This window comes from Paenibacillus sp. GCM10028914 (genome assembly GCF_042666275.1).
Classification (GTDB): Bacteria; Bacillota; Bacilli; order Paenibacillales; family Paenibacillaceae; genus Paenibacillus_AQ.
On record NZ_JBHTFO010000003.1, the window covers coordinates 1 to 57,671 of the forward strand.

The 57,671-nt window shown below is 39.1% G+C and carries 59 protein-coding genes and 1 pseudogene; 49 read left to right on the plus strand and 11 right to left on the minus strand.

What is annotated here, in order from left to right:
• The first annotated feature begins 362 nt into the window (after positions 1-362).
• The 8 genes from ACFQV5_RS02105 to ACFQV5_RS02140 all read left to right on the plus strand — a co-directional run bounded on the left by ACFQV5_RS02105 (position 363) and on the right by ACFQV5_RS02140 (position 7,784).
• Positions 363-824 carry a YfbM family protein gene (locus tag ACFQV5_RS02105; protein ID WP_379243161.1) on the plus strand — a complete coding sequence of 154 codons (462 nt, stop codon included), beginning with the start codon at positions 363-365 and terminating at the stop codon, positions 822-824.
• A 20-nt stretch (positions 825-844) separates the two neighbouring features.
• The gene (locus tag ACFQV5_RS02110; protein WP_379243163.1) at positions 845-1,300 is read left to right on the plus strand and encodes a DinB family protein; all 456 of its coding nucleotides are present in this window, start codon (positions 845-847) and stop codon (positions 1,298-1,300) included.
• Between the two features lie 261 nt (positions 1,301-1,561).
• Positions 1,562-2,347, plus strand: coding sequence for a copper amine oxidase N-terminal domain-containing protein (locus tag ACFQV5_RS02115; protein WP_379243165.1), 786 nt, complete (start codon positions 1,562-1,564; stop codon positions 2,345-2,347).
• A gap of 380 nt (positions 2,348-2,727) precedes the next feature.
• The gene (locus ACFQV5_RS02120; protein WP_379243167.1) at positions 2,728-3,225 is read left to right on the plus strand and encodes an NUDIX hydrolase; all 498 of its coding nucleotides are present in this window, start codon (positions 2,728-2,730) and stop codon (positions 3,223-3,225) included.
• 21 nt (positions 3,226-3,246) lie between these two features.
• Positions 3,247-3,825 carry a hypothetical protein gene (locus ACFQV5_RS02125; protein WP_379243169.1) on the plus strand — a complete coding sequence of 193 codons (579 nt, stop codon included), beginning with the start codon at positions 3,247-3,249 and terminating at the stop codon, positions 3,823-3,825.
• 298 nt (positions 3,826-4,123) lie between these two features.
• Positions 4,124-6,322 (plus strand): stalk domain-containing protein, encoded by a 2,199-nt coding sequence (locus ACFQV5_RS02130; protein WP_379243171.1) that lies wholly within the window; start codon positions 4,124-4,126, stop codon positions 6,320-6,322.
• A gap of 215 nt (positions 6,323-6,537) precedes the next feature.
• Positions 6,538-7,095, plus strand: coding sequence for a hypothetical protein (locus ACFQV5_RS02135; protein ID WP_379243173.1), 558 nt, complete (start codon positions 6,538-6,540; stop codon positions 7,093-7,095).
• Positions 7,096-7,208: 113 nt separating this feature from the next.
• Complete coding sequence (locus ACFQV5_RS02140; RefSeq protein ID WP_379243175.1) at positions 7,209-7,784, plus strand: dihydrofolate reductase family protein; 576 nt, start codon at positions 7,209-7,211, stop codon at positions 7,782-7,784.
• Between the two features lie 337 nt (positions 7,785-8,121).
• On the opposite strand, the gene ACFQV5_RS02145 is transcribed toward ACFQV5_RS02140, so the two are convergent.
• Both ACFQV5_RS02145 and ACFQV5_RS02150 read right to left on the minus strand, forming a co-directional pair.
• Positions 8,122-8,520: a hypothetical protein gene (locus ACFQV5_RS02145; RefSeq protein WP_379243177.1), complete on the minus strand. Its 399-nt coding sequence runs from the start codon at positions 8,518-8,520 to the stop codon at positions 8,122-8,124.
• Entirely contained in the window at positions 8,474-8,731 is a 258-nt protein-coding gene (locus ACFQV5_RS02150) for a stalk domain-containing protein (RefSeq protein WP_379243179.1), read from the minus strand. Before ACFQV5_RS02150 ends, ACFQV5_RS02145 begins: the two co-directional genes overlap by 47 nt.
• Positions 8,732-9,150: 419 nt before the next feature.
• Between ACFQV5_RS02150 and ACFQV5_RS02155 the strand changes: the two genes are divergently transcribed.
• The 13 genes and pseudogenes from ACFQV5_RS02155 to ACFQV5_RS02215 all read left to right on the plus strand — a co-directional run.
• A complete protein-coding gene (locus ACFQV5_RS02155; protein WP_379243181.1) occupies positions 9,151-11,463 on the plus strand; it encodes a discoidin domain-containing protein in 2,313 nt (770 codons plus the stop codon).
• Positions 11,464-11,633: 170 nt separating this feature from the next.
• A complete protein-coding gene (locus ACFQV5_RS02160) occupies positions 11,634-12,311 on the plus strand; it encodes a response regulator transcription factor (RefSeq protein WP_379243183.1) in 678 nt (225 codons plus the stop codon).
• Positions 12,312-12,616: 305 nt separating this feature from the next.
• Entirely contained in the window at positions 12,617-13,315 is a 699-nt protein-coding gene (locus tag ACFQV5_RS02165) for a sensor histidine kinase (protein WP_379243185.1), read from the plus strand.
• Between the two features lie 83 nt (positions 13,316-13,398).
• The gene (locus ACFQV5_RS02170) at positions 13,399-14,121 is read left to right on the plus strand and encodes an ABC transporter ATP-binding protein (RefSeq protein WP_483874787.1); all 723 of its coding nucleotides are present in this window, start codon (positions 13,399-13,401) and stop codon (positions 14,119-14,121) included.
• Positions 14,118-14,903 (plus strand): ABC transporter permease, encoded by a 786-nt coding sequence (locus ACFQV5_RS02175; protein ID WP_379243189.1) that lies wholly within the window; start codon positions 14,118-14,120, stop codon positions 14,901-14,903. Before ACFQV5_RS02170 ends, ACFQV5_RS02175 begins: the two co-directional genes overlap by 4 nt.
• 158 nt (positions 14,904-15,061) lie before the next feature.
• Complete coding sequence (locus ACFQV5_RS02180) at positions 15,062-15,658, plus strand: ABC transporter permease (RefSeq protein ID WP_379243191.1); 597 nt, start codon at positions 15,062-15,064, stop codon at positions 15,656-15,658.
• A gap of 221 nt (positions 15,659-15,879) precedes the next feature.
• The gene (locus ACFQV5_RS02185) at positions 15,880-16,551 is read left to right on the plus strand and encodes a response regulator transcription factor (RefSeq protein WP_379243193.1); all 672 of its coding nucleotides are present in this window, start codon (positions 15,880-15,882) and stop codon (positions 16,549-16,551) included.
• 268 nt (positions 16,552-16,819) lie between these two features.
• Positions 16,820-17,869: a siderophore ABC transporter substrate-binding protein gene (locus tag ACFQV5_RS02190; RefSeq protein ID WP_379243195.1), complete on the plus strand. Its 1,050-nt coding sequence runs from the start codon at positions 16,820-16,822 to the stop codon at positions 17,867-17,869.
• A 20-nt stretch (positions 17,870-17,889) separates the two neighbouring features.
• Positions 17,890-18,906 carry an ABC transporter permease gene (locus ACFQV5_RS02195; RefSeq protein ID WP_379243197.1) on the plus strand — a complete coding sequence of 339 codons (1,017 nt, stop codon included), beginning with the start codon at positions 17,890-17,892 and terminating at the stop codon, positions 18,904-18,906.
• On the plus strand, positions 18,903-19,967 hold the full coding sequence (locus tag ACFQV5_RS02200) for an iron chelate uptake ABC transporter family permease subunit (RefSeq protein WP_379243200.1): 1,065 nt from the start codon (positions 18,903-18,905) through the stop codon (positions 19,965-19,967). The genes ACFQV5_RS02195 and ACFQV5_RS02200 overlap by 4 nt, the downstream gene beginning before the upstream one ends.
• Positions 19,964-20,716 carry an iron ABC transporter ATP-binding protein gene (locus ACFQV5_RS02205; RefSeq protein ID WP_379243202.1) on the plus strand — a complete coding sequence of 251 codons (753 nt, stop codon included), beginning with the start codon at positions 19,964-19,966 and terminating at the stop codon, positions 20,714-20,716. Before ACFQV5_RS02200 ends, ACFQV5_RS02205 begins: the two co-directional genes overlap by 4 nt.
• A 110-nt stretch (positions 20,717-20,826) precedes the next feature.
• On the plus strand, positions 20,827-21,633 hold the full coding sequence (locus ACFQV5_RS02210) for an MBL fold metallo-hydrolase (RefSeq protein WP_379243204.1): 807 nt from the start codon (positions 20,827-20,829) through the stop codon (positions 21,631-21,633).
• A 121-nt stretch (positions 21,634-21,754) separates the two neighbouring features.
• Positions 21,755-21,997, plus strand: a pseudogene (locus ACFQV5_RS02215) (DUF3189 family protein); the annotation flags it as partial.
• Between the two features lie 125 nt (positions 21,998-22,122).
• Here ACFQV5_RS02215 and nspC read toward each other — a convergent pair.
• Positions 22,123-23,250, minus strand: a complete 1,128-nt coding sequence (gene nspC, locus ACFQV5_RS02220; RefSeq protein ID WP_379243206.1) for a carboxynorspermidine decarboxylase — start codon at positions 23,248-23,250, stop codon at positions 22,123-22,125.
• 1 nt (position 23,251) lies between these two features.
• On the minus strand, positions 23,252-24,490 hold the full coding sequence (locus ACFQV5_RS02225; protein WP_379243208.1) for a saccharopine dehydrogenase family protein: 1,239 nt from the start codon (positions 24,488-24,490) through the stop codon (positions 23,252-23,254).
• A gap of 755 nt (positions 24,491-25,245) precedes the next feature.
• Here ACFQV5_RS02225 and rarD point away from each other — a divergent pair.
• Positions 25,246-26,124: an EamA family transporter RarD gene (rarD, locus tag ACFQV5_RS02230; protein ID WP_379243211.1), complete on the plus strand. Its 879-nt coding sequence runs from the start codon at positions 25,246-25,248 to the stop codon at positions 26,122-26,124.
• A 107-nt stretch (positions 26,125-26,231) separates the two neighbouring features.
• Here the strand turns inward: rarD and ACFQV5_RS02235 are convergent, their stop codons facing one another.
• Positions 26,232-26,984, minus strand: coding sequence for a polysaccharide deacetylase family protein (locus tag ACFQV5_RS02235; RefSeq protein ID WP_379243213.1), 753 nt, complete (start codon positions 26,982-26,984; stop codon positions 26,232-26,234).
• A gap of 355 nt (positions 26,985-27,339) precedes the next feature.
• On the opposite strand from ACFQV5_RS02235, the gene ACFQV5_RS02240 reads away from it, so the two are divergent.
• Positions 27,340-27,549, plus strand: coding sequence for a hypothetical protein (locus ACFQV5_RS02240; RefSeq protein ID WP_379243215.1), 210 nt, complete (start codon positions 27,340-27,342; stop codon positions 27,547-27,549).
• Positions 27,550-27,751: 202 nt separating this feature from the next.
• Positions 27,752-27,976: a hypothetical protein gene (locus tag ACFQV5_RS02245; protein ID WP_379243217.1), complete on the plus strand. Its 225-nt coding sequence runs from the start codon at positions 27,752-27,754 to the stop codon at positions 27,974-27,976.
• 135 nt (positions 27,977-28,111) lie between these two features.
• Here the strand turns inward: ACFQV5_RS02245 and ACFQV5_RS02250 are convergent, their stop codons facing one another.
• The gene (locus ACFQV5_RS02250) at positions 28,112-30,238 is read right to left on the minus strand and encodes an alpha/beta hydrolase family protein (RefSeq protein WP_379243219.1); all 2,127 of its coding nucleotides are present in this window, start codon (positions 30,236-30,238) and stop codon (positions 28,112-28,114) included.
• A 532-nt stretch (positions 30,239-30,770) separates the two neighbouring features.
• Here ACFQV5_RS02250 and ACFQV5_RS02255 point away from each other — a divergent pair.
• The 7 genes from ACFQV5_RS02255 (at position 30,771) to ACFQV5_RS02285 (ending at position 35,620) form a co-directional block, all read left to right on the plus strand.
• Positions 30,771-31,331: a hypothetical protein gene (locus ACFQV5_RS02255; RefSeq protein WP_379243221.1), complete on the plus strand. Its 561-nt coding sequence runs from the start codon at positions 30,771-30,773 to the stop codon at positions 31,329-31,331.
• Between the two features lie 92 nt (positions 31,332-31,423).
• The gene (locus ACFQV5_RS02260) at positions 31,424-31,984 is read left to right on the plus strand and encodes a GNAT family N-acetyltransferase (RefSeq protein ID WP_379243385.1); all 561 of its coding nucleotides are present in this window, start codon (positions 31,424-31,426) and stop codon (positions 31,982-31,984) included.
• A gap of 208 nt (positions 31,985-32,192) precedes the next feature.
• Positions 32,193-32,741 (plus strand): GrpB family protein, encoded by a 549-nt coding sequence (locus tag ACFQV5_RS02265; protein ID WP_379243223.1) that lies wholly within the window; start codon positions 32,193-32,195, stop codon positions 32,739-32,741.
• A 64-nt stretch (positions 32,742-32,805) separates the two neighbouring features.
• Complete coding sequence (locus ACFQV5_RS02270; protein ID WP_379243225.1) at positions 32,806-33,276, plus strand: NUDIX hydrolase; 471 nt, start codon at positions 32,806-32,808, stop codon at positions 33,274-33,276.
• A gap of 404 nt (positions 33,277-33,680) precedes the next feature.
• Complete coding sequence (locus ACFQV5_RS02275; RefSeq protein ID WP_379243227.1) at positions 33,681-34,457, plus strand: class I SAM-dependent methyltransferase; 777 nt, start codon at positions 33,681-33,683, stop codon at positions 34,455-34,457.
• A 114-nt stretch (positions 34,458-34,571) separates the two neighbouring features.
• On the plus strand, positions 34,572-35,084 hold the full coding sequence (locus ACFQV5_RS02280; RefSeq protein ID WP_379243229.1) for a DUF6886 family protein: 513 nt from the start codon (positions 34,572-34,574) through the stop codon (positions 35,082-35,084).
• A gap of 53 nt (positions 35,085-35,137) precedes the next feature.
• Positions 35,138-35,620 (plus strand): NUDIX domain-containing protein, encoded by a 483-nt coding sequence (locus tag ACFQV5_RS02285; RefSeq protein WP_379243231.1) that lies wholly within the window; start codon positions 35,138-35,140, stop codon positions 35,618-35,620.
• Positions 35,621-35,835: 215 nt separating this feature from the next.
• On the opposite strand, the gene ACFQV5_RS02290 is transcribed toward ACFQV5_RS02285, so the two are convergent.
• The gene (locus ACFQV5_RS02290; RefSeq protein ID WP_379243233.1) at positions 35,836-37,812 is read right to left on the minus strand and encodes an ATP-dependent DNA helicase; all 1,977 of its coding nucleotides are present in this window, start codon (positions 37,810-37,812) and stop codon (positions 35,836-35,838) included.
• Positions 37,813-38,008: 196 nt separating this feature from the next.
• Between ACFQV5_RS02290 and ACFQV5_RS02295 the strand changes: the two genes are divergently transcribed.
• The 7 genes from ACFQV5_RS02295 (at position 38,009) to ACFQV5_RS02325 (ending at position 44,755) form a co-directional block, all read left to right on the plus strand.
• Positions 38,009-38,638 carry a hypothetical protein gene (locus ACFQV5_RS02295; protein ID WP_379243235.1) on the plus strand — a complete coding sequence of 210 codons (630 nt, stop codon included), beginning with the start codon at positions 38,009-38,011 and terminating at the stop codon, positions 38,636-38,638.
• Positions 38,639-38,760: 122 nt separating this feature from the next.
• Positions 38,761-39,639 (plus strand): S1 family peptidase, encoded by an 879-nt coding sequence (locus ACFQV5_RS02300; RefSeq protein ID WP_379243237.1) that lies wholly within the window; start codon positions 38,761-38,763, stop codon positions 39,637-39,639.
• A gap of 316 nt (positions 39,640-39,955) precedes the next feature.
• On the plus strand, positions 39,956-40,696 hold the full coding sequence (gene map, locus ACFQV5_RS02305; RefSeq protein WP_379243239.1) for a type I methionyl aminopeptidase: 741 nt from the start codon (positions 39,956-39,958) through the stop codon (positions 40,694-40,696).
• Between the two features lie 249 nt (positions 40,697-40,945).
• Positions 40,946-41,437 carry an NUDIX hydrolase gene (locus ACFQV5_RS02310; protein WP_379243241.1) on the plus strand — a complete coding sequence of 164 codons (492 nt, stop codon included), beginning with the start codon at positions 40,946-40,948 and terminating at the stop codon, positions 41,435-41,437.
• 358 nt (positions 41,438-41,795) lie between these two features.
• Positions 41,796-42,509 (plus strand): dihydropteridine reductase, encoded by a 714-nt coding sequence (locus ACFQV5_RS02315; protein WP_379243243.1) that lies wholly within the window; start codon positions 41,796-41,798, stop codon positions 42,507-42,509.
• Positions 42,510-42,822: 313 nt separating this feature from the next.
• Positions 42,823-43,509, plus strand: a complete 687-nt coding sequence (locus ACFQV5_RS02320; RefSeq protein WP_379243245.1) for a carboxylesterase family protein — start codon at positions 42,823-42,825, stop codon at positions 43,507-43,509.
• A gap of 379 nt (positions 43,510-43,888) precedes the next feature.
• Positions 43,889-44,755 (plus strand): permease, encoded by an 867-nt coding sequence (locus ACFQV5_RS02325; RefSeq protein WP_379243247.1) that lies wholly within the window; start codon positions 43,889-43,891, stop codon positions 44,753-44,755.
• Positions 44,756-45,190: 435 nt separating this feature from the next.
• On the opposite strand, the gene ACFQV5_RS02330 is transcribed toward ACFQV5_RS02325, so the two are convergent.
• Positions 45,191-45,685: an arsinothricin resistance N-acetyltransferase ArsN1 family A gene (locus ACFQV5_RS02330; RefSeq protein ID WP_379243249.1), complete on the minus strand. Its 495-nt coding sequence runs from the start codon at positions 45,683-45,685 to the stop codon at positions 45,191-45,193.
• 40 nt (positions 45,686-45,725) lie between these two features.
• On the minus strand, positions 45,726-46,175 hold the full coding sequence (locus tag ACFQV5_RS02335) for a MarR family winged helix-turn-helix transcriptional regulator (protein WP_379243388.1): 450 nt from the start codon (positions 46,173-46,175) through the stop codon (positions 45,726-45,728).
• A gap of 197 nt (positions 46,176-46,372) precedes the next feature.
• Here ACFQV5_RS02335 and ACFQV5_RS02340 point away from each other — a divergent pair, with 197 nt between their 5' ends.
• The 4 genes from ACFQV5_RS02340 (at position 46,373) to ACFQV5_RS02355 (ending at position 49,872) form a co-directional block, all read left to right on the plus strand.
• Complete coding sequence (locus tag ACFQV5_RS02340) at positions 46,373-46,696, plus strand: ArsR/SmtB family transcription factor (RefSeq protein ID WP_379243251.1); 324 nt, start codon at positions 46,373-46,375, stop codon at positions 46,694-46,696.
• 146 nt (positions 46,697-46,842) lie between these two features.
• Positions 46,843-48,138 (plus strand): arsenic transporter, encoded by a 1,296-nt coding sequence (locus ACFQV5_RS02345; protein ID WP_379243253.1) that lies wholly within the window; start codon positions 46,843-46,845, stop codon positions 48,136-48,138.
• Between the two features lie 25 nt (positions 48,139-48,163).
• Complete coding sequence (gene arsC, locus ACFQV5_RS02350; RefSeq protein WP_379243255.1) at positions 48,164-48,583, plus strand: arsenate reductase (thioredoxin); 420 nt, start codon at positions 48,164-48,166, stop codon at positions 48,581-48,583.
• Positions 48,584-48,954: 371 nt separating this feature from the next.
• Positions 48,955-49,872 (plus strand): alpha/beta hydrolase, encoded by a 918-nt coding sequence (locus ACFQV5_RS02355; protein WP_379243257.1) that lies wholly within the window; start codon positions 48,955-48,957, stop codon positions 49,870-49,872.
• 83 nt (positions 49,873-49,955) lie between these two features.
• Here ACFQV5_RS02355 and ACFQV5_RS02360 read toward each other — a convergent pair whose 3' ends face one another.
• The gene (locus ACFQV5_RS02360) at positions 49,956-50,843 is read right to left on the minus strand and encodes a LysR family transcriptional regulator (RefSeq protein ID WP_379243259.1); all 888 of its coding nucleotides are present in this window, start codon (positions 50,841-50,843) and stop codon (positions 49,956-49,958) included.
• A 118-nt stretch (positions 50,844-50,961) separates the two neighbouring features.
• Here ACFQV5_RS02360 and ACFQV5_RS02365 point away from each other — a divergent pair, with 118 nt between their 5' ends.
• From ACFQV5_RS02365 to ACFQV5_RS02385, 5 genes are all read left to right on the plus strand, one after another.
• Positions 50,962-52,182 (plus strand): MFS transporter, encoded by a 1,221-nt coding sequence (locus tag ACFQV5_RS02365; protein WP_379243261.1) that lies wholly within the window; start codon positions 50,962-50,964, stop codon positions 52,180-52,182.
• Between the two features lie 278 nt (positions 52,183-52,460).
• Entirely contained in the window at positions 52,461-53,069 is a 609-nt protein-coding gene (gene cdiI / locus ACFQV5_RS02370; protein WP_379243263.1) for a ribonuclease toxin immunity protein CdiI, read from the plus strand.
• A 236-nt stretch (positions 53,070-53,305) separates the two neighbouring features.
• Positions 53,306-53,917 carry a DUF2239 family protein gene (locus ACFQV5_RS02375; RefSeq protein ID WP_379243265.1) on the plus strand — a complete coding sequence of 204 codons (612 nt, stop codon included), beginning with the start codon at positions 53,306-53,308 and terminating at the stop codon, positions 53,915-53,917.
• Positions 53,918-53,970: 53 nt separating this feature from the next.
• On the plus strand, positions 53,971-54,864 hold the full coding sequence (locus ACFQV5_RS02380; protein WP_379243267.1) for an alpha/beta fold hydrolase: 894 nt from the start codon (positions 53,971-53,973) through the stop codon (positions 54,862-54,864).
• A 337-nt stretch (positions 54,865-55,201) separates the two neighbouring features.
• Complete coding sequence (locus ACFQV5_RS02385; RefSeq protein WP_379243269.1) at positions 55,202-55,630, plus strand: SRPBCC family protein; 429 nt, start codon at positions 55,202-55,204, stop codon at positions 55,628-55,630.
• A 69-nt stretch (positions 55,631-55,699) separates the two neighbouring features.
• Here the strand turns inward: ACFQV5_RS02385 and ACFQV5_RS02390 are convergent, their stop codons facing one another.
• Positions 55,700-56,269, minus strand: coding sequence for a GNAT family N-acetyltransferase (locus tag ACFQV5_RS02390; protein ID WP_379243271.1), 570 nt, complete (start codon positions 56,267-56,269; stop codon positions 55,700-55,702).
• A gap of 271 nt (positions 56,270-56,540) precedes the next feature.
• Here ACFQV5_RS02390 and ACFQV5_RS02395 point away from each other — a divergent pair, with 271 nt between their 5' ends.
• Both ACFQV5_RS02395 and ACFQV5_RS02400 read left to right on the plus strand, forming a co-directional pair.
• Positions 56,541-57,395, plus strand: a complete 855-nt coding sequence (locus ACFQV5_RS02395; RefSeq protein ID WP_379243273.1) for an ankyrin repeat domain-containing protein — start codon at positions 56,541-56,543, stop codon at positions 57,393-57,395.
• Positions 57,396-57,458: 63 nt separating this feature from the next.
• Positions 57,459-57,623 carry a hypothetical protein gene (locus tag ACFQV5_RS02400; protein WP_379243275.1) on the plus strand — a complete coding sequence of 55 codons (165 nt, stop codon included), beginning with the start codon at positions 57,459-57,461 and terminating at the stop codon, positions 57,621-57,623.
• The last annotated feature ends 48 nt before the right edge of the window (positions 57,624-57,671 follow it).

The following is a 57,671-nucleotide window of genomic DNA, read 5'->3' on the forward strand; positions in this document are numbered from 1 at the left end:
AACACTTACGTATACATTTACGTTTATGTATTCGTATATGTACACGTCCACGTAAACATTTACGTGGACTTAAAACTCGTATTGCTGTTACACCTGACACAAACGATTACGTTTATGTACGTGTAAACATTTACGTATACATTCTTAACCTTATAGGGGGATTTCATCAAACAAAAAGAGGTCATCCGCGATCCAAGCAGATAACCCCATTTTGTAGTTATTGTAATACGTAAATGTAAACGTGTACGTTTACGTACGTATCTATTAATTTGCTTCATTAAAATAAAGCCGCAGTGCTTCATTGATTATCCTTGTTTTCTCCCCTCTGCCATTTTCCGCACTCTGACTGTCTAACCTCTTTTATGGATGACAACCTGGTGCGGCAAATCGCAGCAGGCGACATTGCATTGAAGAGTTTGAAAATAGACGATTATCGCGGACTGGGTATTGATAGATCCTGGGAGGCGATTCACTATTTGCTCTGTGGTGATATTTCCGATGGAAAGCCCCCTCTTGGATATGTTGTTCCGCTGACGTCAGATAAAGGCATCGATTTTGGCTCATTCGGGGCGTATTCCTTACACGCCGAGCAAGTTGCAGAAGCACATCAGGCTATGTCTAAGTTAGATGAAGCGCAGCTCCGCTTGCGGTATGATTTCCCCGCTATGGTTAAGGAAGAGGTATATCCACTTGAGCCGGACACTGTTTCAGACGAGGATGAGGATGAGTTCTTTGTCTACATACTTCAGTATTTTAACGAAATTCGGAATTTCTATAGCCAAACTGTAACCGAGTGTAAAGGTATCATCTTCTATATTTTCTGATCCTATGAGGGGGAACCGAAATGAAGACGATCAAGGGCATGATGGAGCATATGTACTGGGCGGATGGACGCATCTTGGACGCGCTCGAAGAGATTGAGACGAAGAACACGGACCTTCTGAAGCTGGTTCGACACGTTGCTGTCGCGGAACGAGTCTGGCTGTCCCGATTGCAGGGCAAGGGCAGCGTTCAATATTCGTTATGGGAGGAAGCTGAAGACCTGGCGGCGATCAGGACGATGTTCGATGAAAACGCTGAGGCATATCGCGCCTATATCGAAGGGCTCGAGGAATTCGTCTTGGACGAGATGATCGACTATGCGAACCAGAGTGGGGTTCCTTTCCGAACATCCGTCCGGGACATCCTGTCGCAGGTCCTCTTACATGGTCAATATCACCGGGGACAGATCAACCGGGCACTTCGGATCGAATCGGCAGAGCCTGTCCAAGTCGATTACATCACGTTCGCGAGGCTCTAATCACACTTATAAATTGAGAGTCACATATCTAGTATATGTGACTCTTTTTTTTCATGATAATAGTATCTGTTTGTTTACAATCCCTAAAGCTGCGAACAAGGAACACATCGTTGAAAATCTAAATGCCATAGGATGGGAATTAGAGAAAGACGATATTGACCAGATTGAGAGTCACTTCCCAACTGTAAAAAAGGATAAATTTAATATGCAACATTATCCAGTGGGATTGCGTTTACCTAGATGAAGGGAGCATAGCATAACATGAAAAAAACAATAATCTCACTATCACTTTCTTTAGTGTGTACCTTACTGATCGGTAATCCAGCAATAAGCTTTGCTAATAAGTTGTCGGATACGGTTGACAATGGAAAAGTTGAAAATGGACGAATGCTGATCCCATTACGTGCAGTATCGGAAAGATTCAATTCAGAAGTGACTTGGAACCAGGCAAAAAAAAGCATTAAGATTATTCGTGGTAAACGAGAGCTTTTGCTGTTTGTTAATTCACGTACCGCTTTATTAAATAACGCTGCAATCAGCCTTGATGTGCCAGCAAAAATTGATAAAGGAACAACCTATGTTCCAGCACGTGTTTTTGCTGAAGCTTTTGGCGGTACAGCCCTATGGTCCGCACAAGAGCGAAAAGCAACGATTACAATCGGTACGCAGCAGGTATTTATCCATACAGAGCCAATAAAAACTTGGAGAATGAGTCAGGAGAGAATAAACGTACTTAATGCAAAGATTAATGAAGCTACCGACCTCTCAAGTTTTTCGCAAATTCGAACATATTTTAGTCCTTATTTCACTGACTCATTTATTAATAAGATTATTCTTAGTAATGGGATTAAAAATAACGCTGAACTAACTGAAAAAGCCGACATTATCTACAGCGGTACCACAGCGGCGAAAATGCACCAATCTGCTTACTTAGAAAGTGGTCCTATCAATCTTGAGCTCGTTGATCGTTATGTATTCTACAAACTCGTTGAAGGCAAATGGAAGGTGGATGATGTTAATGTAGGCAGACAAATTATTGAGCCATAGTAAGGATTATGCCGATGTTACAGACGACGGCAAGATCGATATTGAAGATCTTGCGACAATTGCGGGATTGATATTGAAATAATTTCCAACCAAACATAACAAGGGATCACGCTTCGTATGAAGATAACGTGATCCCTTGTTTAATATGGATACATATCCCAAAACTTTCTCTTGCGTTACAGATCGGGCGCAAAGCTAAAATCGATGAGAATATCAGGAAGATTTGACGTTTATGATTATAGCGTTTCCCAGGACTCACTATTAAAAACCCAAAATTGTGACACATGTCAAGGGATAATTCCGTTTAGGTAGCGGGCAGGAAAGTTTAAGCTGGCAGAGGAATAAATATACAATCGATATTTACATAAGGAGGCCGTAATATGCCATTTCCAACACATATCGTAGCTGCAGGTGGATTAGTGGAAGATGGGCAAGGAAATATCCTTTTAGTAAAAACCCATGATGGTGGTTGGGTTTATCCTGGTGGACAAGTAGAAGTTGGAGAAAATCTGTTGGATGCCTTGGTTCGTGAAATCAAAGAGGAAAGCGGGATTGACACCATGGTTAGCAACTTAATTGGCGTCTATTCGAATACTGGGATTTTCAAATGGTATGATGGCGTTACTGATGTTCCTACTCAAGTTATATTTGATTTCGTATGTAGACCTGTTGGTGGGGAGTTAGCTGTTTCTGAAGAAACAACAGATAGCCGTTGGGTGGCGAAGGATAGAGTACTTGATTTTATAAAACACCCAGCTATACGAACTCGATATCAAGCATATTTGGAGTTTAACGGAGGGGTAAATTACATGGAATATGTAACGAACCCCGAGTTCAAAATCAAACACCAAACAGGTATAACGAAGAACGTAAATTAAATAGTATGGGGGATTATGGACATGACTGAAATTGAAAAACTACTCTTGACCATTAAAGAAAATGATCAACTTGAAGAACAGATTGGCGCAATACTATGTTTAGATTTTTATGACAATCTGCAAACACCTTACATGCTTAACTATCAGTACATATTTAGTATTCCTGGTATGGCATTCTGTAAAGATGGAGGCGGCGGAGAGTATATATTGTTAGAAGATAGTAGTATTGCTTATTCTGGTCAAGCGGATGAATGTGGTCGTGTAGCCGAAAATGTGAAGGAGTTTCTGGAGTTGATATTAAACTGCGCTTACAGTTGGTATAACTATACTCTGTTGTATAAGCATAATTCTGAATTTCTAAACGAAGATATAGTGGAATATGAGCTTGAAGGACGAGAGCAGTTTTTGGATGCTTATGGGGATGATTTTTCTAATTATGATGATTTACAACAAATAGTAGCAGAAGCACTGCACCTAAAAATTTCACAGGACATTAGAAAAGATATCCTGCCTTTATTTTTTAAAGCTGCAATGAAAGAACCAAAGTTTTACTGGGAAGAGCAAGATTTAAAAAGAAGATCAACAGACCTAATAAATTAATATTCTGAAAAGAAGATAGTCCGATTCCAATGATGAAGGAACACATACAATCAAGAAGAATAACAATACAATGCCATGCGAGATGCTTTCACAGGACATTGAAATTTCTAAAACGTTTGAGCTTTACTTGGTTCAAGCATTTTTTCGTTGTTAATATGATTACCACCAATCGTAATTCTTGTGGTAATTTGTGGGGGGTGTGTTTTGTTTGAAACATTTTTCATCATACTGCGTCTAGTGAAATAGGCTCTTTTCCTGAATTAGCCAACCCAATATTAGTCATCTAGAAGGAGACAGAATGAATCACATGAAACGTGGATTACTGATTTTTATTACTATTTTAAGCTTGTTAAGCTACCCAATTTCCGGGTATGCTCAGGCCCAGGCTAAAGAACTCAATTTCGAGGATCTTTTTAGCGGGGCTGTTATTCTCTCGATTGGAAGTCCAAACGCGATTTATGACAGTGAAGACCGAATCATTGATGAGAATAACTATAATGTTGTGCCTTATATTAAGAATCAACGAACCTTGGTACCACTGCGATTCATTAGCGAAAGTCTTGGTGCGCGTGTTGCCTGGAATCAGGCATCGTCGGTCGCAACAATTACTTATGCAGGAAAAGAAATTAAAATTACACTAGGCAGCAAAACGGTACTTGTCAATGGAAAGAAAACAGCGCTTGATGCACCAGCAGAATATAAACAAGGCAGGACTTTTGTGCCCCTACGAGTGATCAGTGAAACTTTAGGTAAAAAGGTGTTTTATAACCGCGGAGTTCTCGTGATCAGTAATAAGTCCATTTTAAATGCGAATCGAGATGCAGAGATCGTAGATTATTTGAAATTCATGCTTGCACCGTATTCGAAAAGCCCTTACACCGGAAAGAAATTGTCTAACCAGAAAATCGCAGGTTTTGAACAAAGTGTCGTTCTATTGGAATCACTTGATCGAAGCGGAGAATCGATAGGTTTTGGCAGTGCATTTGCGGTAGGTTACGGCTTGTTCTTGACGAACTATCATGTCATCGACGAAGCGAGCAGTTATGTCATCTTTACGGGAAAAGATCAGGTATATGAGGCCGCTGGGATCGTAGCGGTAGATAAGAAGAATGATTTAGCTTTGGTGAAAGCGAAGATACGTACCAATGTACCTCCGCTTCATATTGGAACAACGCAAACCTTGTCCAAAGGACAGGCAGTTGTTGCCATCGGAAATCCGGAAGGTCTGCAAAACACTGTATCCACTGGTGTGGTTAGCGGGCTCCGTGTCATTGAGAACCAAAGCCTGATTCAATTCACAGCACCGATTGCTTCTGGTAGTTCAGGAGGAGCACTATTTGATAAAAAAGGTGAAGTTATTGGTGTTACTTCATCAGGGTTGGAAGAAGGGAACTTGAATTTTGCTGTACCGATCGATTATGCAAAATCTTGGATAAGTAAATATAATTCTATGACCTTCTCTAAAATTTCGGTGCTGAATCAGGACCAATTCAGAGAACCATCAAATGGCTCAGGAACGAGTAAGCCGGAAAACAAACCAGAACCTCCTGTAATTACACCTGGAGGAAATGTGAAAGTTTTAGATGAAATTATCCAGGAAGCCATTACTCATCCATCGAAAGAAGTCATCTATGCAATTGATGATAGTGAGTCAACCATTATATTGTATGATTTAACTCAGAAAAAAGTAATTAAGACCTCTGTTCCATTCAACAAGCCACCACGGAAGTTGGCTTATGCAAGCGGAGAACTTTACGCTATTTTCAGCGATGAAGAGTATAGTTCCTATCGTGATGATGACGAACAGGGTGGAACCGTAAAGGTGCTTGACCCCAACACATTGCAAGTGAAAGATGAGTGGGATGTTTACATTGACCCATACGATGTCGTAGTAGATGAAACGGGTCATGTCTATATTACATCAGGTTCAGGACAGTGGACCTCCATTAAGAGTTACGACCGTTCTACCCACAAGGCGCTCTCTTCTTCAACGATTTACGAAAAGAACAATATTGTGATGCATCCGTCCAACAACCGAATTTATTCTGTGACCAATTCTTTGAGACCAAGGGATATCACTGTATATCGAATCAGTGAAGGTAGCCTCACAACGACATATGACTCTCCTTATCATGGAGACTACAGCCTATCAACCGTGATTGGCATTACACCGGATGGCAAATACATTGTAAACGGTGCAGGCACTGTCTTAACAGCTACTAATAATAAAAATACCGACATGTATTATGCGGGATCTATAGATCCTTTTGAATTCGTGGTTGCGAATAAGTCACAAACCTCTAAGTTTTTTACAGCAACCAACAATAAGATCAATCAAGTAGATACTAAGACACTATTAACGAACAAAACGTACAAGACGCAAGGAACGATTGTGAAACTCTTGATGACAGATACTCAACTCATTGCGATTACCAAAGGTAACGTTGCAGGATCGAATGTATCCAAGTATGCGTTTGAATTGATTATAAATCTATAGTTTTGTTAAGCTAGATAAGAACAATACAAAAGAAGTGCATTCTATGTGAGATAAGCATTGATTGCGCTTCTTTTGTCTTTAATTAGCGGATTTATAAATGATATTCGATTCTGAAGCGATGAAAATAACAGGCAGGATAGCTCAATGTTTTCGCGAATATTCTACATTATCGAAAAGGAATTAAAACCACGAACTAGAGAGTTGGTGTATACGTAATGAAACAGAAAATCATTTTATTTTTAGTAACTTCAATTCCATATGGTCTTGCGATGGGGATAATTTTTGTGAATGATAAAAACGAATGGTTGAAAAAGTCATTAGTGTCTGGAATAATATTTGGATTGTTAATGACAGTGATACTATCAATTATTCAATGGATAAATCAAAGGAGACTAGGGCAGAAGAAGGGTAAACTAAAGGTTAATAATACAGTAAGATTTGAAATAGAAGATTCAAAACAAGAAATACTTGAATTGTGTGAAAAATCATTAGTAAATATTAAAAAATGTATTATCGAAAAAAGTAATCTTGATGAAGGAACCTTAACCGCTAAGACAGGGGTAACTTGGCTAACTTGGGGTGAATATATATTATTTCAGTTGGAATTTATTGATGATAATAAATGGATGGTTAACGTTTCAAGTAGACCAATTGTTAAGACGACAGTAATTGATTATGGAAAAAATAGAGATAATATCCAGAGAATTATAGAGTATATAAGAGATAAAAAGAATAGTGTGAAAATAATTCAAGATGATTGCAACATCACCTAACATTCATATTTCATTTGGGATTAGCAACCCATAAATAATACCCAAGTTGAATTATGCTAAGATGTAGTTAATGTATAAAGTAGATATTTCTTATGAACAAAGGAGAAATGAAAATGAGAAAACTCGTTCTATTTCTGCACGCATCGCTTGACGGTTTTGTAGAAGGGCCGAACGGTGAAATGGACATTGGCTGGGTTTCCTATGATGCTGATTTGGAGAAACACGCGAAAGAAATTCTGAGTACTGCCGACACTGTCATTTGGGGACGTGGGACTTATCAGATGATGTACAGTTACTGGCCATCTGTACCTTCGAACCCATCAGCTTCGCAGTATGAACGGAATCATGCCGAGTGGATCGAAAAGACAGACAAAATCATTTTTTCCACGACGCTGGAGAAAGTCGAATGGAACAATTCCAGACTGGTGAAAGAAGATGTCGAGGAAGAGATCAAGAACCTCAAAAAGCAGCCAGGTAAGGATATGGTCATCCTCGGCAGTCCTAGGTTCGCACACTACCTTATGCAGCTTGATTTAATAGATGAGTATAAAATTACGGTTTCTCCAGTCCTCATCGGTAGCGGATTGCCGTTATTCCAAGGCCTCAAGGAGAAGATCAATCTTAAACTTATCGAAAACAAGACATTTGATTCTGGAGCCATAGGTCTCGTTTACCAGACGATAAGATGACCGTGTCACCTAAAGTAGATTACGCTAACAGGTAAAGATAGTTCAAGAAAATTGTTGAAGATATTTCAAAAAAGACATTAACATCATATAACAATGAATTATAGCATCCATTCTATTGTTCCTTGGTTGTCAGATGTATAATCAAGGAAGAAGCTCTGATAACACAAGACCCAGCCTAAGATAGGAGCTATCATAGACTGGGTCTTGGCGTGTACGCACAAATGGGATAAGTTTTTACTCTTATATCATATCTAGGCTGTGTTGCAATGTTCCGTTATGTGAATCTTGTGATGTCTGTAAAATGTTTATTAATATTGATTGCTAAAACGTAATTGGACTACTTATATAGAGATGTTGTAAGTGGAATAAGGAAGGCGCCATCGGTGGATTGTTTAACATTAATAGAGATGTTGTTGACTCCGATAATATCTATCTCTATGGTCTGCATGCCACTAGCTGGAGTAATCCCATCCACTTTTTTAAGCAATGTATTCTTATCATTATCTTTAATTTCAATATTTTCAACTTCTGTATCGATAGCAGCAAACTGCAAAATCAGTTTATGGTACTTGCCATTTGGACTTAAAGCAGTATATTTAATATTTGAACCCGAAGAATTGTACAGAACTTCACCATAATCTTTGTTGTTGAATTTTGTTTGAGCAGGATCTTTGGAATATAACGTATCGTTAAAATTCTTCTTGCTTGATTGCAACACCTTCTTTAAGCTCGCCAATAATGACCTCTTTAGCTTTCGCGTCATAATTGACCGGAATGTCCAGTACATTGGAGACGGCTCTTACCGGCAAGTATGTTGTGCCTTCATATGTAATAGGAAGGATCGCTTTCCCTGCTGCATCCTTCATTTGTGTGATTTCCCCATTAACTTGTTCCTCATCAAAATCCCCTCCAAAATATAATTCACTTCCAAAAATTTTACATTTCAAATTTGTGTGAACAATGGAGCGTTCGTTATAAAAAGAAATTTTAGACGGTTTAAGTAACAGTATTGTTATAAGCAAACCGTAATGGAGTTGGAAGTGAAGCAAAGGAAATAGTCGTAATGTTATCCCCCTTACCGGCAGGGATTTCCATATAGTGGTGAAGAGTAAGTGCTTTAACTCCGAATTACACCCTTACAGGGAAATAAGTTTAGCTAGAGAAAACAGTTTGTTGTAAGCATTTACATGGAAGTATTATACTTACCGCACATCACATCGCCAAGATTAGACAAGATGCTCAGAACGATGTGAAACCACGAAAGGAGGGACATAGTGAAAAGTCAGTGTCTTTGTTCAGGCGCCCATCCTGAAATCAAAGATTCGATAGATTGTTACCTAAACAATTGATATGAGGAGGTTTTGATTTGAAAAAATTAAGCATAATCCCGTTAACCTTGGTATTAATGTTGCTGCCTTCGATGGCACTTGCTAAAGGTATACCTACGGATGGAAAGTCGTATGCCCAGATTGCGGATTCACTCGGTAATCTAGCCTACAACAAGACTGTGGTTGTAAGTAATGTGAGTAAAGTCGTACCAAGGAATAATCTCGCACTACATAAACCAGTAGTGGCAAGCAATATTCAAAGCGATAAATATAGCGGAGAAATGGCAGTGGATGGTGATCCCGATACACGCTGGGCCACAACAGATGCTGATATGACTCATACATTAGATATTGATTTAGGAAGCAAGACTACTTTTGATAGAGTGGAGCTGATGCAGTTTCACGACAGAGTAGAGAGTTATACAATACAATACTGGACAGACAATGCTTGGCATGATGCATATTCAGGTGGAAAAGTTAAAGCAGGCTATACGAATGTGACCGAAAAAGATCATTTTCAGCCGGAAATTGCGGAATTTTCTCCCGTTACCGGCAGTAAGATGCGGTTAATTATTAATGCATATAAAGTTGAACCGAGTTTTTGGGATATCGGTGTGTATAACACAGCGGACATCTCGGTTGATCCTGTAACAGATCCTTTATATGATGGCCCCAAAGCAGTAGATGCAGACCCGGGATCCTATTGGAAAACAGAGGATAATATCACGTCTGCAACGCTCGATGTGGACTTTGGTCATAGCATCTCTTTGAACAGGGTAGATTTCTCACAGCCCACTGAAAAGATTGGTGAGTATATCATTCAATATTGGGATGGTTCTAAGTGGGTAGAGGCGTTTCAAGGTATATCCTCTTCGACCAAAGAAAGTGTTGAATTCAAGACCGTTACCGGCAGTAAGTTAAGATTACAATTCAATGTAAAATCCGGGGTTACCGGAATAGGTCTTTCAGAGCTTGAAGTCTATGACACGAATGCGGATCCGGGATTGTCCCGAGGACAACGGGTGTTGATCGATAAGGGACTGCAGCAACAAGCATGGATCACCACGGATCAGACAAGTCGTTATTTCCCTACGGCCGATGAATGGAAAAATATACACTTTACGGCACCGACTTACTATGAAGCTCCTATGTATAACCAAACGTTTCATGATGCGCTGCCCGATTCCCAATGGTCTTTAGCGAAAGCTCCATTCGCGGAACATTTAGTTGGAGGACCGACATCGCAAGAACATTTTCTAAATGAACAGCAAAGGGCGAATCTGACCAATCTTGTCAGCATGCAATTTGGAGACGAAGAAGATTTTAACGCATCTGTCGTTAAATCTCTTAAGGGTTGGTTTGATTTAAGCCGAAAATTATATCCAGATGTGATCGTGCATTCCAATCAATATGCAGGTCAATGGAAAACCGAACAATTAAGGGCTTATACACGTGCTGCAAAACCGGACCTCTTAACTTATGATTGGTATTATTTTGATCGGAACGATCAGCATCCGGGTGGAAGCGCCAAAGAAATATATGATGATATTAATAAATTCCGAACCATTGCTTTGGAAGGTTATGATGGAACAGGACGTTCGCCGATTGCTTTTGGACAATACACACAAGGCTTTACATCCGGGGAAGATTACGTTCCTTCCGAGTCCGAGCTTAATATCGTTTCTTATGCTACCTGGACAATGGGAGGGAAATGGCTGAACTTGTTCCGCTGGGAGAAGGACGATGGAAAAGATGATATTAATCCGTATATATTCTACGATAATAACGGCAATTTGACGCCAAGTTATGATCAGTATGCTGAAATAGTGAAACAGGGAGACGCTCTTGGAGATTATCTCGTACGTCTGAACAGTACGGATGTGCGAATCATTCCGGGAGATCATATGTCAAACGGCAATGTTGTTGCAAATCTCAAACCAGATACCATTCCAATATGGGATCCTTCGGTCGATGCCCGCATTCGGAGTATTGCTGTTCAGAATATCGGAAATGCCAATCAAGGGTTAAAAGGGGATGTGCTGATCGGCTATTTTGAACCACTTAACGGATTAACGAAGGAAGACAAAAAATTACTTCCAGCCCCACATTCGAAATACTTTATGATTATGAATGGACTGACAGCGAGTGGAGAAGCGGGATTATCCGACAATACGAGTCAGAAGATAACGCTCGAACTCGATGTTAAAGGGGAAGGTCCAAACTCACTGTACCGTGTCAATAAAGATACAGGGGTAACAGAGCGTGTTCAGTTGACTCACATCAAAGGAAATCAATATCGATTGGACATTACACTTGGCGGAGGCAAGGCAGATTTGTACTTCTGGAAGTAATATATTTCATGAATTGGCTCTCCATTTGTATAGGAGAGTCAATTTTATTTTATGGGAAATCAAAAGTGAGGTGAGCAAAGTGAATAAATCGATTCCATTGCCTGGTAACTATTTCTTGGATTGTGTTAATCTGTTTAATAGTGAACTCGATTTAGAGAGAGGGATGTTACTTGAATAGAAACGTTCTATATATTGAAGATAATGAGAAAATTGGTGGTTGGGTAAAAGAAGAATTGGAACAGCGAGGATTTTCAGTTCAGTGGCTGCTTTCTGGTGAAGGAGCCGAAGATAAAGTGAATCAGCATGAAGTCGTTATTATGGATATCATGTTACCTGGATTAGACGGATTTACTGTGGGAAAACGATTGAAAAAGGCTGCTCCTGCGGTTCCTATTTTGTTGTTATCTGCTCGAACATCGATAAATGATAAGGTAGATGGTTTACAATTTGCTGATGACTATTTAACGAAACCTTTTCATACCGATGAATTAGTTGCAAGATTAGAAGTATTAATCCGTCGAAGTGGCGTACTATATTCCGAACGTATCTCCTTAGGAAATTATATAGAAGTAGATCCAGAAGGCAAAATGGTATGGAACAAACGCACAGGTGAAGAAGTTATATTGACAGGGAAACAACATCAAATATTAATGTACTTCCTACGCCACCCTAATCAAGTTTTGCCGAAAGAACAAATTTATGAAGCCATTTGGGAAGAAGCTTATATAACGGGTGATAAAACATTAATGGTACATATCCATCGACTGCGTCAAAAGTTGGAACGTCATCCAGATTCACCAGAGATTATTGAAACGTTAAAGGGAATAGGCTATCGGGTGAAACTATGAAACAGACTAGATCATTATTTCGTCATTTTCTAAAAGGACATTTTCTATTTATCTTTTTCCCTCCCATTGTGCTTATATTCTTCTCTGCGTTCGTTGGGGTTTCTAACAATGGAGAAGTACTGAATTCGTTATATCTTTTTTACATTATTTTATTTTTGTTTAGTTTTATTATTGTCGCATTTGTTGTAATATCTTGGATTTTCTTCTTGAGACTTCGTAAACGTCTCACCCGCTTACAGGAAGTCATGTCATTTTCAGCGAATCATAACTCTTTTCCTAAATCAATATATATTCAAAGTGATCGTATGGATGAAATAGACCAGTTAGGAAGTTCTTTTAATTGGATGATTCAGCAGCTTGAAGACAGTCGAAAGCGAGAATATGAAGAGGAATTATTACGTCATCGACTCATCGCGAATTTATCTCACGACTTACGAACGCCACTAACTATTTTGAGAGGACATATCACCAGATTAAATAAAGAATCTATGAGTGTAGAAGGGCAAGGCTCATTAACAGAAATGAACCATACGATTACAAGAGTCGGAGATCTAATGGATGATTTACTATCCTATACTTTGCTTACATCAGGGAAACATCCATTTCATCCCATTTCAACAGATATTGGACGTTTAGTAAGAGCATCAGTTGCTGCGTGGTACCCTGCATTTGAAGAAAGAGAAATTCAGCTCGATGTCGATTTACCGGCAGAGGAGACTTTCTATTGGGAAGCAGATCCTAAATGGATGACACGGGTTCTGGATAATTTATTTCAGAATATTCTTCGCCATGCAGCAGAGGGGAAATATGCAAACATTGTGGTTGATGTAGACAAAGAACAGATCATTGTTGCAGACAGAGGACCAGGTATGGATAACTCTTCCTATGAGCGTGGGGCGGGGATTGGTTTATCGACTTCAAATTATATGCTGAAAAAAATGAAGCTGAAAGCTGTCTTTACATCAAATGAAAATGGCACAAGAGTAGCTATTGGTAGAGCTTAACCTAAAGTTAAACCAGATGTAAACGGCATGATAACCGAGATGTAACTTTGCTTCTTTATAATTAGAACCATAACAGAAAGGAAGTGTTATGGTTGCTTACAATTAATAACTTAGTCAAACATCGCGGAAATCAAGAAATCTTATCAGGGATCAGCTTTAAAGCTAGACCTGGTAGAGTAACTGGCTTTTTAGGTCCAAATGGCGCAGGGAAAAGTTCTACACTTCGCATCCTGCTTGGATTAGATCGTGCCACCTCAGGGAGTGCACTCATTAATGGGAAGCCGTTCGTAGAATTACATAATCCTCTAACAACAATAGGTGCTGCACTTGATGGATCTGGAGCTCATCGTATGCGAACAGGACGGGCACATTTGTGTTGGATTGCTCGTGCCGCAGGGCTGCCTCGTTCTCGTGTCGAGGAAGTTCTGGAGATCGTAGGTCTTACGAATGTAGCTGGTAAAAGAGTTGGGAATTATTCCCTTGGTATGGGAAGAAGACTTGGAATGGCAGCCGCACTTCTTGGTGATCCCGAAATATTGGTCTTAGATGAACCCGTAAACGGGCTCGACCCACAAGGAATTCGCTGGATTCGGACATTTTTACGAGAACGTGCTGCGTCTGGTAACACGGTGTTGTTATCCAGTCATCTCATGGGAGAGCTTGCGGAGACTGTTGATGATGTGGTCATTATCAATCATGGAAAAATCGTTGCAGATGGAACATTGGAAGAAGTAATAAGTAATCATTCTTCGCTGGAGGAAGCCTTCTTTGCCCTGACATCTGATCATGCAGGTGACATATTATGAGAGCATTCAAAGCAGAATTATGTAAATTGTTCTCCCTGCCGGGCATTTGGCTTGCCTTTCTTATTGGAGCATTTTTTCCAGCGCTCATTGCTGTCATGGTCAGTTTAGATAACAAAAAGGAGATTATAGCTGGAGTTAGCACAGGGCTATCGGATGTTGGCTATTGGGGACTCGGTTATGGCGTGCAAGGTGTCATTATTCTTGGTGTGCTTGCTGTCAGCAGTGAGTATTTAATAGAGAGCAGTGAGTCTGGTGGAGGGAGGCAGATTACAACAAGTTTAACTGCTGTTTCATCAAGGCTTCATTTTTTACTGGCCAAAGCGGGCGCTGTGGCAGTGATCAGCATACTGCTTTGTATAGTGGCTATTATGACAAGTGTGCTAGCAACGTATCTTATTCTTGGTGAATATACCCCTGTATATGAATGGTCTAGACTTATCGGTGTAGTCTGTTACTGGACATTCACGGCTCTTTTAGCACTTGGGGTTACTTTGCTAACTAAAAATAGCATCATCCCGCTTGCTGTGCTCATGATTAATTCATCCGTTGTATCATTTAGTGTCTTGCTTTATAAGGTTACAAAGTTGGCGCTTTACTTACCAGATCGGGCTGGACTTGAAATGTTAATGTTTCCGAGCGACAAATTTTCAATCCCGTCCACAGACAGTTTATTCGACAGATTTCACACTCCGGTCACAGGAGGTTTAATCATGTTTGCTTGGGTAGTCGCTATTTTCATTGTTGCAGCTATTGTACTCCATAGGAGGGACGTTGCATCATGAGTGTCTCATTTAGAAGAAAGATAACACAAATCCTTGGTGCTGAACTGGATAAATTAGATACGTTACCATGGATATGGCTCACTCTTATGAGTACATTCATTCTTAATTTAGTTTTAGCCGCAGCTTTTACTTCTGTTGGTCTACAAGGAGCAGCAGGAATGCAAAGTATACTGAATATGGGACTTGCTTCTATGAAATATCTTCAAGCAGGTTTCATTATTCTTGGTGTCTTAGGTACTTGTTCGGAGTATACGGGTGGACAGATTCGAATTACTTTAACTACAATGCCTTGGCGTTGGTTTCAGTTAACCATGAAGCACTTAGCATTGGTGATTATAACCTTTCCTATGGCATTTATTATTGTTGCATCAGGCGTGCTATATACTTTTATTATGATGAGAGAAGCAGCTGTAGTGATTGAATTAGACACGATGTTAGAAACATTAGTAGGTGCAACAGGCTATCTAACATTAACCACACTTCTCAGTGCAGCTATAGGCGCATTATTTAGACGAACCACACCTGCTTTAATACTACTGCTTGGTTATTATTACGTTGTCAGTCCATTGTCGAGTAATTATCTATCTAGTATTACTAATTATTTTCCGGATACAGCAGGATATTATATGTATATGCCGCCTTCTCTTGATGAAATAAATGTCCTTACGCCAATGCAAGGGACAGGTATTACCATGTTATGGACACTGATCTTTATTACAGTAGCTATTGTATCTTACCGTAAACGAGATGCCTGAGTTTAGGATCTGCCTTTCTGGAAAAGGATTGGCTTAAACTGATTTATGATGAGTAAAAGCGGAGAACTTTTACTGCTTAGCACAGAAGGGATATCTATGGAGAAGATAATGAAGAAAAATCAAAGTAGAGTAAATGATAAACTATTTACAAGATTTTCATAGATGTTAGAATTATATGTACTTCATAGACTGAGAAAGCAAGAAGTAGGGGTGAGCCATAGGTGAAGCAAGTGTTAGTAATTAAGAATGAACGGTCTTTAGCTAAGAAAATAGTAAGCGGTCTTAAGCAAGAAGGCTATTTCATTCTAACACTTCACAATGAATACCAAGGTTTAAATATAGTATATGAACAAGACTGGGATATTATCGTATTGGATTGGGATTCATTGAGTATGTCTGGACCAGAAATTTGCAGGCAAATACGCGCGGTTAAAACGACACCGATCATCATTGTGACCGACAATGTATCCAGCAAGGATTGCATAGCAGGATTACAAGCAGGAGCAGATGATTATATAAGAAAACCATTTGTGAAAGAAGAATTAGTAGAACGGATTAAAGCTATTCTAAGAAGAACGGATGGTAACCTGCCTAACGAGACTTTTGGGTTCAAAGATCTCTTCGTTGATGCAGCCAGTAATATTGTGACAAAAGGTGGCGAAAATCTCTCGCTCACTAAGCGTGAATCTGATTTGCTTTTATTCTTAATCAAGAATAAAAATAAAATACTGAGCCGTGAAATGCTATTGAACCAGGTTTGGGGATATGACACCGCGGTAAATCCAAATGTAGTAGATTTGTATATTGGGTATCTAAGAAAAAAGCTAAAGTGCGAGGAGAAGGACAAGTATATTCAAACAGTTCATGGCAGGGGCTATTCAATGACTGAATAATAGTAACAGTAAACAATATAAACATAATTGGAAAAACACGAGTAAAACAATTTCAACCTGTTTTACTCGTGTTTTTTGTTCTATTAAATCCGAAATCAAAATTCGACATCCCTCACAAGATTTTCACATAATTAAAGACTATACTAATCAACAGAACGTTCAAATGAAAATGATTATCATTAGCGATTAGGATCGATAGCAATTCCGATCCATCCTAATCAATAGACTTTATCATTTTCAAATAAATTACATAATAAGGGGTAGAAGCATGAAAAAAACTAGGTTTTTAAAGTTAATCGGTATTCTGGCAATTTTGACTTTGATGTTAGTAGCTTGCTCAGATTCAAGTAAGGAAAGTAACGGAAGTAATGATACTAATCAAGAGCAAAAGACTACTGAAACTAAAGGAACTGAAGAGGCTGCTAAGCCTACGACGGTTGAAATCACTGATGCCCATGGAACTGTTACTGTTCCTGTAAACCCTAAGAATGTAGTTTCATTAGATAGTAGAACTTTTGAAACTTTAGCTGATTGGGATATTAAATTAGCCGCTGCACCAAAGGATGTTATGCCTGCGGAATCACCATATGTTAGTGATGAATCTGTTCAAAATATTGGGAATCACCGTGAGCCAAATCTTGAAATTTTAGCAGCTGCAGATCCTGAACTTGTCATTATCGGTCAAAGATTTGCTAAGTATTATGAAGATATAAAAAAATTAGTGCCAAATGCAGCTGTTATTGATCTGAATTTTGATGTCTCTGAGGAAGCAGAAAAACCAGGGGAGAACTTAGTACAAGGATTTAAAGATGCTACAATTACTTTAGGGCAAATATTTGATAAAAATGAAGAAGCTAAACAATTGGTAGCTGATTTCGATAAAGCGATTGAAGATGCGAAGTCTGCCTATAATGGATCAGATACAATTATGGGTGTTGAAGTTTCTGGTGGGAATATTGGCTTTTCAGCTCCTCAATTTGGACGTGTTTGGGGACCTATGTATGAAATTTTCGGATGGAAACCAGCTTTAGAAATTGAAAATGCAACTTCAGATCATAAAGGTGATGATATTTCAGTTGAAGCTATTGCACAAAGTAATCCTGATTGGCTATTCGTACTAGATCGTGATGCTGCAGTATCTTCTACAACTGATGCCGTTCCTGCTCAGGATGTTATTGATAATTCACCTGCTCTTCAAAATGTAACTGCTGTTTCTAAAGGACAGATTGTTTATGCACCAAATGACACTTACACCAATGAATCCATTCAAACGTTTATTGAGATATTTGAAAACCTTGCAAATACTTTAGCTAAGTAGTTTAAAGGAGCATAACCATAGTGTCGAGAAATGTAATTGTTGGGGTTGAGAATAATTCTCAACCCCAGCTTTCTAACCACAATAAGATATGGACCAAACCTTTTATATTTGCGATTATCGTTGTTATTATTTTAGGCATTATCTCACTGTTTACTGGAGTTTATGACATACGCGGACAAGCAGATGGAAGGGATATGTTTTACATCACTCGTGTTCCAAGAACAGCTGCCCTTATGCTTACAGGAGCCGCTATGTCCATGGCAGGACTTGTAATGCAGCTCATTACACAAAATCGCTTAGTTGAACCTACCACAACCGGAACCATTGAATGGGCGGGGTTAGGACTTCTTGTTGTTTACTTATTATTTCCTGCACCAACACTAGTTCTAAGAATGACGGGGGCAATCATGTTCTCTTTTATAGGAACGATGATTTTCTTTTTGTTCTTAAGAAGAGTTAAACTTCGTTCGTCTTTAATTGTTCCGATTATTGGACTGATGCTTGGAGCAGTCATATCTGCAGTTTCCACTTTTATTGGACTCCTCTTTCAAATGACGCAAAATATTGAATCATGGTTTGTAGGTTCTTTTGCAGCAGTTCAAGTTGGAAGATATGAATATCTATGGCTAATTGTTATCGTAACTATTCTTATTTTTATTTTTGCTAACAGATTAACTTTAGCTGGATTAGGGGAAGATGTTGCGACAAGTCTTGGAGTTAATTACAATCGGATCGTTCTATTGGGAACAGGTCTTATTTCTATAGCAGTTGGTATTGTTGCAGCTGTTATTGGAAACTTGCCTTTTCTAGGTTTAATAGTACCTAACATTGTTTCTATGTTTAGGGGAGACGATCTGAGAAGTAATCTGCCTTGGGTATGTGTGTTAGGAATGGGTACGATAACGGTTTGTGACATCATTTCTCGAACAATCATAATGCCTTTTGAAGTACCTGTTTCTTTAATTCTTGGAACAGTAGGGGCAGTCGTATTTATTTCTATTTTATTGAGACAAAGAAAGCCAAGGAGGCTAAGATGAGCGCATTGGAATATAGAATGAATGAAAATGTCGAAATCGATTCTAGCCTCCAAAATAAAAATAGATCAGCTAGAGCTTTTCGTTCTAAGAAAGAAGAAAAACGTTATTGGATTTTGCTGATAACATTGATTGTTTTGGGCATCTTTTCTTCATACGGACTTTTAGTTTATAACAACCCAGTTCCAATAGATTCCCCTTCTTTTATTCCTGTAGTTAAGAGAAGGATCGTAGCTATTATTGCAATGATCATTGCTGCTATTTGTCAGAGTCTGTCGACCGTTGCTTTCCAATCAATTACAAGTAATAGGATCATAACCCCTTCACTTTTAGGTTTTGAATCACTTTATTCAACAATTCATACGAGTACTATATTTTTGTTTGGCGCTGGTGCATTGATCAATTTTACGGGTATTGGGCCTTTTCTATTTCAAGTTGTTATTATGGTCTTGATGAGTTTGATCCTGTACGGATGGTTGCTGTCCGGTAAGTATGGAAATTTGCAACTTATGCTTTTGGTTGGAATTATTATTGGAACTGGGCTGAATTCTGTGTCAACTTTTATGAGAAGACTTCTTGCGCCTTCTGAATTTGATATTTTACAGGCAAAGTTGTTTGGTTCTGTGAATAATGCAGATCCACAATATTTTCCCGTTGTCATTCCGATGGTAATCATTGTGGCATTATTACTTCTTGCTTATTCTAAGAAATTAAATGTTTTATCGCTGGGTAAGGATGTCTCAACTACTTTTGGAGTAAAATATCAATCTAGTATAATTTATACGCTTATATTAGTTGCTATTTTGATGTCAATTTCAACAGCGTTGATTGGACCACTAACATTCTACGGATTTTTAGTTGCAACTTTGACTTATCAAGCAGCGCCAACTTATGATCACAGATATATTTTTCCTATGGCTCTTGCTATAGGATTTTTGATCATAACGAGTGCATACTTTTTTATGTATCATGTATTCCATGCTCAAGGTGTAGTCTCAGTTATTATCGAACTATTTGGTGGAATCATATTCTTAATTGTGATTTTAAGGAAGAGGGCCTTATGATAAAGATTGATAATGTTAGAAAGTTGTATACGGATGAAGTGAAAATAGGACCTTTGAATATTGAAATACCAAAAGCTGGTCTTACTTCTTTAATCGGACCCAATGGTGCTGGAAAGTCTACGACACTTTTGATGATTGGAAGACTTTTGGACATGGATGAAGGCCAAATTCAGGTGGCAAATATGGATGTTTCTGAATCTAAATCTAAAGACTTAGCAAAAATATTAACTATTTTACGACAAGAAAATCATTTTGTAACAAGGCTGACGATTAGACAACTTGTTGGATTTGGACGATTTCCTTATTCAAAGGGAAGATTAACGAAAGAGGACGAGGCTATTATTTCTAAATATATCGATTTTTTAGAATTGACTGATCTAGAGAATAGATATTTAGATGAGCTTTCGGGTGGTCAGAGGCAAAGGGCATATGTAGCCATGGTTTTGTGTCAAGAAACGGAATATGTACTATTAGATGAGCCTCTTAACAATCTTGATGTTGCTCGTTCTGTTCAAATGATGGAGCATTTAAGGCAAGCTGCTAATGAGTTTGGAAGAACCATTCTAACGGTTTTGCATGATATTAATTTTGCAGCCAAATATTCTGATAGAATCTGTGCTATGAAAGATGGTCAAATTGCCGCTTTTGGAACAGTAGAAGAGGTTATGCAACCAGATGTTTTGACAGATATTTTTGAAACAAAAATAGAAATTATTGAAGGGCCATATGGGCCAATTGCTGTTTATTAGTTACAAAGCTGAAAGCCTCGAGAATTTATTCGAGGCTTCTTTTATATAGATTAAATGTTATGTTAGAAGTATATGATAACAACAAGTAAGTGAAAAAAGGGGAGCTCTAATTGAAAGAATATAAAACTCAAGCTATAGCACCAAAAACACAACCATTTAGAAAAGAAGCCTTCGAGAAAATGTATATTATTATCATTCGCTGGTTAGGAAATTCAGGATTATTTATGAATAGTCGCGGAACATGCGTTATGATCGATCCTGTCTTAATCGGTTTTGATATGCCCATGTTAATTGATATGCCTATTTCACCGGACAATGTTCCGTATCTGGATTCAATATTAATTACTCATTGCGATAATGATCATTTTAGTCGTGAGACATGTAAAGCGCTGAATGCGGTATGCGATACTTATCATACTACTAAATATGTTGCCGAATTAATGACTGAAGAACAGATATATGGCGGTTGTGGTCATGATATTTATGGCACATTTCAAATCAATCATATTCATGTTCAATTAACACCCGCCGACCATGCGTGGCAAAATGAGCTGGAGAATCAAAACCGAGTCTTTAAATTTGAAGATTTTTGCGGTTTTTATATAAGTACTCCTGATGGTTCTATATGGGTAGTTGGGGATTCTAGGCTGCTAGATGAACATTTGAAAATGCCAGTACCTGATGCAATACTCTTTGACTTTTCTGATCAATCGTGGCATATAGGGTTGGATAATGCTATCAAACTAGCGAATACCTATCCGGACACTAATCTGATTTTGTCACATTGGGGGAGTGTAGATGCTCCTGATATGGATGCATTTAACGGTGATCCCAAATCACTTGTGGGCCGAGTTGTAAATCCCGAACGCATTCGTGTATTAGCACCAGGCGAATCATTTGAATTGCGGAGAATATGAACGAGAGGCTAAAAAGATGTACCGTCGATTACTGGAATTGTTGTTACTAACAGATAAACAGCTGATTTGAAACTAAATTTATTGACCATAATAGTTATGATAAAAATATAAGGATGATATCATGATTTATATCTATAATGACTATGGTGGGACACATACAACAGCTCTTGCAGCTGCTTATCACTTAAAAGAAATAACCCAGTCAGAACGAAAACTAACTAAAGAAGAAATATTAAACGTTAACTATTTCAATAAATTAACTAAAGATGATGCGGGAAAAATCATTTTCCACGGGATAGATGAACATGGAGATTCAGTATATACAATAGGAAGAAGATCCTCTAATGAGAAAAAAGTTATTATATTAGAGAATGAAGAATTTAAATAATACGAAGCAACCGTTCAAAGGGGAAAGCTCCCGGTCATATCACGGTGAAAATGTAAAAAAAGACTTAACCCTGGATTACAGAGTTGAGTCTTTTTTTATCATTAAGCAAGTCTCATTTTAAAATCCTGATAGCCGAACTCACGCACGATGCGGCAATTACCGTCTTTCTCCCGAACGGCGATTGAGGGCAGCGGCATTCCGTTGAAGGTGTTGGTTTTGACCATGGAGTAGATCGCCATGTCTTCGAATACCAATCTGTCACCGCTCTTCAAGGGTTCATCGAAGGAATAGTCTCCGATAACATCGCCTGTAAGGCAGGTCGGACCGCCAAGCCGATAGGTGTATGGCTTCTCCCCAGGTTCACCCGAATCGACAAGGGGTGGACGATAAGGCATTTCCAGAACGTCCGGCATATGGCAAGTTGCTGACGTGTCCACGATCGCAATCTCGATACCGTTCTTATGGATATCCAGTACGGAAGTTACCATATAGCCCGCATTTAACGCGATTGCTTCTCCGGGTTCAAGGTAGACTTCCAAACCGTATTTATCCTGCATTCGCGTAATGCAAGCTTCGAGTTTTGGGATATCATAGTCATCTCTTGTGATATGGTGACCACCACCAAAATTGATCCATTCTATCTGTGTCAACCATGACCCAAACTTTTCTTCTACTGCATTCAGCGTAGTCTCTAAATCGTCCGAGTTCTGTTGACATAGGGTATGGAAGTGCAGTCCCGTAACGCCTTCTGGCAGTTCCTGCTGGAAATCTTCCCGTTTCACACCAAATCTGGACCCCGGTGAGCAGGGATCATAGATTTCATGTCCCGTTTGCGTTGAACATTCCGGGTTAATGCGAAGACCTACCTTTTTTCCGGCTGCAAGGGCTTTTCCTTTAAACTTTTCCAGCTGAGATAAGGAATTAAAGATGATATGATCGCAAATGGAAACAATTTCATCCATTTCATCTTCACGATAGGCAGGGGCAAAGACGTGAGTTTCTTTGCCCATTTCTTCGTGACCCAGCCTTGCTTCGAATAAACCGCTCGCAGTCGTACCGCTCAAGTATTGTCCAATGAGGGGATACATGGCGGTCATGGAAAAAGCTTTTTGCGCAAGAACAATCTTGGCTCCCGTACGCTGCATAACGTTGTTCAGAATGCGTAAGTTTTTTTCAATGAGTGCTTCATCGACTACGAAACAGGGTGTCGGCAATTCCTCGAACCTCATATTAGCGAACGGGCTCCAACTGTTTAGCTTCCTCAGGCAATGCGTCCACAAGCACCGGATTGAAGTCTTCTACCCATGGAAGTCCCCATTTATTCAGCTCTTCCATGAATGGATCCGGATCGAACTCTTCGATATTGAATACACCCGGTTTATTCCATTTGCCGGTCATGACCATTGCCGCGCCGATCATGGCAGGTACGCCCGTTGTATAGGAGATGGCCTGGGAGCCAACTTCTTTATAGCACTCTTGGTGGTCGCACACATTGTAGACATAGTAAGTCTTGTCTTGGCCGTCTTTTTTCCCTTTAAAGATACAGCCGATGTTCGTCTTACCTACTGTACGAGGTCCAAGGGAAGCAGGGTCCGGGAGCACAGCCTTCAGGAATTGAAGCGGAATGATTTGTTTTCCTTCGTATTCAATAGGTTCGATGGAGGTCATTCCTACGTTTTCAAGCGCTTTTAAGTGCATGAGATAGCTTTGACCGAAAGTCATGAAGAAACGGATGCGTTTCAGTCCAGGCATGTTTTGCGCAAGGGATTCAAGCTCTTCATGATACAGAAGGTACATGTCTTTTTGACCGACTTCTGCGAAGTTATACTCGCGTTTAATTTCCATCGGTTTTGTTTCGATCCATTTTCCATTTTCCCAGTAGCGTCCATTAGCGGACACTTCACGGATATTGATTTCCGGGTTGAAGTTGGTTGCGAAAGGATAACCATGATCCCCGCCGTTGCAATCCAGAATATCGATATATTCGATTTCATCAAAATAGTGTTTCAGTGCATAGGCGGAGAACACACCCGTTACGCCTGGGTCAAATCCGCTTCCTAAAAGAGCCGTAATTCCTGCTTTTTCAAAACGTTCGCGATAATCCCATTGCCATTTGTATTCGAATTTCGCCGTATCTTCCGGCTCATAGTTAGCTGTATCCATGTAGTGCGTTTTGGTGGCCAAACAAGCATCCATGATCGTCAAATCTTGATAAGGCAGAGCGAGGTTCATGACGATATCCGGTTTAACTTCGTTAATGAGAGCGATCAACTCGTCTACGTTGTTGGCATCTACCTGTGCAGTTGTAATCTTAGTATTGCCGCCGTCCAATTTTGCTTTCAGCTCATCACATTTGGACTTCGTACGGCTTGCAATGCAGATTTCTTCGAATACCTCGCTGTTTTGAACACATTTATGTATTGCTACAGATGCTACGCCGCCGGCGCCAATGACTAGTGCTTTTCCCATTTTCCATTCCCCTATTCCAAATTAATTTTGTAAATGTAAAAACGGCAACAAAAAAAGCAAGCGAAACACGCATCACGCGCATCACACTTGCTTCGATATAGTCAAATAATAAGAAAGTCCCAATAAACATGACCAGACAAACCTCATACGTGCTCGTCAGTCAATCACAAAACTCATCGTTCATGGAAAGGCTCTTAATATTCAAATATACGTTGTTAGGATCAGAGTCTATATAGCAAATAATTACTTTTACCACTCTTATTGACCGTTTCACAAGTTGTGTGCATGTGCACTGGTTGTAAAGTAACCAACTTATAAAATTTGAGCTTTTAACTCAATCAATAAGGCAACGAAGTTGCCAATCGGCATTTGACCCGGCTGTCCGTATGGCCTTAACTTCCTTAGGGAAGTGGTCAAAGATTATCTGCTTGGAAAGATCCTAAATAAGAGCTGAATATTCGCTTTCCAAAAATCATGCATCATCATATTAGCAGGCTAAGAGCTATAGAGCAAGAAAAATTTTCAAATACAAGTATATTTTTTTCTCAACGGTAGACATAATCGGTTAAATTCAACTTCCGATTTATTGCTGAACTGTTGTTGTTTCCAAGGGTAACTTTAGGATGACGTAGTATGATGGTATGAACAATTGAGAGCACTTTCAATCGTTTCAAATCTCAAGTATTCCCTTTACTTAAGCGAGGATCGAGGCGTATAATTCGTTCAGGCATCGAATGAGAAGAGGGGAATTAATTATGAATAATGGGTTAGTCAACGCTATTATCGCGTATATCATGTGGGGGGTTCTCCCACTTTATTGGAAGTTGTTTGACGATGTTCCAGCAGGCGAGATTCTATCACATCGGGTTGTTTGGTCGTTCGTCTTTGTGGGTATTATCGTCGCCATCCAGCGCCGCTGGGATGATATGAAGCGGATTGCGACTAGCCGCTCGCTCCTGTTGCCGCTCACCGCCAGTGGACTGCTGATCGCTGCGAATTGGCTCATCTTCATCTGGGCGGTTAACAACGGCCATGTCGTAGAGACAAGTCTTGGCTATTATTTGAACCCGCTATTGAACGTGCTGCTCGCGGTCGTCTTCCTTCATGAGAAACCAAACCGCGGCCAATGGATTGCGATTGCCATTGCTGGTGCTGCGGTACTTATCATCGCCATCGACTACGGGCGGTTCCCGTGGATCGCGATCTCACTAGCCGTGTCGTTTGGTTTGTATGGTCTCGTGAAAAAGAAGATCGTGCAAGACGCTTCTATAGGCTTACTGTCGGAGACGGCTGTAGTCCTGCCATTCGCGCTCGGATACTGGATCTACTTGGCCGCTGTGGGAAAGACTACGGCATGGACGCTGCCTGCACCCATGTTCGTCGAACTACTTCTTTCCGGCGTGGTAACAGCTCTGCCGCTGCTCTTTTTTGCGCGGGCGGCCGCCCGAATGTCGCTGTCCGCACTCGGCTTCGTACAATACATCGGGCCGACGATCATGCTGTTATTAAGCGTGTTTGTGTTCAAGGAATCAGTCTCGCCGGTTCTACTTTTCGGCTTCGCGCTCATCTGGACATCGCTCTTCGTATACGTTGTAGCATCGGTACGAAGCACGAAATTCGCAAAGGCGAGCTGATTAAACGAGTTATTCATCAAGCTAACGGGATACATTAGTTAAAAACAGAAAGGAGCAGTTTGCCATTTGGCAGCTGCTCCATTTTTTATTGAGTAACGGTCAGGATATCAAGGGAATTTTCGAATAAAAGCAGCCAATGACTGATCGCCAGGTATTCGAACGCGATGAAGAGTTAAATATCCCTGTTTCTTCTCGGCGTAGCCCGGTTTTGTCGTTACGGCAAACTCAAATCCAGCACGCTTAACGACCTGAATGACATTCTTATTGAATTTACCGGAAGGATAAGCAAAAGCAATGATGGGATGCCCTAATCCCTTCTCCAACCTTTGTTTAGCTCCCGAAATTTCGTCCACAAGTTGTAACTGGTTGCTTTTTGTCAAATCTACATGATGGCGGGTATGCACACCAATTTCAATGATACCAGATTGTTCCATTTCCTTTGCTTGACTCCAATTCAAGTGATTAGGTGAACCAATATAATCACTGGTGGCGAATATTGTTGCTTTCATTTGAAGCTTTTCTAAGATTGGGTAAGCGACTGTAAAATTATCTAAATAGCCATCATCAAAAGTAATCAAAATCGGTTTGTCCGGGAGCGATTGATCCGTCTTCCAACTCATTAAATCCTTGAACGTGATGGTATTATATCCGGAATTCTTTAAGTGTTCCATCTGTTTATAAAATACTTCTGAGTGCACAGTAAGCGAATTAGATTGATTGTTGCTAATCGAATGGTACATCACGATAGGAATAGATTCTGTGTTGACTGAGACCAATTGAGTTTCTGTAGCAGATTGTTTTTTCTCAATATGTAATTGGAGAGGGAGATTCGCTTCTTGTTCACATCCATTTATAAACATACTAATTAACAAAAGAAAAGTGTGCATAATGTGCAATTTTACTCGACCTCCAAATAAATCTTGTGCATTTCATTCATAGCCGATTAAAGCCAAAGAGCAGGATAGCTGAATAAATTCGTGAATACTCTACATTATGGAGTTTATTACGAAGTTCATGGATTAGACGTTATATGATACATATGGTATGCCCATAATTGTGGGCTGAAATGAGGGGGAAAGTTATGGCTTTTATTTAAAATAGTGTCTACCCGAAATGAAAATGGTTTAAATACAATGAAAGCAATGTAATTATTTGAACTTTCATAAGAGAATTTATTTTTAGTGGTTGTTCATGTTAAGGGAGGTGGAAATAGCTATGCATAAAAAAGATAGGAATATAACAGGTATTATATTGGCCGTAATTTACTGTGTTGTTCTTTATGAGTTTTTAATTGATGCACCCCCTGGTGAAGCACCCAATAATCCGCCCTGGGCATACGCAATGATTCCACTTGGAGCTGTTGTAATCACCACTCTCTTTGATTATGTGATCAAGTTCGATTTCTTCAAAAAAAGGAAAAAATGAAGAGAGGTAGGAGAAATCGTAGAAGAAGAAATTCTTTATTGCATCAAATCATAAGATGGATGTAGGTGAATAAGAGGATGCCGATAACACGGTGATCGGCTTGTTATTGCTGCAGATGGAGCAATTAGCGAGATAGAATAAGGAGTTGAGTTGTTTTCCTCTCATCTCTTTTTGTTATTATTTAGGAGAGGTGAGCTATTAAATGTTATCAGTTGTATTTATTTGTTATTCACTTTTTATAATTGGAGCATATTTTTATCAAATAAAAAAAGGGAAATTTAATTTTAAAGGCAGCAGTACGATTATGCTCATGTTAGTTATTGTACTTAGTTTAGTTGTTGATATATCTATCATTGCAAAAATCATTTGTCTAGGTTTAGTTAGTTTATCTTATCTTTACGGCACATTAAAATACAGAGCAAGTTGATCTAACCACATTAAGCTATCGGGAAACGTTAGCTCATGCATAACATGACGGCAACCGGCCATATCGGTTGCCGTCGTTGTGCTAACGGGAAGGATTCTTTAATTAACTAGTCTATCCGTTGATATAACTACCTGTTTAGAACTTATCGTTATGGATACCGATGTCCTTCATCAAGATGCTGCCTTTTGCCGTTTGGTCAAAAATAAAGCTGATCTTGCTGATCCGCTGCGGCATAAAATTGGAGTTGGCTTCGATAAAGTCGGACACATTGAATGAAAAGTTCTGAAACACCGGCTCCTTGGTCATTTGTAAGAAACCAAACGGTCGCTTGGCTAGGACACCTTCAAACATGGGTAGAAGGGGAGAGACGTGGCTAAGCGGCAATCGGCTAACGTTTCCGTCTTCATCTTCCACGGATACTGTCAAGTCGACCAACGCGTTGGTATCGCCTGTCTTACGATCGGTATCATTGTTAGCTATGGAAAACACGATGCTACTTCCTTCAGATGTATCGATTGCCGAATCGGGCAAAATGACCTTATAGGCAGGAATGGATGGAGCCGCCGTGTTATCCCATTCCAAGGAAACCGCGCTGTATTGGTCATCCGTATGTTCCATTTTCACCTTGTCTTCCTTCCAGACTTTGAGTGACTCGCCTTCCAAACGTCCACCGGGCAACGTCGTAGTCCCAGGATCGTAATCCTCCTCATAGCTGCTGATCATGGTGGTGTTGCCATCCCAATAATTACTGACATACATCGTTTCGGGGAGCCATTCCCTGGCGTATCCAAGATCTTTAAACACCATTCGGTACTGGTCATTGTCCTTTAGCGTGGCTTCCAAAAAGGAAGAGATCAACACTTCCGCCGCGAGAAACTGTTGTTCACCGGGTAGAAGCTCGGCGTTATTAAACAGCATGTTTCCAAATCCTACAGCATCGGTTCTTCCCCATTCCGAGTTAAACTGTCCATGATTCGCCCCATAGATATATACATAAGATTTGAAAAACTTATTGTTCTCCGTGAATTGGGTGCGATAATACTGATTTGCGCCGGCAAAAGAGCTAACGTCCATATCGTGAGAACCGTGTAGGGCCAAATAGTTGATATTCTGGAGTTCAATAGGCTGCCCGCTCGGCTTGTACTGCATGTCAGTACCGGCGATCGAGATAAGGGAACGAATGTTGAAATGGTAGTCAAACTTGATGTTTGCATCCTCAGGGTATGTAGTCAATTCATTATAAGACGCTGCCGTAGTAATGGCTTCGCCTCCTCTGGAATGCCCTATTAGCGCGAGATGTTGCATATCCACTTTTCCATAGAACGGATTTCCTTCAGCGGTGTTCCATTTATCCCACGTCTTCAGATGCTCCAGTAACAACCAACCTCTAGCGCGATTTTCATCTTCCAATCCGTCGAGAACTAACAGATCGTCATACGGAGAACTATTCAGAAAATTCTCATCAATCGAAGCCAAGATATACCCACGACTCGCCAGCAATTTGCCCAAATAGGCATACCCCGGATCGGAAAAATCGGTCGCGAGATGGTTACCATGCACGATTAACACGAGAGGGAAGGGGCCATCGCCCTCAGGATACCAGACCGTGCCGTTTAACGGCATGGCTTCGGGACCAAAGCCGAAAGTGTTTGTTCGCCGAGAACTCCAGTTACCCACAAAGGCCGAGCCGTCAACGGATTCTGTTATCAGTCGTTCTTCGACGCCAAGATCCTTGCGGTACGTTGGATCACTTGAATACGTAATGGTTTGTACACGAAAAGCCCCGGGTTCCGCTGGATTGGCCGTTGATGTTTGGTATTGCTCAGATGTTTTGAAGGCTTGCAGCGGGTAGAGAACCTGAATTTCAGCATGACCGCCGCTCGTGAGCCAGTAACCCAGAACGCAGATCAAAATCAAGACAGCAGTAGCGCCAACGGCTGCCGTTGTTTTCACCCATCTCGTGGCCTCGCGATATGCTCCCTTTATGAAGCGATAAAGCAAGCCTCCAAGCAGTGAAGAAGATAGGATAATGCAAAAAACAACAAACAGTGTCAGCGGCATGGATCCTAAAAAGCTGATCAGCAGCAAACAAAACGATGCAAGCATGAACCACACATAGCGAGAGGGCATTTTTTTCGCCCAATGCAGCAACCCGGCAATGATACCCGTAATAATCAGGATTGCAACTATGGACAGAACGGTTCCTACCAAATAATCCACAATACCCCGTGATCCAAGATAAGAGTATGCTTGCACGAACACTAGACATAACGTTATAAGAGATAACGCAAGAACAGCTCCCTTCCAGCCTGAATCAAGGGAAGAAATGTGTGGTAGAGGAAACTTGGGTATCCTCCTTTTTTTTACTTCTTTTTGAGTATTTGAACTGATTATTTTCATGGAAGTTCCACCTTTCGAATTCTGTTCCAGTACATCGTAAGCACTTCTCCCTGTGAGCACGATGCGTGGTTTGGGGCACGCTTGGATGGCTGTCGACCAAGTTCGCTTACATATTTTATCGCCGTAAAATTCGGTGTTATACGAAGTTTCATATATTCAAAGATCTTTTCGTTAATCTATGAATATCTGATAAGTCGAGTAATCATAAGAAGTATACTACAAACCTGAATCGGTAACATCCGCTCTGAGGCGGACTTCGATCTAAAATACGATATACGATGTTCATAGAATGGTTGTGAATGTATTTGATGGATGAATTTTGAATAAAAGAAGGAAATAGACAATAACTACAGAAGTTGATATTTTCAATTTCAAAAAGAGGAGAATGGTAGATATGTCGAATGAAAAAGAAAAAATGGTTGAGCTAGATGTTGAAAAAATCAATATTGTCGATAAGGAAGGAAATTTACGAATGACTTTATTCAATAGTGATCGTATTCCGGATCCTATAATAGATGGAAAAACTTTAACTAGGTCAGGGATAATTCCAGGGTCCGGAATGTTATTTTATAACCACGATGGTGATGAATGCGGTGGATTAGTCTTTGGCAGCAGAACATACACTTCTGAAGAATTTGACGGGAAATATGCAGGGAAAACGGAATCGATGGCCTCATTGACTTTTGATGGCTATAAGGGCGACCAAGTTATACAAACGTATTTTCACGAGAATACTTTAGGAGACCGTATGTATGGCAATGTTCTTTATGATCGACCAAGTGGAGTGACCAGAGCACGAATGGATCGGTCTCAAGATGGTTCTGTTGGAGTCAAATTAGCTGACAGCAAAGGACAAGAACGTATTCGCTTACTTATAGATGCTAACGATGTTCCAGTACTCGAATTCCTCAATGAAAAAGGAGAAGTGGTTTACAGTCTTCCTCCTAAAGATTAATGGAGTAGGTTAGTATTTATTATAGTTAAAATGTTGAGGTTATTGTACTCACGGGACATGATAACTCAATGAAGATAAATAGAGGTGAGTCTATGAATCCGATCATGATTGATTTTCCGGATGAGTTTTTTACACAGCGTCTACTAATTAGAACGCCTAGACCCGGTGATGGCAAGGTAGTATGTGAAGCTGTAAATGCTTCGATTGAAGAGTTAAAGCCTTGGATGAAATGGGCTCAGGAAAAGCATACCGAGTATAATTCAGAACTTGGGATAAGAGAAGCACATATTAAGTTTCTAAGTAGAGAAAATCTAAGGCTGCTAGTATTTTTGAAGGATACTGAGCAATTTATAGCCTCATCAAGCTTACACAGCATTGACTGGGAAGTTCGGAAGTTTGAGATCGGGTACTGGATTGATACTAGGTATAGTGGGAAGGGCTATATGACTGAAGCTGTACAAGGTATCGTTGATTTTGCTTTTAATCACCTGAATGCAAATCGATTAGAGATACGTTGTGATACTAAAAACACGAAAAGCAAGATGATTCCCGAAAGGTTGAAGTTTGACCTGGAAGGTGTTATTAGGAATGAAGATCTTTCTGTTGATGGAAGCGAATTAAGGAACACGAACATATATGCAAAAGTAAAGTAATCACCCTTGCCTGATACATACATTGGCGATCGGGAAACGTTATTGAATAAAGAAGGGAGGGCAGCCGAACATTGTGATCGGCTGCCCTTGTTCAACTAGAGAGAGGATAGCTTAGTAATTACGCGAATATTCTTTATAAGGAATTATTTGCGAAATTCGTAGATAAGACGTTATGATCCTACACAAAGATAAAACCTTAGGAGGAATCATGGCAGAACCAATAATCGTTGTTCCATACGATGAGAAATGGAAGAATGAATTCATTAGAACTGGAAGTTTACTTAGGCAGGCATTAGGGGACATTGCGATACGAATTGACCATATCGGCTCTACATCGATAGTTGGACTAGCTGCAAAGCCGATCGTCGACATTCAAGTATCGGTAAAAAACCTAGAACCCATGAATTATAAACCTTTAATTGAATCTGTAGGTTACATACATCGAACTGACAATTTGGACAAAACAAAACGCTATTTTCGTGAAAGTGAAGGAATGAAAAGAACACATATTCATGTTCGTGAAATAGGGAGTTGGTCAGAACAATTCGCACTATTATTTAGAGACTTTTTACGTGAGCATAAAGAATATTGCAATGAATATGTTGAAGCGAAGTATTCTTTGATGAAACTTTATAAGCATGCATATGAACTTCATCAATATGTAGAAGGAAAGAACCCGATTATTTGGAAGATAATGAACGAAGCCAGTCAATGGAGTCAAAGAGTTGGATGGAAACCGGGGGAAACAGATATATAGAGGTTGGATTCAAAGAGGGCGTATGCATCAATAACACCATATAAAGAAAGGAATCCTTCTATTCATGAATAATTCTCCCAAGCATACAGTGACCGCTGCTGCGGTTGTGATAAATAATAATAATGAGATTTTATTGATTAATGGACCTAAGCGAGGATGGGAAATTCCAGGTGGTAGAGTTGAAGAGCAAGAATCACTATCCTCTGCAGTAATGCGGGAAACTAAAGAAGAGACGGGAATAGATATAGAAATCATTAAGTTTTGCGGGATATTTCAGAATGTAAAGGAGTCAGTCTTTAATACATTATTTCTAGCAAGCCCCGTTGGAGGAGAGTTTAGAACATCGAATGAAAGTCTGGAGATTGGATATTTTACAATTGAAGAGGCTTTACTTAAGATAACTTGGAAGAGCTTTAAAGAACAAATTGAATATTGTATAAATCATAGAGAACATTTTTTAGTAGAGTTTAATAACCATGATTATAAGAGAAGGACATTTAGTGGGGACATCAAAGAGGACTCTGATTTCTTATAGGTGTTGGGTGTGCTATACATGAAGCACCCGAGCATATTTATAATTACAACGATACAACGGATGATGAATTATCTTTAATGAGTTTAAGAGGTCGATTCCATATCGGAAATCGCCTTTTTTTGTTTTATTCGCACAATTTCGTGTCCTGAGTCAAAGATAGAACTTGTACCGACTGCTGTAAAGGGCAAAATATATCCCAGTTACCGATTAGATATATATTAACTGAAAGTTACTGTTGTCCCAATTTTTAGTATGAAGTAATATGAGATTATCCTTATTGAAAGCGAGTGATTAACATGAGAACCATTAAATCCGTTATAGAAGCAGTTATTTTTGAGGAACGGAAGGGTTAAATGCTTTACCTGATCCTTCCGTACAAATCCGAAAACGGAGGGAAAGTAAATATGTCTTTTAGTGAATATGGTGAACTATGCACGGAGGTTTATGATCTAACCAAGAAAGTTGGGCAATCATTCAGCGGAGATGTTGAATATTATCAAGAGAAACTTAAAGATTGTAAGGGGCGCATTCTGGAGGCGATGGTTGGCTCTGGACGTGTAATCATACCGCTTCTTGAATCTGGCTTGATCGTAGACGGAGTGGACTATTCTCAGATAATGTTAGCCTCATGCCGCAGACGTTGTGATGAACGTGGTCTAACCACTAACTTATATGAGGCCGACTTACAGGAACTTTCTTTACCTAATCTGTATGAGGCTATTATCATCCCAGGAGGCTCATTTTTATTGATTGAACAACGGGAAGAGTCTCTGCGGGTGCTACATCGATTGTATGATCATCTGGAACCAGGCGGCCAGTTGATTCTTGACCTGTTTTTGCCAGATAACAATTGCAACAGTTCTGAGATGGGGCGATGGGGCGGATCGGCAACTTATCATTTGCCTAACGGCGACATCATCACAATGGAAGGAAAATGTGTGGAAGCTGATTTATTTTACAATCAATACCGTATCAGCTACTTGAAGTATGAAAAGTGGCGTGGTGGGGAGTTGATCCAAACGGAATTGCAACGCTTTGCGTTGCGGTGGTACGGAATCGAGGAATTCAAATTTATCTTGGAAAGCATAGGGTTTTCCAATGTCAGTGTTTGTGCTGACTTTGAGGATGGAAAAAAGCCGACACGTGGAGATCAGAAGTTCGTTTATCAAGCCACTAAATAATGATTAACACAAGCTCCTCGTACTGTAAAGTATGAGGAGCTGTTTAAGCTAACAAGAAATGTTAGTTCATATTGTTATAGTACATAACGATAATTGAGATGAGGGGGAGTATACTTGCTTTTTCACTTCAGTGAAGATGATAGTATCAATATTTTTGTACCAAAAGAGAAACAAAATCGTCCGGATTTTCCTGCGGTAGTTTGGGCACTAGATGAAGAGCACGAGTTTTCGTACTATTTCCCTCGAGATTGTCCCCGAATAGTGTGTAGGAAAGATGAGGCAACAACAGACCAACATTTACAACTCTTCTTTAATAATTCAATTGCCAACACCATAGTTACAGTAGAAAGTGACTGGTATACGAGAATAATAAAACAAAGCATATTTAGATATAGCTTTGACGATGAGGGTTTTGAGCTTTTTGATAAAACAGCTGGCTACTACATCTCTCGCCAAATCGTGAAGCCCAAAACAGTTGAAAAATATGAGGATTTGTTGGAGAGATTACTCCTAAAAGGAATTGATATAAGATTCACAACAAATTTATATCCCCTTAGGGAAGCAATATTAGCTTCCGACTTCAAAGGATATGGGATACATAGATTTAATAACGCAAAAAGACTCTAACTAATAAATAGTAAAGACTATTATCCTAGTACTTATTTACGCGGAGGTATCCAATGATTAGGATCACTGCCAAAGCAATTATTGAACAAGATGGTAGGCTACTTTTAATAAAGAAAAAGCTTGATCATGTTGGAGTTTACTATACTTTACCGGGTGGAGGACAAGAGCTAGGTGAAACATTAGATTATACAATCATGCGAGAGTGTAAGGAAGAGCTTAGCATCAATATTAAAATTCTTAAAATCTTGTGTGTTAGAGAGTATATCTCAGCGAATCATGAGTATTCCTTTCTTCAGAAAGAGGTTCATGCTCTTGAGTTTGTCTATCACTGCGCTATCGATGTAGGAAGCCAATTAAGCTCGTTACAAAGCGATGCGGGCCAAATAGGTTTTGAATGGCTGAAAATTTCTGATATCATCAATTCATTAAGTTCAAGAACTAATGATATTAAATTCCCTAAAACCTTAGCGGATTTTTTAGAAGAATATTATATTCATCAATCTATAGAAACATTCTCTAGCTTTAAGTTTCTTTAAAATAATTGAGATGAGCTTATCATCGATCCCCTAATCTCAATGTACTCAAATTTATAAGCGATAGAGTACATTCGGGAATTGTATTCACCCTCTTCTACACATAATGCAGTATAAAAAGACCTGTTCTGACACGCTTCAAGTCTACTATTAAGACTTAAATTGAGTTACAGAACAGGTCTTTTCCCATCTTACTTTTATACGATTTGAAGTTCTAACTACAACGATTCTACTTCAAGTGTAGCTCCAGGCGGCAATACGGCTTCAACTCGATCTCTGACATGCTGATTAAGCAAAATTTCCGCATCCAAGATGGCTGCAATCCCTTGATCCGTCGATGAGCGAATGAGTCTTCCTAATCCTTGCCGTAAGCGAAGCAGCATATATGGCAGGTCTACTTCTTCATATGCTGATTCAGCAGCTTCCCGTTTAGCTATAAATACAGGATCTTCCGGTGGATAAGGCAGTGACCAAATAATAACGTTGGATAATGAAGGTCCCGGTACGTCCAGACCCTCCCATAGGCTTGCCGCGCAAAGCACGCTTTCCTCTGAATTTTGGAACTCAGCTATGAGGCTGCTAATCTCACGGTCACCTTCATACAGCATGGTATAGGATGCAAAAGATGGATGGTGCGAAGCAGTTTGCTTAAACTCGCGAAGCTCGTTCATTGTTCTAAATAACAATAGAGCTCGTCCTTCGGTACGTTTGATCAGCTTGGCTGCCAGGGCCAGTTTCTTCGCCGTATCAACCTCACTCCGAATATCTCCCTCTTGCAGAAGTTCACTCGGTGCGATTAGCTTCATCTGCTTCTCGTAATCATACGGAGAGTTCACGGAAAATGATAAATATTCGCTGATTCCGAGACTTCCTGCTACGTAATCAAAAGATCCATCTACCGACAAGGTTGCTGAAGAGAATACAATCGGCATTTGAAGTCCGAATACCCGTTCCTCCAGCACTTCCTTGACCGTTTGCGGCATAATGGCAAGTGTTGTAGCACCATCCTCATTTTCTTCCGCCCAACATATGAAAGTATCTGGCTCACGGAACAGATGAAGCGCAGTTTGGATCATTTCCAGATGTTCTTCAACGATACGCAGCTTATATTCATCAAGCGTATGCAAGCCACTCTCAAAGACCAGTTCTTCATCAATCGCTTCAATTGTACTTTTCCAGCGATTCAGTTCTTTGAGAAGCTTCTCATCAATTCGGATTTTTTTTCGATCTGATCCGGGTATCGCTGAACTTTGCTCTGCTATCAGAGAAAACACAAGCTGACTCTGATCAATAGAGTCTTCAATTCGTTCGGCTAGCGATTCCCTGATCTCTCCATCAAGAAGACGAGTAATAATCTCTTCATATGCACTATGCTTCAGCTTATAACTGAGGGCATGTTGTGCTGCCGATTCAAGTAAATGTCCTTCGTCAAAGACGACTGAACTATGTTCCGGGAGCAGGGGAAGCTGACCTTCTCTTTTTCTACCCTCATAGGTCCATACATGTTCCATGTAGTAATCATGGGAACAGATAATAAGGTCTGTAGATTTTCGATAATGGTCACGAGATAAGGTCATGCCGCAGCGATGTCTTTTATCACATACAAAACAGTCCTGAAATGAATCCCAGTTGATCTTATTCCACTGTTCATCATTCAGATGTGGGTATTCCTTACGATCGCCGTAAGGGTAAAAAGATTGCATCGTTCCTGGGGAATGAACAAAATCAGGAAGATTTTCATACACGTCTTCTATAACCGCCGCATCTTCATCTTGAAGACGAACGCCGTCTATTTTTTTGAGACATAAATATTGATCAGGGGATTTACCAAGCCGCGCATCAATCTGTAAATCCAAATAACGGGCAAGCTTAGCAATATCTCCTTCTTGTTTCACAAGTTGCTCAATGAGCGACTCATCTGCACAGGCAATGACTGCAGGCTTACGTGTATATCTTGCATAGTTCACTGCATAAAGCAAATACACCAGTGTTTTTCCCGTGCCTACTCCTGCCTCTGCAAAAATCGTTTTCTTGTTGGCATAGGCTCTTTCCAATTGGAAAGCCATAAATATTTGTTCATCACGGACATCAAATCCATGTTCAGGTAACACATCATAAAAAACATCCGCAACCCAATCGCCGACCTGCTTGACGAACGGTTCTGACGGATCATAGGAGAAAGGATATCGCTCCACACTTACGCCTCCAACACTATCATATTCTTATTAGGAAAACGATAATTATCTCACGAATGAAGAGGTTTGGCAACCTGTCTTTCTCAACAGATTTATGCAACATTACGATCGTAAATGTTTATGCTTTCCACTCAACTTTTTCTAGATAATTACCGACAAAAATATAGACAAATTTACATCATGGGGGTAACGAAATATGATTATCTTTTTACTGATATTGATAGTTCTCATAATGTTATTCGGAGCAAATACTGTTAAAAGCTCCGTTGCTAGTGGTTGTTTAGTTTCTTTTGGTTTAGTGGGTTCCGTTATAGCTTTTATTTTCTTAATGGAGTTTTTTGAAAAAACTAAATGGTACATAGCTATTCCTGTTACACTTGTAGTCCTTTGTGTATTCACTTGGATGGTTAGAGGAAAAAAAGAACCCGCTAAAGCAAATGCCACATTCAAAGTTTTTAAAGATGGACGTATATCGTTGATTATGATTTCTCAAAACGATAAAACGGTCCTTCTAAATCCAAGAGAAGTTAAACAGATGCTTCATGGATGGGATGTTATCAACAACAAGCATCTAGATACTGTTTTTGGAACTTTCTTTGAGTTTAATTATGTTCATGAGGTTTTCACCCCTGAAATCGCAAAGAGTTTAGCGAAAAAGGGGATAACAAGCTATACTTCGATTAACCAAACTCGCCGATTAACTCTATACCAAACAGGAGACACGGTTAACCTAAATAATACAGCAGTAATTGAATTAAAGAGCTGGATTGAGAATATTAAGAATACTGATTCTTTTATTAAACAGTTGTACGATGCCGACTTATAATCTAAAATGCGTAACACAAAACCCCTCCTCATTCAGTGGAAGGGTTTTGTTCTATTTCACCTTACATATATCCATTCGTTTCCGTCAAAGTCTGCCAAGGTTTGGTATAATTATCTTGAATCGTGTTTTTAATTCTATTTCTCATTAGCAGGGAGGTATTTTCCATCCGTAACGATGAGCTGAATGATCCAAATACACCCGCCGATCCAGTAAATGAAACCGAAACCCCAGTTGAATGGGAAGAAGAATTTTGGAACCTGGAGGATGACAATGAAGAGGATGAGTTGAATCCCCCACCCAAAAGAACATGGATCAAAAAAACAATTATTCTTATGCTGGCCATTCTGCCACTCGGTAATCTAATCGCTTTTATACCACAGATTTATAATCTACCGACATTGCGGTTTTTGAAAAAGGATTCCCAGTTATCACAAGATGAACTGATCCAGCATTATAAGGAAGCCGTTGTCAACGTCAGTATCGACAATCGGAAAGGTACAGGGTTTAATATCGCTCCAAACGGACTCATTATTACGAATCAACATGTCATGGATGATGACAAGGCTGGCATAATCCAATTTCTTAATGGAGAAACATATCTGGCAGATGTTATCGTAAGTGACAGCGAGATCGATATCTCCATACTTAAAATTAGAGACCATGTGAACAACCTGCCTACACTGCAATTGGAAACAGAGATAGCGTATCAAGAGGGAGACCCTATTCATGTCATTGGGAATCCGCTAGCATTCTACCGAATCGCGACTGAAGGCACAGTGATAGGATTAACCCCAGAAGAGAGTCGCCCGCTTCCCATGCTCATGATCCAGGCGCCAATTCATAGCGGAAACAGCGGCAGCCCTGTTATTAACAATAAAGGGAATGTTATTGCAGTTGTGTATGCCACAACAACTACATCACAGGGAGACCAATCTATCACTGTAGGTCTTGCTATTCCAATTGATTATTTGGAGAAATATGAAAAGATTATGTTTCAATAGACGTATTATACGTGTTTATTAATCGCAGATATGTGTGAAATGAAGAGTGGAGTAAGAGTATTGTTGTTGAGATTTGATATGGTCAGGCCATCCCACAAAGGATGGCCTTTAAACTTGCCGTTACTGACAGCGCGGAGAACCATACCACAAGTAACGGTGAACTCTATCGTCTATGTTGCTGACATAGCGACGTTTACAAAAAAGTTGCTAAGACTCGCTCCTTTGGATATGATTATTTAATGAAATTTAATGTACCAAAAAGAAAATGAACATTTAAAATCAAATATAGGTAATAAAGGACAGTGAGGTAAGCGAAATGATTGCAAAAACAGAAGAAGATTTTAATGGTTTGAAGGAAATTGGCAGAATTGTTGCCTCTATTCGAGATGAATTGGTACAAAGAACAGTTCCCGGCATAACGACAAAAGAGCTTGACGATATAGCCGAAGAGCTTTTTAAGAAAGAAGGCGCAATTTCAGCTCCAAAAGGTGAATATAATTTTCCTGGCTATACTTGTATTAGTGTTAATGAAGAAGTGGCACATGGAATTCCAGGAGATCGGGTTATTCGTGAAGGAGATATTGTAAATGTAGATGTTTCCGGTTCAAAGAACGGTTATTTCGCTGATACAGGCATCTCGTTTGTAGTTGGTGAAGGAGAAGAAGTATTAACCAAAATATGCGATGTTGCCAAACAAGCATTTGAAGCTGGTCTAAAAAAAGCAAAACCCGGCTCCAGAAAAAGTAGAATTGGAAAAGCAGTATTCCTGACAGCAAAACAGCATGGATTAACGGTCATCAAAAACCTAACAGGACATGGTGTTGGGCGTGCTATACATGAAGCACCTGACCATATATATAATTACAACGATACAACGGATGATGAATTATTAAAGGAAGGGATGGTTATCGCATTTGAACCATTTATCTCAACCTTTGAAGAAGAAGTATTCCAAAAAGGAGACGGCTGGACCTTTGCTACAAAAAATAGCTATGTAGCTCAAATTGAACATACGATTATCCTTACTAAAAATGGTCCAATTATTGTCACACTATAATGAATTCAAGAGGTCGATTCCAATCCGGAATCGGCTTTTTTTCGTTTTTATCGATACAAGTGTATACGAATACTAGAACTATTAAGCACCTTCATCTGAATTTTCAATTGAACGAGTTTCTGAATTACTACATAATCAAGTGGAACTAACAAGTTATTATCAGCAGTTGGATCATTAACTAACGGCCAGGAAAGTGCGAGGAGTATGTGGAATAAATATACAAACGTTACTGTGAAAGGAGGTAGTATTATGCCATTTCCAACGCATATCGTAGCCACAGGTGGATTTGTAGAAGATGGGCAAGGAAATGTCCTTTTAGTAAAAACTCGTGATGGTGGTTGGGTTTACCCTGGTGGACAAGTGGAAGTTGGAGAAAATCTGATAGATGGTTTGATTCGTGAAATCAAAGAGGAGAGTGGAATTGATGTTTCTGTTGGCAGTTTAGTTGGTGTCTATTCGAATACAGGGATTCAGAAATGGTATGACGGCAAGACTGATGTTCCTACGCAAGTTGGATTTGACTTCGTATGTGAGCCTATAGGTGGCGAATTATTATCTTTCACTGAAGAAACAACCGACAGCCGATGGGTAGCGAAGGATAGAGTTCTCGATTTGATTACACAGCCCAGTGTTCGCTTTCGATATCAGGCTTATTTGGAGTTTAAAGGAGCCATAAACTATGCGGATTACGTAAATAAGCCCGAGTTTACAATCAAACATCAAACATATATTTCGAAGTAGGTGGTTTCTCGCTGCTGACCAACGGGAACGATACTTGAACACTAGCGAGAAAAGGATAGAGGGCCATTCCGTGAAGGATGGCCCTTAAAACATGCCGATTCTCCGACATCTATAAATTCAAATCTCTTATAGATATTATTTCCATCATTCTAAAGCCTGTAATACAACTGGTTTTTGTTAATCCTGGTCTTAATTTGAGTAGGTAACCCAAGCTCCCTAATGGGCATGGTGAGAATATTGATTCAACAAACGGGCTATTTTATTAGATTATCTGAAATAATTAGTCTTTTAATTGAGAATCGTTATCATTTGTTGTATATTAAAAAGGATACATATACTTGAGTAGGGAGGATATATAATGCAAATATACTGGACTAAAATAAATAAGATTATTGATGAAACACCTGAGGTTAAAACGTACCTGCTCGACTGTCCGGAAGACTTTAAGTGGGAAGAAGGTTCCCACACCCACTTCGCACTAGAAGGTTTTAATGCCGGAGATAAACCAAACCGTGGCCTGATTCGCCACATGTCAATCTCTACATTACCGCACGAGAATTCAATCGGTATCACAACACGGATCAGAGAGCAGTGCTCTGAGTTTAAAACGATTTTAAGAAATCTTAAAGTCGGTAATGAAGTTGCCATATTTAAAACTCATTCGAATATACCGCTTAAAAGAGAAGGCAAAAATGTTTACCTGCTGTCATCAGGTGTGGGCCTAGCAACTTTCAGACCGCTTGTTCTTGATTATTTCGAACGTGCTGACAACGTTAATCAAATTCATTCCTTGAACATCGATTCATCAAATGATTTCTTATTCGCTAATATTTTCAAGTCCGATCCTGACAAGAAGTTCACATCACAGTTCGTCGATAATCGTAAAGACTACTATGAAGAAGTGAAAAATCTTGCTAAAGATCAGGATGGACATTTCTATGTTGTCGGCAGCGACGAATTCCTCGTTCAGAACATTAAAGTACTGCGTGAGCAGGGCATCAAACCGGAACAGATTATGCTCGACAAGCGTGAACAACAACTACCTGAGTTTTTATCATTTGATTTGAACTAATATAAAACCGTCTTTAGGAAGCAACCGTATTCCGATATGCCATCGGGGAACGGTTGTTTATTTTTTCTAGAATCGATCTCGGTTCTAATAGAAAGTATACTCGCTTTGTCCCGATAAGAAACAAACTTTATTTGATACAACGTGTTTTTATATTTAGATACTTAAAACTGGTTGGGAGGAGAAATAATGCAGGAAAAGGTTTTTGGTAGTCGGTTCAGTTTAAGGCTAAGATACAACTGAAGGAATTTTAAGAATAATGGGGAATTCTATTTTTACCCCCTATGGGAGATATCAGTAAAGTGAGGGAGATACAATGAGTCAATCCGTAAATGAATTGGAAAAAGAAATAACAAAAAGAGTACGGATGAAATACCTCTTACATTTACCAGATCATTATGAACAACAATCATCAACTAAGTGGCCTTTAATCTTATTTCTTCACGGGGCAGGTGAACGTGGAGATGATCTGGAGTTGGTAAAAACACATGGAATTCCTATGATAGCAGAACGCGATCCTTCTTTTCCATTCATAACGATTTCCCCACAATGCCCGGAGGATTCGTTTTGGAATGCTGAACAAGACGGACTGATGGCATTAGTAGATGAGATCATTGCAAATTACAACGTAGATCCAGATCGGTTATACTTGACGGGACTAAGCATGGGTGGTTATGGGACATGGCACTTAGCAGCAGAATATCCAGGAAGGTTCGCGGCTATCGCTCCAATATGTGGTGGAGGTAATCCCAAACGGATACATCAACTAATAGGAACTCCCACCTGGGCATTCCATGGCGCAAAAGATGATATAGTTCCTATTGCTGAATCAAAAGTAATGGTAGACGCACTTCTCGAAAACGGTGGAAAGGTCTCTTTCACAATTTATCCTGAGTCGAATCACAACTCCTGGACAGAAACATACGATAATTCGGAATTATATAGCTGGTTTTTAGGTCATTCATTAATGGTAGGAAATGAACGAAAAAAGATAGTTGACTAATCGTAATAAGGCAGCTGAGCAAATAATCAGCTGCCTTATTCATTGAAGTAACGGGCATGTTAGTTTAAGGGACCATAGGTGGCAGGAAAGGAATAAATAATAAGACCACCTTTGAACACCCAATAAATGGACTTGAATAAAATAATAATATAGGTTGCATTATGCAAGTAATTTGTTTATGTTATAAATATAACTTGTAAATTGCAAGTATTCAAAAATATCGTTAAGGTAGTCAATGATGAAACATAATTTAAAAGATGTATCTCAACTAGATTGAGTTGTATTCAGTTATTAAAAGTAAAGAGAAAACGACTAATATGGTAATATAACCACGATATTTACTTGCATAATACAAATATAATTAAAAAGGAGTATAAACATGATCAAGGAAATCCTAAGCGAGTTTTTTATAATTGCATTTGAACTACTTGCGCTATTCGTAGCTATATCATTTGTAGTTAATTTACTTCAAGCGATCGTACCTTACGAAAAAATTAATAATTATCTTTCAGGGAAGAATACCTTTTTAGGCGTAATCGCAGCTCTTGTGTTTGCTTTTGTCACACCATTTTGTTCTTGTTCTACGATACCAGTAGTTGTGAACCTATTAAATAAAAAAGTGCGTTTTGGCATTGTTATGGTGTTCTTATTCTCATCTCCTTTATTAGATCCAACTATTATTACATTAATGGCTGCGATGCTCGGTATAAAAGTCGCTATAACTTACACCATTATTACTGCCATTTTCTCAGCAATTATTGGTCTATTGCTAGAAAAATTAGGATTTGAAGCAGCAGTAAAAAAGGTGAAAATGAGTGGCTATAACGAAGGTGAGATGAAGTTTAGCTTTAAGGCTGCAGTAATAGAAACGCTCAATCTTATGAAGACTGTGTACCCTTATCTTCTTATTGGTGCTGCAGTTGGAGCATTCATTCATGAAGCTGTACCGACAGAATTTATTACGACATATTTAGGAGGAGATAAATGGTGGCTCGTTCCAATTGCAGCTGTCATCGGAATTCCGTTATATGTCCGCATTGAAACAATGATTCCTCTATCGAAAATATTAATTGCAAAAGGAATGGCCTTTCCTCCTGTAATGGCTTTGATGATAGGGTCAGTTGGAGCGAGTATCCCAGAAGTAGCGTTATTGAACTCCATCTTCCATAAACGATTGGTTGTTGCTTTTGTTGCTTCAGTGATTACAATGGCTACCTTATCAGGATTCTTATTCTATATTATTTAAAGGAGGTGAATACGAACCATGTTGAACCTGTTCAAGAAATCTAAGAAAAATAACGATTGCTGCAGTATGAAAATTGAAGAAGTAAAAGAGGAAAAGCAATCTTGTTGCAATATAAAAATCGAAGAAATAAAAGATCAAAATAACACAACTCATTCTTCAGATAGCTGCTGTACGACTTCACCTTCCTCTCCGTCCTCTAAATAACACAAAAAAACAAGGCTCTGTTAGTATTGAGTCTTGTTTTTTTACTGTATTTAATTTTTTAGGAGTAATGTCATAGTTCCAAGACACAACAAATAAAATATCAAATCCAGGTGATAGGTCAGAGCTTGTACTTTATTCCTGAGGCTTTAAGCAATAAACACATTCAACAAGAATCGGTGAGAAGACTCTGTAGGAAAAATCTAAATATTCTTTATTACTTTCACATTACTTTCACAACAGCTTTTCCATAATCTTTACATCAACATATTCACCATCCAAGATACCATGGTTTTCAAAAACTCCTACGTCACGGTAACCAAGTTTATGGTATAAAGCTTGACCATTTTGATTAAAAGGAAAGGTGAACAATACGATTTTATAAAAGTCTTTTTCCTTAGCTGTTTTCTCAAGGTGTGTGAGAAGCATTTTGCCGATTCCTTTCCCCCTGAAGTCACGATCTATGTATATGGATAGGTCAGCAACACCATCATATGCACAACGCTGAGAGTAAGGGTTGAGGGAAGCCCATCCGATTACTACGTTATTGTATTCAGCTACAAATACAACGTAACGATCCTGATGCTGTTGAAACCATTTATTCATAAATGTAATATCTTTTGGATCAACTTCTAATGTGGCTATGCGATCCTCAATTCCTTGATTATAGATGACTAATATTTGTTCTATATCGCTAATGACAGCTGTTCTAATAGAAGTGGTTGTCAATGTTAATTCCTCCTATACTGAAATATAGAGGTCTCTATTATTATTCTGATATAGGGCCACAACATTTACTGGATTTAGCCATCGCTTCATTAAAAATCTTAACGGAGTGAAGCACAGTTTCTTTTTCGAATTCACTCATATATGAAAACACTTCGTTAAGATAGTCGTTCATTTGTTGATCAATCATAGTCGCAATAAATTTACCTTCTGTCGTAAGGGCAAGGGTGTGAACTCTTCGGTCCCGAGGATCTGGTGTTTTTTTTACTAATTTCATTTTGATTAAGGATTGGACCTGTCGGCTAAACGTCGTAATATCAGTTCCTAAAGTCTCAGCAATTTGTTGCATCGAAGGGTTATGCTGTCGGTCAATCTCATACAAGATGTGGCTTTGAACTAAGGAGACGTCGTTTCCTCCAATACTGCAGCAGTTTTTATTCAGAAGACCAAATCTTCGTGTCATGATTTGAAATAATTCACGTGCATTTTCCATCATATATCACCTCACACCTTAGTTATACATTCTTTATTTGCAATATGCAACTATAACTAATGTTTCAATCGCAGCACTTGATAGTAAGAGATTATCTACGTACTTGAAGTCAGACACATTTTCGATTAACATATAAGCATTGAATTATATGCTTATGAAATTGTGAATTCTATTTTCCGAAAAAGGGATGAAACTTAATGGAGCAGATGAATGAAATTGCCGAGAAGCTTAAATTGCTTGGAGATAAAACAAGGCTTACCATGTTGGCGCTCCTAAAAGAAAGAGAATGGTGTGTTTGCGAGTTTGTTGATATTTTTGACATGTCGCAGCCTGCAATAAGCCAGCATTTAAGAAAGCTAAAGTCTCAAGGAATTGTAAATGAAGCAAGGCGAGGTCAATGGGTTTATTATTCATTGAATGTCGCGGATAAGCCATATATCCAAGCTGTGTTGAATGAGATACCAAGTTCTAATGAAATACTGACATCGTTAAATAAGAAAATTAACTGCGCTTGTGATTAACCCGTAATCAGGAATATTTAGCATGATATAGATGGATGCTAAATATAATCCTGTTAAATATATAAGTATATATTTATATATTAATTTAGTAGAGAAGAATAGCAAAACTTTATTCTAGTTCAAGATGTAATTGGAGGGTTTGTACATTGGTTTCTGTTATCTTGGCAAGTATTATTTTTCTTGTTACTTTAGTTTTTGTTATTTGGCAGCCTAGAAATTTATCCATTGGATGGTCAGCTTGCGTCGGTGCTGTAATAGCACTTCTCGTTGGAGTCGTTAATTTTCAAGATGTATGGGATGTCACCCAGATTGTATGGAATGCTACGCTAGCCTTTGTTGCTATTATTATCATTTCATTGATCTTGGACAAAATCGGTTTATTCGAGTGGGCCGCGTTACATATGGCTAGAGCTGCTCAAGGAAACGGTATTCGGATGTTTGTGTATGTATCGATACTTGGAGCTGTCGTCGCTGCTTTTTTCGCAAATGATGGTGCTGCTCTTATCCTAACACCTATTGTACTGGCGATGGTTCGTGCACTTCATTTTGACGAAAAAAAGATATTTCCGTTCATCATCGCGAGTGGTTTTATAGCGGATACAACTTCTCTACCGCTTGTGGTCAGTAACCTGGTGAATATCGTATCAGCTGATTTTTTCGGTGTTACCTTTAGTGAATACGCTAGCCGTATGATTGTTCCCAATTTGTTCGCTTTAGTAGCCAGTATCCTTGTGCTCTACTTATTTTTCCGTAAGAGTATCCCGCGAAAGTTTGATGGGACACAGCTCAAGCAACCATCGACGGCGATTCAAGATCCTAAAATGTTTCGTTTAGCATGGATCGTGTTAGGTGTTCTGCTTATCGGTTATTTTGTATGCGAATTTGTCGGTATTCCGGTTTCCATTGTAGCGGGTGTTATCGCGATTTTCTTCCTGCTTATGGCCAGAAGAAGTCCGGCTGTACAAACAAAAGAAGTGCTTAAAGGTGCTCCATGGGCAATCGTATTTTTCTCGATAGGTATGTATGTCGTAGTCTATGGCTTGCGTAATGCCGGTCTCACAGATCTTCTCGCAAGTGTCATACAGAGTATTGCCGATCAAGGTCTGTTTGCAGCAACCATGGGTATGGGATTTATCGCTGCGATTATTTCATCGATTATGAACAATATGCCAACCGTCATGATTGATGCGTTAGCAATCGATGCAACAAACACATCTGCAGCCATTAGAGAGGCATTAATTTATGCGAATGTTATCGGATCGGATCTAGGTCCCAAGATTACACCGATTGGCTCATTGGCAACGCTATTATGGTTGCATGTTCTTTCCACCAAAGGTGTGAAGATCAGGTGGGGGACGTACTTCAAAACAGGGATCATATTGACCATCCCGACATTATTTTTTACCCTTTTAGGTTTATATATTTGGTTAACCATACTTTAATTTAGCAATAGAGGAGAGAACGGATATGGAGAAAAAGACACTTTACTTTTTGTGCACAGGAAATTCTTGCCGTAGTCAAATGGCTGAGGGATGGGCCAAAAAACATTTGGGTGATGATTGGAATGTCTATAGTGCAGGTATTGAAGCTCATGGTCTAAACCCTAATGCAGTTAAAGCAATGAATGAGGTAGGAATTGATATTTCGAATCAAACTTCCGACATCATTGATCCTGAGTTGTTAAATCAATCCGACCTAGTGGTCACCTTATGTGGTGATGCTGCCGATCGTTGTCCGATGACACCTCCACATGTTCGACGTGAGCATTGGGGATTTGACGATCCTGCCAAGGCGCAGGGCACCGACGAAGAAAAATGGGCTGTTTTTAAACGAGTTCGTGATCAAATCGGTGAACGTATTGAAAAATTCGCTGTAACCGGCGAGTAAACACAATTCTTGGAGCCTGGGTTAGATCGGTGATTTTATTAGTTGAATTAATTTATATAACCTTGATATTCCATACATTTGAGACTCGATCCTCGTATCAAGGTAAGTCCTGATATTCTCAGCCAACTTCATTATACTTTGCAGATCTAAAATGTTCGGTAGCGGCGATCGTTTGCTTGAAGTTCACGGTATCCTTTGAATAAACCCAGTATTAAAGATATTTGTAATGTTTTCTGGGTATTTATAAGGTTTTCCTTCTTATTATCGATAAACCATTCAATTGGCTTGAATGTTATACAATGGATTTACATTGCTTCTACCTAACAGACTATTTATACTTAATTTAACATAACAATTGAAGGGGAGACCAAATGAGCAAGTATAATATTCATAGTGACTTTGAGGAACTTAAAAATATAAAGCTTCCTTTTTATCCGATAATATTACCTATTCTTAACAAGCTTGTTCAGCGAAAAAATAATCGAATGAAACTACCTGATACAATTAAAGTTTCCAATAAAAGAATTGAAAGCTATCAAGGTGGCGAGATTTCACTCACCATTTATGAGCCAGTTCATGTTGGAACCGAGAATTGTATAATATATTTTCATGGGGGAGCGTTTGCTATAAAAGAAGCGCCTTATCATATTAATTTGTGTGTAGACTATGCTTTAAAAACACCTTGTAAGGTTATATTTGTAGACTATCGATTGTTACCGAAACATAAATTTCCTTATGGGCTAGAAGACTGCTACTCGGCGTGTAAGTGGGTAGTGGCTAATGCAGATCAATTGAATATTAATAGAGAGAAAATAGCTGTAGTTGGGGATAGTGCTGGTGGTGCGCTAGCAGCAGGAGTAAGCTTATTAGCAAGGGACAGAGGAGAAATAAATATCAAATTTCAAGTGTTAATTTATCCTGTAATTGATAAAAAACAAAACACAAATTCAATGAAACTTTATTACGATACTCCTATGTGGAACTCAAAATTAAATAAAAAAATGTGGAACTTATATTTAAAAGGAGTATCAAGTGGCCGTTATGCTTCTCCAATAGATGTTGAGTCGCATATGAACCTTCCAGCGAGTTATATTGAAGTTGCTGAATACGATTGCTTACGAGATGAAGGAATTCAATATGCGGAAGCTCTAAGAAAAGAAAAAGTTCCTGTTCAGCTTAACATAACTAAGGGGACTGTTCATGGGTATGATATCGTTGAGTCGAGTAGTATCACAGAACTTAATAAAGAGATACGTATAAAGGCATTACAAGATGCTTTTCGAGATTAATAACCCTAGCCATAGTGTATTGGTTAGGGTTATTTTTAAAATTATTGAGATGTCTTATTTTCACAAAAGGTTCCCGTTCCAAATTACTTGTAATTAGAAAAGTATTGTTTAACAAATTGGAGGAAATGAATAGCCGCTCGAGATAAATAATGCTTTTTGTTCCAAGCAATTCCAAAAGTTCTTATGCAAGTTGGCTCAATGATCTTTAGTTGTACAGTCTCTTTATTATTAACTCTGTTTCCAAGTGATAAAGGAAGTGTAAGAGTAATACCAAGCCCCATCTCAACTAATGTTTGGATCGCACTTGTTTCTTCTAGCTCAAAGGCCACATTGGGTTCAAATCCTGCCTGACGACAATATTCATCCGTAATATCTCGAAAGCTAGTTTTAGGAGGTAAAGATATAAAGGATTCGTTAGACACTTCACTCAAACGAACGCTTTCTCTCGAAGCTAATCGATGATTCTTTGGAACGGTTAAGCTCATTTCTTCTTCTACTAATGTAAACCATTCAATATCGGGACCAATGATCGGAAACGTCGATAGACAGAAGTCGATGTTAGATTTATCTAACTCCATCTTCATTTCCATGGTAGAGTTTAGTTGTCGCTGGGATATGCGGACATCAGGATACACCGCCAAAAACTCCTTTAAAAGTGTTGGCAAGATATGAGGAAGCATCATGCATATCTTTAGATGGCCTCGATTTAATCCGGCCATTTCTCTAATCTCAGTTTCGCCTTCTTCTAATGCCCGAAATGCGTCTTCAATTTTATCTAAATAAACTTTACCATAGGAATTTAATTTTAGGTGCTTCCCATGTCGGTCAAATAAGGGTACACCTATTTTCGTTTCTAAACGTTTAATAGCGTTGCTTAGAGACGGTTGAGATACGTTTAGCATTGTGGACGCCTTCGTCATGTTTTCATATTGGGCAACGGCTTGAAAATACTTTAATTGCAGGTATTCCATTCATACCCTCCATATCACATCAATGTAATATATAAATCATATACTTAGTATTATACATGATAAAAAATAGTATGTATAATAATTTACATATCATACAGCTTAGAAGGATGGGGTAGAAATGTCGGAAGAACGACAGAGAATATGGACGAAAGATTTCGTCATTATTTGTTTAAGCAGTTTTTTTATGTTCCTTACTTTTTACGTATCAGCTACAGCTTTTCCACTATATTTACGAGATAATTTAAGTGGCAATGCACAGCAAATGGGATTAGTGATTACCATTTACGTCATTGGGGGAGTTATTATCAGGCCATTTTCCGGTCTGTGGGTGGATCGTTTCGGTAAAAAGAATCTTGCACTTATCGGGATGATCATTTTCTTGTTAGCTTGTATAAGCTACTTCGGTGCAAAAGGAATCACCATTTTCTTGTTAATTCGTTTTATACATGGAATGAGTTATGCAGTTGCCTCAACGGCAACAAATACAATGGCAGCCTCTATGATTCCATTCACCCGAAAAGGAGAAGGAATGGGGTACTTTAGTATGTTTATGAGTATAGCCATGGTTATTGGAGCTGCTTTTGGCCTGTTGCTCTGGAAAGATCAAAATGGAATGTTGCTCCTGACAGCGATTAGTGTTATAGCTTTTATTTCTTTGCTATTAGTACTTCCACTTAAGGATAACAGCCACTCTAAAGATCAAATGAAGCAACTTGCTTCCCCCCAAAAATTCCGTCTCAAAGAAATCTTTGAACCGAAAGCATTACCCATTTCATTCATTGGATTCATTTTGGCGTTTTCTTACAGTCCTATCGCAGGTTTTATCGCTCCTTTCACTAGTGAAATTCATCATTCTGAAGTAGCTGGTATGTTTTTCGTTGTCTTTGCGATTATGATTGTTGTTTTTAGGCCGCTGGTTGGCAAACTATTTGACAACTATAGCGAGCATTTTTTGTATTATCCAGGCATTGTTTTATTTGGGGGTGGGCTACTCCTTTTGAGCCATGCACATTCAGGAACTTTTGTGCTACTAGCTGGAGTATTTATGGGAATCGGTTTTGGTGCACTCTTTCCTTGTTTCCAAGCACTTGCAATAAAGCTTTCTCCCACACACCGAACAGGAGCTGCAAACGGTACATTTTTCCTCCTTTTTGATTTGGGATATGGGGTTGGATCATATGTAATGGGCTCCATCAGTTCCCATACGAATTATCGTACGATGTTTACAGTTGCTGGTATTATCGCGCTGGTCTCAATGCTATTTTACTATTTTATTCATCATAAACGCTTAGCGCCTATGGAGAGAATCAATCACACAATTACCGAAGTTGTTGAATAAAACAGATGAATTTTCTGAGACTACTTTGATCTAATACTTAGTAACATAGTAATTATGAATGTAAAAAAAGTCTTTGGTGATTGTGCCAAGGACTTTTTTATATTTATGCTGTCGGGTGACAAGAACATTGTTACATTACCGATATGATGTTATCAGCAGCAGGCAAGGTTAAAGTGCGATTGTTGTTAGGATAACGGGCAGGATAATTTCGAATGTTACTAATTATTTGAAAATTATTCTAGGATTCATATTATTATTATCTTTTAATAGTTGAAGACATGCAAAGGTATTTTGGAACATCGAAACAGGAAGCGGTAGATCGCGTCAACAGTTACTGGGGCGGGCTAGATCGCACAGATCAAGATTACCGTGAGAAACCAGCTTATTGGGCTTATCAAATTTACAGTGAAGATGAACGATGGTGGAATATGAAGAAGGAGGATATTACACCACGTGAGTATTCAAAGTCAAAAATCTGTATTTATCCTGATGAACCATTAGATGATGAATATCTACCTAATTTTAAAATTGCAGAAGCCGAAGAATACAGATTAATTAAACTATACTATTCTAATATTAAGGATGAAAATTTTTTAGATGTCTTGGAAAACTATCAGGAGTTACGAGGGAACCAGGAAGATAGTATGTGGTGTGTTTTTGCAAATCAATTTGGTCCTTGGGATGATATTTATTTTGGAGAAACAGGAGTTATGTACTTTATTGAATCCTCAATTGATGGAGATTACCACGAATTCGTTGTAGATAACGATCATTTCTATAACTATCTTGAATCTGCAAGCTTGGAGTACTTAAAACGAAATCCAAAAGATGAACAAGTCGTAAAGGGTTATTTAAAACAGATTAAAAACAAACTGGGGCTAAACTGAAATGATCATGATTTATGAATTAGTACGAAAATGAAGCCGTTCGATAGTTATAGCCCCGTCAAGTAGACACGAATAAAAGGCATGTGATCTGCGACCATTTCACGGTTTATTACCGGGGAATGGTCGTTTTGCTTTATCAAGATACATAACAATCGAATAATTATACCCGGGTAATATTGACCTTTTATTTTACCCGGGTATAATTATTAAAGAAGTTATAAAGAAGGAGGTATAGCATGCAGACTGAACCAACTACAATAAGTTGTACTGCCTTTGTAGGGAGGAAGAGTATTGCCAAAGGGACACTGCAGCACGTTGTTGCTATCATAAAGGATACCCTGAATGACAAGGAATTCGCCCAATTGCTAATCTTTGACGATTTTACCGGAAAACCAATCGATATTGATTTTCGTGGGAAAACAGCTGAAGTACTTCAACGATTGAGCAGCCAGGCTGGCCATGCACCAGATGTGGAAGGAAGTGAACAACCAACGCGGCGGGTTGGTCGTCCCAAGCTGGGGGTAGTATCCGGTGAGGTTACTTTGCTTCCTCGACATTGGGATTGGCTTAAATCTCAACCCGGAGGAGCCTCAGTAACTTTGCGAAAACTGGTCGATGAAGCTCGCCGTTCTGGGGAAAATGAGAGTAAGGTTCGCGCGGCACAAGAAGCAAGTTATCGTTTTATGACGGCAATGGCGGGCGATTCCCCTCAGTACGAAGAGGCCTTGAGAGCACTGTATGCTGGGAACCAGAATCGTTTTTATCAGTTGATTGACGATTGGACACCCGATATCAGAGACCATATTAAAACATTAGCCGAGAATGCATTCGTAAAGGGAGAGACCTAAGAACAACTTCAAACGGCGTATCTGACAGTCATTTAATGAAGGAGAAAACAACAATGAATATTCTGAAAGTAAACGGCATCGATCTCGCCTATGACAGCTATGGCAACGAAGCTGACGAAACCATTCTTCTGATCGCCGGGCTTGGGACCCAGATGATCCGTTGGACGGTTCCGTTTTGTGAGATTTTGGCGGCGCGCGGATTTAGAGTCATTCGCTTCGACAATCGTGATACCGGTCTATCCACACACTTTAACCATTACGCTACGTTAGATTTTGAAGCACTCGCAAAAACACTTATGTCGGGACTGCGCCCGGATATTCCATATACACTTGATGATATGGCTGACGATGCGATCGGTCTGCTTGATGCTCTTGGGATAAAAAAGGCTCATTTCGTTGGCCGCTCGATGGGCGGCATGATTGCCCAGCTTGCAGCCAGCAGATACCCTGAACGGGTTCTTTCCCTTACTTCCATCATGTCGACAACAGGAAATCCTGAGCTTCCACCAACATCCCCGGAAGTCATGGGTTTGATGACTCGACCCGCACCGAATCCAGCGGAGAATGAGGCAGGGTATTTGGCTCATAGCCTGGCTTTTGCCAAACGTATTGCCGGTACCGGCTATCCGTTCGATGAGAACGAGTATTGTTCGCTGATTCGAGAGGAAGTTCAGCGAGCTTATGACCCGGGCAGTGTTGGACGACAAATCGCAGCAATTGCCGTTTCTGGCGATCGTCGTCCGTATCTCGAAAAAATAAATGTTCCAGCATTAATCATTCATGGAATGGACGACCCTATGTTTGTCCCTGCGTGTGGAGAAGATACGGCGCAAGCCATTTCTGGTGCTGAGCTTATGTTGCTTGAAGGCATGGGACATGAGCTTCCGCCGCAGCTATATCAAACCATTGCTGATGGCATCGAACGAATAGCCCGACGCAGAGGGTAACTCGTAGTATGAAGAAAAAACTTCTATTAGATAAATGCTTATGAATTGTTATTTGAGTCGTGTCGGATGACAAAAACATAGTAACATTAGAAGCCGCTGATTATGCGGCTTTATATATATATGTAATCAAGTTCTTGTAGTTATAACAATTTGAATATTAAATAAGCGTTATTACTACGCCAACAGGCAGTTTAGTTGAAAAAGGATAAAATGTTTTTTTATAGAAAATATATTAAATGCTTTATATCGAAAGTGTTTTTGGATTACCGCTTTCAATATCTAAATGAAATTAAAAATTATTCATAAATTTAATCCTTATAAGAAGGGAATGAGAAATATGGCAAATATCGAGCACTTACAGACTGTGAATGTTCCCGCTTCAACTGTCTATGAAGCATTAACCACTACAAAAGGACTTTCAGAAATATGGACAAACGAACTAGTAGTCAATGATCAAATCGGTTGTATAAATGAGTTCAGATTCGGCGGCAAAGGCTTAACAAAGATGCGAGTTGATGAGCTTGTTACCGATAAAAAGATTCTGTGGCATTGTGTTGATTCAGATCCAGAATGGATAGGTACGACAATTTCTTTTGATATGGAGGAAAAAAACGGGAAGACTTCAATCGTTTTTCGTCAGATGAATTGGGAGGAAGTGACCACATTTTATCGCTTATGTAATTATAACTGGGCTATTTTTTTGTACAGTCTTAAACAGTATTGCGAAGAGGGCGAGGGTCTCCCGTATCATAAACGGAAGTTTTAGGGCAATCATTCGTTCAACTAACGGGGTTCATGCTTATGATTATGTTTTTGTCGATCACTACGGCATCTGTTATTTCCCAACTAGATTTTTAATCGCCAACATCGAATGATCTTGAATGATGCCTGTGTCTACGAAATCAAATGCAGCGTATAATGTTTTAGCTTTGACATTACTTGTTCGATAAAAAAGGGTTACATATTCTGCTTCCCCGTATGGCATAGTTTCAATATCCATCAACATTTTTTCAAAGGCAAGTTTGCCATATCCTTTCCCTTTATAACCCTTTTCAATCATCATATGCCAAATAAAATAGCTCTTCTTTCCGTAAAAAACTTCATTTTCAAATGATTCGTGATCCAACGTATCATAAATATACATCAAAAAACCAACCGCAACGCCATCAGCATAAATGGCTAAGGGATTCGCTGGTATCCCATCTGCGATCAACACATGAGCGTCTGCAAAGCTTCGGAGGTTCGTAGTTTCTATAAATTCTTTCTGGTTTTCTCCAACTTCAAGTGCTATTACTTCATCTATGTTATCCCTGGTTAATTTTCGTAATTCAATCATTTCTTTATTTCCTCTCCTAGGACAATCCACTACCACACATAGTGTAAAAATTCCAAGTATCTTTTCCATTATTCAAAAAATAGGGTACAAAATATTCACCAATGCTTGTTCCGCTAAAGATTGCTGAACAAACTAAAACGTCCTTTTAAAAACAATACCATGTTAATATCTTACAAGCCAGATATATGTTACTAAACCCGTTTCTTTTCAAAAAATAATGTTACGGATTACCGAGTGTCGGACTAGGAGCAGGGCTCTATAGAAAATATCTAAGTTTCATCCAGAATCAGACCGATATATAGTTGGTAATACTACATATTTTGCAAACTCGGAGGATTCTATGTCTAAAAAAATTATGTTGTTAATTTCCTTGGTTATGTTATTTACTGCTTGCTCTAACGAAACGAAGGTGGTAGATGAATCAATAGTCCCGCCATTATTTAAAGCTGTTCGAGATAAAGATACTGCTAAAGTTAAGGAGTTAGCTAAAGGAAAGCCAGAATTAATAAATGATCTTTACCAAGGAGAATCTGTACTTCATGCAGCGATTTACTCTGGTGAAATCGAGATCATTCAATCGTTGGTCGAAGCGGGTGCCGACATTACATTGAAAAATGAATCCGGAGAAAGTCCTTTTTTTGTTGCAGCAGATTTAGCCAATGTAAAGGCGATATATTACTTTTTGGATAAAGGAGCCAATCCAAACGAGGTGAATTTAGTAGGTGATACTCCATTGATGAAATTTGCCGTTCGAGGAGGCATTCCCGTTGATGTATTTCTCGAAGTATTGGACCGAATGATAGATGAGGGTGCAGATTTAACGATAAAGAATAATCAAGGAGATACCTTTTATTCTAAGGTAAAGCCAATGTTAGAAACACAGAACACCATTAATGAGATAGAGAAGCGGCTACCAGACCCTCAAAGGGATGAAATTAAAGTATTGGATACATTAGAAAGTCATCCAGACTCTAGTGCTTATAGAACAATTTACGGAGACATTATAGGGTGCCCGAATAGTGGGATGGGAGCAATGGTTGTAAGTATAGATGGAGTTGTTCATGCTATTAACGGTATTGCGATTGGATATTATAAAAATCTCCCTGAATATACTGGAGAACACTTTGATGAGTATGTGTCGGCTTGTAATAAAGGGTTAGAGGAAACTGAACTGGATCCTGTAATTGAACCTTGAACATCCCCTTTAATTGGTAATCTTTAAAGAGGTGATAGAGTGAAAATAAAAAGGAGGTTGAGTATGGAAATTAAGTTGCGAGAAATTGTAGAAAATGATTATACAGAAGTTGTTTTTTTATTGAACGATGTACTTAGAGTTCGCAATGTTAATATTGAAAACTTTCGAGTTACTATGGAAAACATGAATAATGCTGGAAATTACAAAACATTCGTTGCATTATTTTAAAATGAGGTAGCTGGTTTCGTGACTATAGTTCAGGCGTTATCCGTAAGG

Coding starts and splice junctions, on each gene's coding strand:
- ACFQV5_RS02105 (WP_379243161.1), top strand. CDS start 363: ATGGATGACAACCTGGTGCGGCAAATCGCAGCAGGCGACATTGCATTG.
- ACFQV5_RS02110 (WP_379243163.1), top strand. CDS start 845: ATGAAGACGATCAAGGGCATGATGGAGCATATGTACTGGGCGGATGGA.
- ACFQV5_RS02115 (WP_379243165.1), top strand. CDS start 1,562: ATGAAAAAAACAATAATCTCACTATCACTTTCTTTAGTGTGTACCTTA.
- ACFQV5_RS02120 (WP_379243167.1), top strand. CDS start 2,728: ATGCCATTTCCAACACATATCGTAGCTGCAGGTGGATTAGTGGAAGAT.
- ACFQV5_RS02125 (WP_379243169.1), top strand. CDS start 3,247: ATGACTGAAATTGAAAAACTACTCTTGACCATTAAAGAAAATGATCAA.
- ACFQV5_RS02130 (WP_379243171.1), top strand. CDS start 4,124: ATGAATCACATGAAACGTGGATTACTGATTTTTATTACTATTTTAAGC.
- ACFQV5_RS02135 (WP_379243173.1), top strand. CDS start 6,538: ATGAAACAGAAAATCATTTTATTTTTAGTAACTTCAATTCCATATGGT.
- ACFQV5_RS02140 (WP_379243175.1), top strand. CDS start 7,209: ATGAGAAAACTCGTTCTATTTCTGCACGCATCGCTTGACGGTTTTGTA.
- ACFQV5_RS02165 (WP_379243185.1), top strand. CDS start 12,617: ATGGATGAAATAGACCAGTTAGGAAGTTCTTTTAATTGGATGATTCAG.
- ACFQV5_RS02175 (WP_379243189.1), top strand. CDS start 14,118: ATGAGAGCATTCAAAGCAGAATTATGTAAATTGTTCTCCCTGCCGGGC.
- ACFQV5_RS02180 (WP_379243191.1), top strand. CDS start 15,062: ATGCAAAGTATACTGAATATGGGACTTGCTTCTATGAAATATCTTCAA.
- ACFQV5_RS02190 (WP_379243195.1), top strand. CDS start 16,820: ATGAAAAAAACTAGGTTTTTAAAGTTAATCGGTATTCTGGCAATTTTG.
- ACFQV5_RS02200 (WP_379243200.1), top strand. CDS start 18,903: ATGAGCGCATTGGAATATAGAATGAATGAAAATGTCGAAATCGATTCT.
- ACFQV5_RS02205 (WP_379243202.1), top strand. CDS start 19,964: ATGATAAAGATTGATAATGTTAGAAAGTTGTATACGGATGAAGTGAAA.
- nspC (WP_379243206.1), bottom strand. CDS start 23,250: ATGAGGTTCGAGGAATTGCCGACACCCTGTTTCGTAGTCGATGAAGCA.
- ACFQV5_RS02225 (WP_379243208.1), bottom strand. CDS start 24,490: ATGGGAAAAGCACTAGTCATTGGCGCCGGCGGCGTAGCATCTGTAGCA.
- rarD (WP_379243211.1), top strand. CDS start 25,246: ATGAATAATGGGTTAGTCAACGCTATTATCGCGTATATCATGTGGGGG.
- ACFQV5_RS02235 (WP_379243213.1), bottom strand. CDS start 26,984: ATGTTTATAAATGGATGTGAACAAGAAGCGAATCTCCCTCTCCAATTA.
- ACFQV5_RS02240 (WP_379243215.1), top strand. CDS start 27,340: ATGCATAAAAAAGATAGGAATATAACAGGTATTATATTGGCCGTAATT.
- ACFQV5_RS02245 (WP_379243217.1), top strand. CDS start 27,752: ATGTTATCAGTTGTATTTATTTGTTATTCACTTTTTATAATTGGAGCA.
- ACFQV5_RS02255 (WP_379243221.1), top strand. CDS start 30,771: ATGTCGAATGAAAAAGAAAAAATGGTTGAGCTAGATGTTGAAAAAATC.
- ACFQV5_RS02260 (WP_379243385.1), top strand. CDS start 31,424: ATGAATCCGATCATGATTGATTTTCCGGATGAGTTTTTTACACAGCGT.
- ACFQV5_RS02265 (WP_379243223.1), top strand. CDS start 32,193: ATGGCAGAACCAATAATCGTTGTTCCATACGATGAGAAATGGAAGAAT.
- ACFQV5_RS02270 (WP_379243225.1), top strand. CDS start 32,806: ATGAATAATTCTCCCAAGCATACAGTGACCGCTGCTGCGGTTGTGATA.
- ACFQV5_RS02275 (WP_379243227.1), top strand. CDS start 33,681: ATGTCTTTTAGTGAATATGGTGAACTATGCACGGAGGTTTATGATCTA.
- ACFQV5_RS02285 (WP_379243231.1), top strand. CDS start 35,138: ATGATTAGGATCACTGCCAAAGCAATTATTGAACAAGATGGTAGGCTA.
- ACFQV5_RS02295 (WP_379243235.1), top strand. CDS start 38,009: ATGATTATCTTTTTACTGATATTGATAGTTCTCATAATGTTATTCGGA.
- map (WP_379243239.1), top strand. CDS start 39,956: ATGATTGCAAAAACAGAAGAAGATTTTAATGGTTTGAAGGAAATTGGC.
- ACFQV5_RS02310 (WP_379243241.1), top strand. CDS start 40,946: ATGCCATTTCCAACGCATATCGTAGCCACAGGTGGATTTGTAGAAGAT.
- ACFQV5_RS02315 (WP_379243243.1), top strand. CDS start 41,796: ATGCAAATATACTGGACTAAAATAAATAAGATTATTGATGAAACACCT.
- ACFQV5_RS02320 (WP_379243245.1), top strand. CDS start 42,823: ATGAGTCAATCCGTAAATGAATTGGAAAAAGAAATAACAAAAAGAGTA.
- ACFQV5_RS02325 (WP_379243247.1), top strand. CDS start 43,889: ATGATCAAGGAAATCCTAAGCGAGTTTTTTATAATTGCATTTGAACTA.
- ACFQV5_RS02335 (WP_379243388.1), bottom strand. CDS start 46,175: ATGGAAAATGCACGTGAATTATTTCAAATCATGACACGAAGATTTGGT.
- ACFQV5_RS02340 (WP_379243251.1), top strand. CDS start 46,373: ATGGAGCAGATGAATGAAATTGCCGAGAAGCTTAAATTGCTTGGAGAT.
- arsC (WP_379243255.1), top strand. CDS start 48,164: ATGGAGAAAAAGACACTTTACTTTTTGTGCACAGGAAATTCTTGCCGT.
- ACFQV5_RS02355 (WP_379243257.1), top strand. CDS start 48,955: ATGAGCAAGTATAATATTCATAGTGACTTTGAGGAACTTAAAAATATA.
- ACFQV5_RS02360 (WP_379243259.1), bottom strand. CDS start 50,843: ATGGAATACCTGCAATTAAAGTATTTTCAAGCCGTTGCCCAATATGAA.
- ACFQV5_RS02365 (WP_379243261.1), top strand. CDS start 50,962: ATGTCGGAAGAACGACAGAGAATATGGACGAAAGATTTCGTCATTATT.
- cdiI (WP_379243263.1), top strand. CDS start 52,461: ATGCAAAGGTATTTTGGAACATCGAAACAGGAAGCGGTAGATCGCGTC.
- ACFQV5_RS02375 (WP_379243265.1), top strand. CDS start 53,306: ATGCAGACTGAACCAACTACAATAAGTTGTACTGCCTTTGTAGGGAGG.
- ACFQV5_RS02380 (WP_379243267.1), top strand. CDS start 53,971: ATGAATATTCTGAAAGTAAACGGCATCGATCTCGCCTATGACAGCTAT.
- ACFQV5_RS02385 (WP_379243269.1), top strand. CDS start 55,202: ATGGCAAATATCGAGCACTTACAGACTGTGAATGTTCCCGCTTCAACT.
- ACFQV5_RS02390 (WP_379243271.1), bottom strand. CDS start 56,269: ATGGAAAAGATACTTGGAATTTTTACACTATGTGTGGTAGTGGATTGT.
- ACFQV5_RS02395 (WP_379243273.1), top strand. CDS start 56,541: ATGTCTAAAAAAATTATGTTGTTAATTTCCTTGGTTATGTTATTTACT.
- ACFQV5_RS02400 (WP_379243275.1), top strand. CDS start 57,459: ATGGAAATTAAGTTGCGAGAAATTGTAGAAAATGATTATACAGAAGTT.